48 protein-coding genes and 1 pseudogene (1 of these 49 only partly in view) are annotated in these 57,671 nt (G+C 64.2%); 22 read left to right on the forward strand and 27 right to left on the reverse strand.

Translation table 11 applies throughout. The features are described from left to right. On the reverse strand, positions 1-525 hold the start of the coding sequence (locus tag VARPA_RS03265) for an ATP-binding protein (protein WP_013539117.1). 1,467 nt of this gene lie to the left of the window's left edge; 525 of the gene's 1,992 nt are visible here — the first part of the coding sequence; the start codon lies at positions 523-525; the stop codon falls past the left edge of the window. A 639-nt stretch (positions 526-1,164) separates the two neighbouring features. On the opposite strand from VARPA_RS03265, the gene VARPA_RS03270 reads away from it, so the two are divergent. The 6 genes from VARPA_RS03270 to VARPA_RS03295 all read left to right on the forward strand — a co-directional run bounded on the left by VARPA_RS03270 (position 1,165) and on the right by VARPA_RS03295 (position 11,726). Beyond that, complete coding sequence (locus tag VARPA_RS03270; protein ID WP_013539118.1) at positions 1,165-2,730, forward strand: ATP-dependent nuclease; 1,566 nt, start codon at positions 1,165-1,167, stop codon at positions 2,728-2,730. Next, the gene (locus VARPA_RS03275) at positions 2,715-3,776 is read left to right on the forward strand and encodes an AAA family ATPase (protein ID WP_013539119.1); all 1,062 of its coding nucleotides are present in this window, start codon (positions 2,715-2,717) and stop codon (positions 3,774-3,776) included. Before VARPA_RS03270 ends, VARPA_RS03275 begins: the two co-directional genes overlap by 16 nt. Before the next feature lie 464 nt (positions 3,777-4,240). Then, positions 4,241-5,599 (forward strand): hypothetical protein, encoded by a 1,359-nt coding sequence (locus VARPA_RS03280; protein ID WP_013539120.1) that lies wholly within the window; start codon positions 4,241-4,243, stop codon positions 5,597-5,599. Continuing rightward, positions 5,596-6,324 (forward strand): hypothetical protein, encoded by a 729-nt coding sequence (locus VARPA_RS03285; RefSeq protein WP_013539121.1) that lies wholly within the window; start codon positions 5,596-5,598, stop codon positions 6,322-6,324. The genes VARPA_RS03280 and VARPA_RS03285 overlap by 4 nt, the downstream gene beginning before the upstream one ends. Positions 6,325-6,333: 9 nt before the next feature. Continuing rightward, positions 6,334-10,725 (forward strand): hypothetical protein, encoded by a 4,392-nt coding sequence (locus VARPA_RS03290; RefSeq protein WP_013539122.1) that lies wholly within the window; start codon positions 6,334-6,336, stop codon positions 10,723-10,725. Beyond that, complete coding sequence (locus VARPA_RS03295; RefSeq protein ID WP_013539123.1) at positions 10,722-11,726, forward strand: Wadjet anti-phage system protein JetD domain-containing protein; 1,005 nt, start codon at positions 10,722-10,724, stop codon at positions 11,724-11,726. Before VARPA_RS03290 ends, VARPA_RS03295 begins: the two co-directional genes overlap by 4 nt. Before the next feature lie 563 nt (positions 11,727-12,289). Here the strand turns inward: VARPA_RS03295 and VARPA_RS03300 are convergent. The 3 genes from VARPA_RS03300 to VARPA_RS03310 form a co-directional block, all read right to left on the reverse strand. Next, entirely contained in the window at positions 12,290-13,444 is a 1,155-nt protein-coding gene (locus VARPA_RS03300) for an HNH endonuclease (RefSeq protein WP_013539124.1), read from the reverse strand. 426 nt (positions 13,445-13,870) lie between these two features. Then, positions 13,871-15,010 (reverse strand): DUF3800 domain-containing protein, encoded by a 1,140-nt coding sequence (locus VARPA_RS03305; RefSeq protein ID WP_013539125.1) that lies wholly within the window; start codon positions 15,008-15,010, stop codon positions 13,871-13,873. Further along, complete coding sequence (locus tag VARPA_RS03310; RefSeq protein WP_167330534.1) at positions 15,007-16,269, reverse strand: hypothetical protein; 1,263 nt, start codon at positions 16,267-16,269, stop codon at positions 15,007-15,009. Before VARPA_RS03310 ends, VARPA_RS03305 begins: the two co-directional genes overlap by 4 nt. Before the next feature lie 324 nt (positions 16,270-16,593). Here VARPA_RS03310 and VARPA_RS03315 point away from each other — a divergent pair, with 324 nt between their 5' ends. Beyond that, positions 16,594-20,811 carry a B12-binding domain-containing radical SAM protein gene (locus VARPA_RS03315; RefSeq protein WP_013539127.1) on the forward strand — a complete coding sequence of 1,406 codons (4,218 nt, stop codon included), beginning with the start codon at positions 16,594-16,596 and terminating at the stop codon, positions 20,809-20,811. 282 nt (positions 20,812-21,093) lie between these two features. On the opposite strand, the gene VARPA_RS03320 is transcribed toward VARPA_RS03315, so the two are convergent. The 9 genes from VARPA_RS03320 to VARPA_RS03360 form a co-directional block, all read right to left on the reverse strand. Beyond that, positions 21,094-23,487 (reverse strand): hypothetical protein, encoded by a 2,394-nt coding sequence (locus tag VARPA_RS03320; protein ID WP_013539128.1) that lies wholly within the window; start codon positions 23,485-23,487, stop codon positions 21,094-21,096. After that, a complete protein-coding gene (locus tag VARPA_RS03325; RefSeq protein WP_013539129.1) occupies positions 23,484-24,650 on the reverse strand; it encodes a hypothetical protein in 1,167 nt (388 codons plus the stop codon). The genes VARPA_RS03320 and VARPA_RS03325 overlap by 4 nt, the downstream gene beginning before the upstream one ends. A 584-nt stretch (positions 24,651-25,234) precedes the next feature. Further along, positions 25,235-26,143: a hypothetical protein gene (locus VARPA_RS03330; protein WP_013539131.1), complete on the reverse strand. Its 909-nt coding sequence runs from the start codon at positions 26,141-26,143 to the stop codon at positions 25,235-25,237. A 6-nt stretch (positions 26,144-26,149) separates the two neighbouring features. Further along, positions 26,150-26,416, reverse strand: coding sequence for a helix-turn-helix transcriptional regulator (locus VARPA_RS03335; protein WP_234974929.1), 267 nt, complete (start codon positions 26,414-26,416; stop codon positions 26,150-26,152). Positions 26,417-26,487: 71 nt separating this feature from the next. Next, positions 26,488-27,459, reverse strand: coding sequence for a hypothetical protein (locus VARPA_RS03340; protein ID WP_013539133.1), 972 nt, complete (start codon positions 27,457-27,459; stop codon positions 26,488-26,490). Between the two features lie 5 nt (positions 27,460-27,464). Further along, complete coding sequence (locus VARPA_RS03345) at positions 27,465-27,755, reverse strand: helix-turn-helix transcriptional regulator (protein ID WP_013539134.1); 291 nt, start codon at positions 27,753-27,755, stop codon at positions 27,465-27,467. Positions 27,756-27,816: 61 nt separating this feature from the next. Beyond that, positions 27,817-28,179, reverse strand: coding sequence for a hypothetical protein (locus VARPA_RS03350; protein ID WP_013539135.1), 363 nt, complete (start codon positions 28,177-28,179; stop codon positions 27,817-27,819). Between the two features lie 270 nt (positions 28,180-28,449). Further along, the gene (locus tag VARPA_RS03355) at positions 28,450-29,736 is read right to left on the reverse strand and encodes a tyrosine-type recombinase/integrase (RefSeq protein ID WP_013539136.1); all 1,287 of its coding nucleotides are present in this window, start codon (positions 29,734-29,736) and stop codon (positions 28,450-28,452) included. 334 nt (positions 29,737-30,070) lie between these two features. Continuing rightward, a complete protein-coding gene (locus VARPA_RS03360; RefSeq protein ID WP_013539137.1) occupies positions 30,071-30,307 on the reverse strand; it encodes a hypothetical protein in 237 nt (78 codons plus the stop codon). A gap of 177 nt (positions 30,308-30,484) precedes the next feature. Between VARPA_RS03360 and VARPA_RS03365 the strand changes: the two genes are divergently transcribed. Then, entirely contained in the window at positions 30,485-30,682 is a 198-nt protein-coding gene (locus VARPA_RS03365; RefSeq protein ID WP_013539138.1) for a hypothetical protein, read from the forward strand. A 70-nt stretch (positions 30,683-30,752) separates the two neighbouring features. Here the strand turns inward: VARPA_RS03365 and VARPA_RS03370 are convergent, their stop codons facing one another. From VARPA_RS03370 to VARPA_RS03385, 4 genes are all read right to left on the reverse strand, one after another. Beyond that, a complete protein-coding gene (locus VARPA_RS03370) occupies positions 30,753-31,535 on the reverse strand; it encodes an exodeoxyribonuclease III (RefSeq protein WP_041943239.1) in 783 nt (260 codons plus the stop codon). 93 nt (positions 31,536-31,628) lie between these two features. Further along, complete coding sequence (locus tag VARPA_RS03375) at positions 31,629-31,940, reverse strand: hypothetical protein (protein ID WP_013539140.1); 312 nt, start codon at positions 31,938-31,940, stop codon at positions 31,629-31,631. Positions 31,941-32,083: 143 nt separating this feature from the next. After that, positions 32,084-32,521: a PPC domain-containing DNA-binding protein gene (locus VARPA_RS03380; protein ID WP_013539141.1), complete on the reverse strand. Its 438-nt coding sequence runs from the start codon at positions 32,519-32,521 to the stop codon at positions 32,084-32,086. Positions 32,522-32,563: 42 nt separating this feature from the next. Then, a complete protein-coding gene (locus tag VARPA_RS03385) occupies positions 32,564-32,941 on the reverse strand; it encodes a hypothetical protein (RefSeq protein WP_013539142.1) in 378 nt (125 codons plus the stop codon). A 444-nt stretch (positions 32,942-33,385) separates the two neighbouring features. Between VARPA_RS03385 and VARPA_RS03390 the strand changes: the two genes are divergently transcribed. Continuing rightward, positions 33,386-37,498 (forward strand): CheR family methyltransferase, encoded by a 4,113-nt coding sequence (locus VARPA_RS03390; protein ID WP_013539143.1) that lies wholly within the window; start codon positions 33,386-33,388, stop codon positions 37,496-37,498. A 39-nt stretch (positions 37,499-37,537) separates the two neighbouring features. On the opposite strand, the gene VARPA_RS03395 is transcribed toward VARPA_RS03390, so the two are convergent. Continuing rightward, positions 37,538-37,876: a PRC-barrel domain-containing protein gene (locus VARPA_RS03395; RefSeq protein WP_013539144.1), complete on the reverse strand. Its 339-nt coding sequence runs from the start codon at positions 37,874-37,876 to the stop codon at positions 37,538-37,540. A gap of 236 nt (positions 37,877-38,112) precedes the next feature. On the opposite strand from VARPA_RS03395, the gene VARPA_RS03400 reads away from it, so the two are divergent. Continuing rightward, entirely contained in the window at positions 38,113-38,493 is a 381-nt protein-coding gene (locus tag VARPA_RS03400; protein ID WP_013539145.1) for a hypothetical protein, read from the forward strand. A 14-nt stretch (positions 38,494-38,507) separates the two neighbouring features. Here the strand turns inward: VARPA_RS03400 and VARPA_RS03405 are convergent, their stop codons facing one another. Then, the gene (locus tag VARPA_RS03405; protein WP_013539146.1) at positions 38,508-39,290 is read right to left on the reverse strand and encodes a metallophosphoesterase family protein; all 783 of its coding nucleotides are present in this window, start codon (positions 39,288-39,290) and stop codon (positions 38,508-38,510) included. Positions 39,291-39,460: 170 nt separating this feature from the next. Here VARPA_RS03405 and VARPA_RS03410 point away from each other — a divergent pair, with 170 nt between their 5' ends. Further along, entirely contained in the window at positions 39,461-40,360 is a 900-nt protein-coding gene (locus tag VARPA_RS03410; protein WP_013539147.1) for a nucleotidyltransferase, read from the forward strand. Positions 40,361-40,434: 74 nt separating this feature from the next. Here VARPA_RS03410 and VARPA_RS03415 read toward each other — a convergent pair whose 3' ends face one another. The 4 genes from VARPA_RS03415 to VARPA_RS03430 are packed head-to-tail and all read right to left on the reverse strand — an operon-like array spanning position 40,435 to position 43,519. Continuing rightward, positions 40,435-41,148: a glycosyltransferase gene (locus VARPA_RS03415; protein WP_013539148.1), complete on the reverse strand. Its 714-nt coding sequence runs from the start codon at positions 41,146-41,148 to the stop codon at positions 40,435-40,437. Beyond that, entirely contained in the window at positions 41,145-41,750 is a 606-nt protein-coding gene (locus VARPA_RS03420; protein WP_013539149.1) for a class I SAM-dependent methyltransferase, read from the reverse strand. The genes VARPA_RS03415 and VARPA_RS03420 overlap by 4 nt, the downstream gene beginning before the upstream one ends. A gap of 9 nt (positions 41,751-41,759) precedes the next feature. Further along, positions 41,760-42,518 carry a PIG-L deacetylase family protein gene (locus VARPA_RS03425; RefSeq protein WP_013539150.1) on the reverse strand — a complete coding sequence of 253 codons (759 nt, stop codon included), beginning with the start codon at positions 42,516-42,518 and terminating at the stop codon, positions 41,760-41,762. Continuing rightward, positions 42,506-43,519, reverse strand: coding sequence for an acyl-CoA dehydrogenase (locus tag VARPA_RS03430; RefSeq protein WP_013539151.1), 1,014 nt, complete (start codon positions 43,517-43,519; stop codon positions 42,506-42,508). The genes VARPA_RS03425 and VARPA_RS03430 overlap by 13 nt, the downstream gene beginning before the upstream one ends. A 256-nt stretch (positions 43,520-43,775) precedes the next feature. Here VARPA_RS03430 and VARPA_RS03435 point away from each other — a divergent pair, with 256 nt between their 5' ends. Genes VARPA_RS03435 through VARPA_RS03445 form a run of 3 tightly spaced genes read left to right on the forward strand, consistent with a single transcriptional unit; the run spans position 43,776 to position 44,982 of the window. After that, entirely contained in the window at positions 43,776-43,991 is a 216-nt protein-coding gene (locus tag VARPA_RS03435) for a hypothetical protein (protein ID WP_013539152.1), read from the forward strand. Next, positions 43,991-44,320: a four-helix bundle copper-binding protein gene (locus VARPA_RS03440; RefSeq protein WP_013539153.1), complete on the forward strand. Its 330-nt coding sequence runs from the start codon at positions 43,991-43,993 to the stop codon at positions 44,318-44,320. Before VARPA_RS03435 ends, VARPA_RS03440 begins: the two co-directional genes overlap by 1 nt. After that, a complete protein-coding gene (locus VARPA_RS03445; protein WP_013539154.1) occupies positions 44,296-44,982 on the forward strand; it encodes a UdgX family uracil-DNA binding protein in 687 nt (228 codons plus the stop codon). Before VARPA_RS03440 ends, VARPA_RS03445 begins: the two co-directional genes overlap by 25 nt. 35 nt (positions 44,983-45,017) lie before the next feature. On the opposite strand, the gene VARPA_RS03450 is transcribed toward VARPA_RS03445, so the two are convergent. Beyond that, positions 45,018-45,989 (reverse strand): DUF72 domain-containing protein, encoded by a 972-nt coding sequence (locus VARPA_RS03450; protein ID WP_013539155.1) that lies wholly within the window; start codon positions 45,987-45,989, stop codon positions 45,018-45,020. 29 nt (positions 45,990-46,018) lie between these two features. Further along, on the reverse strand, positions 46,019-46,222 hold the full coding sequence (locus tag VARPA_RS03455) for a hypothetical protein (protein WP_013539156.1): 204 nt from the start codon (positions 46,220-46,222) through the stop codon (positions 46,019-46,021). Between the two features lie 205 nt (positions 46,223-46,427). Between VARPA_RS03455 and VARPA_RS03460 the strand changes: the two genes are divergently transcribed. Continuing rightward, positions 46,428-47,192 (forward strand): SDR family NAD(P)-dependent oxidoreductase, encoded by a 765-nt coding sequence (locus tag VARPA_RS03460; protein WP_013539157.1) that lies wholly within the window; start codon positions 46,428-46,430, stop codon positions 47,190-47,192. A gap of 113 nt (positions 47,193-47,305) precedes the next feature. After that, positions 47,306-49,028: pseudogene (locus VARPA_RS03465) on the forward strand (thiamine pyrophosphate-dependent enzyme). 78 nt (positions 49,029-49,106) lie between these two features. Here the strand turns inward: VARPA_RS03465 and VARPA_RS03470 are convergent. Then, on the reverse strand, positions 49,107-49,811 hold the full coding sequence (locus tag VARPA_RS03470; RefSeq protein ID WP_013539158.1) for a GntR family transcriptional regulator: 705 nt from the start codon (positions 49,809-49,811) through the stop codon (positions 49,107-49,109). A 283-nt stretch (positions 49,812-50,094) separates the two neighbouring features. On the opposite strand from VARPA_RS03470, the gene VARPA_RS03475 reads away from it, so the two are divergent. Genes VARPA_RS03475 through VARPA_RS03500 form a run of 6 tightly spaced genes read left to right on the forward strand, consistent with a single transcriptional unit; the run spans position 50,095 to position 56,657 of the window. Then, positions 50,095-50,838 (forward strand): DUF969 domain-containing protein, encoded by a 744-nt coding sequence (locus VARPA_RS03475; RefSeq protein ID WP_041942760.1) that lies wholly within the window; start codon positions 50,095-50,097, stop codon positions 50,836-50,838. Positions 50,839-50,843: 5 nt separating this feature from the next. After that, entirely contained in the window at positions 50,844-51,800 is a 957-nt protein-coding gene (locus VARPA_RS03480; protein WP_013539160.1) for a DUF979 domain-containing protein, read from the forward strand. A 10-nt stretch (positions 51,801-51,810) separates the two neighbouring features. Further along, entirely contained in the window at positions 51,811-52,482 is a 672-nt protein-coding gene (gene pcp / locus VARPA_RS03485) for a pyroglutamyl-peptidase I (RefSeq protein ID WP_013539161.1), read from the forward strand. 41 nt (positions 52,483-52,523) lie between these two features. Continuing rightward, a complete protein-coding gene (locus VARPA_RS03490; RefSeq protein WP_013539162.1) occupies positions 52,524-53,294 on the forward strand; it encodes a LamB/YcsF family protein in 771 nt (256 codons plus the stop codon). Positions 53,295-53,302: 8 nt separating this feature from the next. Beyond that, a complete protein-coding gene (locus tag VARPA_RS03495) occupies positions 53,303-54,892 on the forward strand; it encodes a 5-oxoprolinase/urea amidolyase family protein (protein ID WP_013539163.1) in 1,590 nt (529 codons plus the stop codon). A gap of 22 nt (positions 54,893-54,914) precedes the next feature. After that, positions 54,915-56,657: an acetyl/propionyl/methylcrotonyl-CoA carboxylase subunit alpha gene (locus tag VARPA_RS03500; RefSeq protein ID WP_013539164.1), complete on the forward strand. Its 1,743-nt coding sequence runs from the start codon at positions 54,915-54,917 to the stop codon at positions 56,655-56,657. A 66-nt stretch (positions 56,658-56,723) separates the two neighbouring features. Here VARPA_RS03500 and VARPA_RS03505 read toward each other — a convergent pair whose 3' ends face one another. Next, positions 56,724-57,599, reverse strand: coding sequence for an alpha/beta fold hydrolase (locus tag VARPA_RS03505; RefSeq protein ID WP_013539165.1), 876 nt, complete (start codon positions 57,597-57,599; stop codon positions 56,724-56,726). Positions 57,600-57,671: the final 72 nt, after the last annotated feature.

The raw sequence follows: 57,671 nt of genomic DNA on the forward strand, positions 1-57,671 counted from the left end.
CAGCTTATGAAGTTCCGCGGTGGTCGGCAGTGCAGCATGTAGGTTGAACAGTTCCGCGGTCGTGCCGGTCTTGCCTACGTCCATCCCTGCGGGCAATGCCGACGACTCCACTGACCAGCCCTCATATTTCGTGAGCGCCGCGCCGTTCACTTCGATCCGCGCGGGTCCCGATCCGGCCGCATTCGTCCACCAAACGGCTCGTTCGGCGAGTCTGTGAAAGGACAGTCTGCCGCGACCATGTGAGCCATGCGTCGTCACGTCCTCCTTCTTACTCGAGTCGTTGAATCGGCCAAACGTTTCGGCATGCGTCTCGAGCTCAATGCCTTCTCCGTCATCGGAGACATCCACTCGCGTCGCGCCGCCCATCGGGCCCTCGTCAACCAGCACTCCGACATTAAGCGCCTTGGCGTCGAAGCCATTCCAAACCAACTCGGCAATCGCGCGCCACGGATCGGTGGTTCGAAAATGCTTCTTGATTCCCTCCCCGTTGAGTTCCGTCTTTCCTGAGATTTGTCGAGTCGCCATGCTAAGTATCTGAGTTGTTCATCTCGCCCGTGCGAGGTGCGGGCGAGTTCAGCATGCAGTTTAGTGGCCTAGAGCGTCGAGACGCCGAAAACCGACCCTTCGTTTCTCCGGGCAAGAATGGCTGGCGAGGGGAAGTTGAATCGAATGCATCGCATGTCGATCGGCGGTAGTAGCGTCGGCATCACTTCTTTTCCTGGCTATCCGGTTGCTGGCCTGAAAGGAATGCACCGATGAGTGCCATCGGTTGATCCCTTGGCCTGCGGACCGCACACGCCTGCTACTGGAGAGCCGCCATAAAGCATTCTTTCCTTTGCGGCAGGTCGTGAGATTGCGAGCCACGCGTCCGTATGGAATAGCTGCTTCGGTTTTAACCGGTCAACAAGAGTTGCTGTCCAAGCGGCCGCAACCGCTGCATAGCAGCCGCCATCGGCGTGGCCGTCTGGCATTCGTTCATGGCGTAAGGCCGGCTGTGCCTGCAGTCCGCCCATGACGCATTCCGAGACCAAGACGGCAGGCATATCGCGATTGCGAGGTGCCGACGCCGCTCGCATAACATTGGGGTCTGATTGAGGTGCCGCGCCTGGGAGGGCGGCCCTCGAAGTCGACCCGTGTGCCGAAGCGAAAAAACTGGGAGCGAGGATGCCAACGATTGAAAGGCTGGTGCTGTCGAACTTCAAGAAGTTCGACAACTTGGAACTCGAGTTTGATCCGGAGCTGAACCTCCTCATCGGGGACAACGAGGCGGGGAAAAGCTCAGTGCTGCTGGCGCTGGAACTTGTGATGAGCGGAAGTCGCAGCAGGGTCGAAACCATCGGACTCGAGACGCTACTCAACGCCGACGCTGTCAGGGCATTTCAGGCAGGGCCATGTACCGTAGGCCGACTACCGGAACTGTTCGTTGAGGTCTACCTCTCGGCCGACAAAAAGCCTGGCCTGAATGGAAAGAACAACTCTAAGGTTCTCGAGCGTGACGGGCTGCGCATGTCGTTTGAGCCGATTCTCGACTTCAGCAAGGACATCGCTGAAGCGCTGAAGGAAGACCCGACCAACTTCCCCTTCGAGTACTACGGCGTCCAGTTCTATACGTTTGGGGGCGAGGCGTATTCCAGCGTCAAAAGGCACGTCCGACACCTGGCAATCGATAGCTCCAGAATCGACAGCGAGTATGCGGCGCGGGAATACACCCGTTCGGTGTTCGCGATGCACGTGGACGTCGGGAACCGGAGCAGGCTCGAGAACGCCTATCGACAAAGCAAAGGCGGATTCGAGAACGCCCAACTGAGGGAGCTGAACGACAAACTGGTGGACTACAAGTTCGGCGTGCGCACGAGCGCAAAGGCCAACCTGGAGTCCGACCTGGTCATCACCGAAGACGAGATCCCCATCGAGAGTAAGGGCAAGGGGCGGCAGTGCTTCATCAAGACTGAGTTCGCGCTGAGTAAGAAGGGCGTAAAAAGTGGCCTGGATGTCCTGCTCCTAGAGGAACCTGAGAACCACCTGAGCCACGCGACGATGCACCAGCTCATCGAGCGAATCGCTCAATCGGTGAACAAGCAACTGTTTATCGCAACTCACAGCAGCCTGATCTCCGCTCGGCTTGACTTGCGCAAAGCCATCCTGCTTGGAGAGCAAGGTCAGCAGGCGCGGCTCAACAAGCTCCCATCTGACACCGCGAAGTTCTTCATGAAAGCGCCTGATAACAACGTCCTCGAGTTTGCGCTGTCGAGAAAGGTGATCCTCGTGGAGGGCGATGCCGAGTTCATCCTCCTGGATGCGCTCTACCAAAAGCACTCAGGGTCCACGTTGAGGAAGGACGGTGTCCACGTCATCTCGGTGGGAGGTACGAGCTTTAAGCGCTATCTAGACCTCGCCAAGCTGCTGGGCGTGCGCACTGCGGTCATTCGCGACAACGACGGCGACTACCAGAAGAACTGCGTCGACAACTATGCAGAGCACATGATGCCGCATGCCAAAGTCTTTGCAGACGCCGACTACAAGCAACGAACAACCTTCGAGATCTGTCTGTACGAAGACAACAAGGCCGTTTGCGACGAGGTCTTCCGCAAGCCAAAGCGTAAGCTTGAGCCGTTGGCGTACATGCTCGCCAACAAGGCTGACGCCGCGTTTGACCTCCTGCTGGCGAAGGAGGCCGAGCTGGTGGCCCCTGGGTACATGCAGGAGGCCATCAAGTGGATAAACGAGTAGTCTTCGCGGTCGCAGGCTCAGGGAAGACGACCCGCCTTATCAACGAACTGGATCTTGCGAAGCGGGTCTTGCTCATCACCTACACAGACAGTAACTGTGAAGAAATTCGTCGCCGCGTTCTTGCAAAGTTCGGGTATCTCCCGGACAACATCACCGTCTGCACCTACTTCACATTCTTGAACTCGTTCTGCTATCGACCCCTGCTTCTGATGAAGATGCAGACCATGGGAATTTCGTTCGATAGGCCGAGTGAGTACTCATCGCGCCAGAAGCTCGAGAGCCGTGACCGGTACGTCACAACAGGCGGCCGCATCTACCACGCGAGAATGGCGAAGGTCTTGGATGTGCATGATTGCATTCCGACGCTCCAGCGTCGACTGGAGCGCTACTACGACAAAGTCTGCATCGACGAGGTTCAGGATTTCGGCGGACATGACTTCAATCTGCTCAAGCAGATTGTCCAGGCCAACGTCGAGGTTCTGTTAGTCGGTGACTTCTATCAGCACACGTACTCCACCAGCGCTGATGGCGCGGTCAACAAAGGGCTGCACGACAGTTATGACCGCTTCAAGGATGCCTTGCGATCTGCCGGCTTGGTGGTTGACACGACGTCCTTGCTCAAGAGCCACCGCTGCAGTTCCTCAGTGTGCTCGTTCATCCGAGACAACATCGGTGTGGACATCTATGCGCACTCGGATCGCACCACCCAAGTCTCAGTCGTCCACGAACCATCACTGGCGGCAGAGCTCCACGCTGCTGCAGGCACTATTAAGCTGTTTTATCAAGAGCACGGACGGTACGGCTGCTACTCGCAGACCTGGGGCGACTCAAAGGGGCGCGACCACTATCAGGACGTCTGCGTCGTCCTGAACGCCGAGTCTTGGAAGCACTTCTCGTCAGGTACGCTGACCGAGATGGCTGCGACCTCACGGAACAAGCTATACGTCGCGTGCTCGCGTGCGCGCGGCGACCTCTATGTGATGCCGGACACGATGCTGAAAGTGTTCAAAAAAGCCCGGGATGTTCGTCACGTCCGCTCAGCTTGAACATCTTGACTGCGCGGCCCCCAGCCCTTCCGCTCGGAATGGCAGGTCCGCCATGAACTGCTTCGATAGTGGCGGTCGTTCGAGTCCTCGCCGTGACCGACAGCAGCCGCTGCGCAGTCCTTCGCGTACGCACGCGTCAGACTGGGAGCGGAAACTGATCGTGACCAATTCATAGTCGCCGATCGGCTAAAAGCAGGCGACCTTCCCTTGCCTATCACGCGCTTCTGGGGAAGTCCATCGCGCATGCCGGCTATGGGTCGGACCGTTCTATTTGATATGCTGAATCGAATTGTTGCAGCGGGCTTCCGCGGCGAAATTTGGAGGAACATCATGCAGAACGGCCGCGGGGCGCCGCACCCGTGAGAGAGCCTTCGCTTCCCGCAGGCGCCCTCGATTCCAGCCGAAGCAACGCCGGGCTGCTGGACTTATCGCGCCAGCAGAGGAACGTGCTGCTCTTTCGGCCCATGTTTCAGTTGGAACGATCCAAGGCACTTGTGCTGGAGGCCGACGGCTCTAGCCCGTTCGATGGCGTTGACACCCATTATTTGGCGCTGTCGGCACTGGATCACATGATGGAGGCCACAACGATCTCCATGGGCAGTATGTCGTCCGAGGTGCTGCAGCATGTCGCTGACACGGCCGCCCGTATGCGTCCTAGCTTGACTTTGACCCAGGCGCAGAGGGTGGCCACTGCCGTCCTCGACGCCCTGGACAACAAAGCCAACAAACACCGGGAATTCGAGGCCGAATACTTTGACGCCCCTTCCGGAAGCGTGCGGATGTTCCGGTTCCGGCTGGTGCAGTTCCAGCCGGATCCCCAGGATGTCTACCGGTACACCCCCACCGCCGAGGGATACCTTGTGTACCTGGGCATGCTGGACCTGTCGCCGGAGGACTCCCAGGAGCTGATGGAGAAGATGTTGGACCTGCTAGTCCGGCGCGGTCGGTTCGAGGCGGCGCTGGACATTGCCCGGCGCGCCCGGAAGCTCTCCATTGAATTCCGCCAGCTGATTAGCGACAAGCTGCATCAGGCATACCGGGCCCCGTCGTCGGTGAACTGGAGCAAGGAGATGCAGGGCCGGCTGGCTGAGGCCCGCAAACACGTCAGCGACCGTCAGGCGGAGGATTTCCGAATGGAGCAGGCAGTCGGCGACGCGCTTCACGAAGCTACAGAACTACATACTCGGGAAAACTTGGTGCTGCTGCGAGAAACTCTGCGCGGCGCCGGCGACATCCGGATGAAGCTGGTACGGGACATCTCCGCCTCCAACGAGCTGTTTATTGCAGCCCAGAAGGCTGCCTTCCGGGCGCGCCGGCCCATGGGGTTGCCAGACCTCGAAAGCGTTATCTTCCCTAACGTCATGCAGCTGCACTCGCCGGTGCTGCTGGCCGAGGCCGACAACTTCCTCTGTGCCCTGTATCCGCCCCAGCCGCTGAAGATGTTCGACCTGAACACCGCCTTCACGATCCTGCGGGAGACCCGTACCAACGATACGCCCTCAGCGGAGAACGAGGGTGAGCTGGAGCAGTTCAACCCCGTTCCCGACCCCTTTCCCAAAGCCCTCGTGGACGAGGCTCGCAACTGGCTCGCGGCCAAGTTCGAAACGGACGCCACCTGGCAGGCGGATTTCCTGCTCGAGCTCGCGCGCGAAGACGGCCTTTCTGCGGCGTCCCAGCGCTGCCTAGTCTTCATCCTCTACCAGTCCTTTGCCCAGAGTGAGAGCACCTTTGAGGGTATGGCGTCACGCAAGAGCGGCGAGGAGTTCATCCTGGACTTTGTACGCGGCGACAACCTCGAATTCTTCAAGAAAGACGGCCAGTGAACGGACCAGAACCATCGGTCAAGAACGCGGCGACATTGATCTACAAGGCGCTGCAGACAAGCCTAACGACCGCCGGCGACACCGAGTACCGGGAGCTGGCCGCGCTGTTTCGCGTGGACGCAAGTTTCCGGCGAATGTGCGAGGACGTGGCCACCGGGCTTACCTTGCAGATCATTGACGCCAGCGAGCTGCGCGGGCTGGTGCTCGTGCCTCAATCGAAGGACAGCCGCTTTGCCGTGCGGCTAGGCGATATCCGTGCGCACGGCATGGAGCAGCCTCACCGGGTCGCCCTGGTGTTAGCGCACATCTCAATCTGTGCGGCGTTCTATCCAACCAGCGAGTCGCTCGACGACGACAGCCTGATCCCGCCACCAGTGACGATCGCAACCTGCCGCGACACCCTTTATAGCCTCGCGCAACGCCTGAAGGACGCCAATCCGCTGCCTGCGGACATCCCGCTGGACTTAGCACCGGGCTGGGAGGCGGTATGCGCGCTTCCTCAAACCCTGCGCGAAAGCGTCCGCGCAGCTCCGTCCTCGGGTGCAGGTATCGTGAAGATCGCGTTGAACCAGATGGTGGAAGGCGGCCTCGTGCGGCTTGATCGGGGTACAGAGGATGACCCGCAGGCCAGCTACACCGCCACCCACCGCCTTCGCGTGCAGTTGCGGGAGATCGCACTGCGCCGCCTGTTCGAGATGGCCCAGCTCTGCACGGCCCGTCGCTAGGAGAAGACCATGCAGCGAATTAGTCGCTTTTATTTGGGGCACTGTGGCTACCGCACGGCTTGGTTTGATGGGGAGATCCTGCCGCTGACCGACCCGATCACCGACGCCCCCACCGACGCCATCCTCCATTTGGAGAACGGCGGCGGCAAAACGACCTTAATGAGCTTGATCTTTTCTTGCTTCGAGACCGAGCAGAACAAGTTCTTGAAGCACCTTCAAGAGGCGAACAACCGCTTCTCGCAGTACTTTGACCAGACCGGCATCCCAGGCTTCATTGCCGTGGAATGGGTGCTGCCGTCCCGCACGGCCAAAGGAAAACCGATCCGCCTCGTTGTGGGGCAGGCAGTGTCCGTGCGTGCCACCGTGGAGCCGGCGGATGTCGATAGGATCTTCTTTTCGTTCCAGGAACAGGCTGACCTGCGGCTGGAAAACCTTCCGGCGCCGCGGCTCGGCCCGACGCCTGCCGCTAGTCTCGCCGAAGTGTCCCGGTGGCTGCAGGAGCAGAAGGCAGCCAACCCCGACGTCTTCTTCGTCAAGAACCAAGCGGAGTGGAAGAGGCACCTGCAGGTCGACCGGCTGATCGACCTGGAAATGCTGCAGATGCAAGTGGGGTTTTCGGCGCAGGAGGGAGGCTTCGACGCCTTCATCCGCATGAAGAATGAGTCCGAGTTCATTCACCGGTTCTTCTCCCTCACGCTGGACACCACCCGCGCCGATGAGGCGCGCAAGCTCGTGGTCGAGGTCTGCGAAAAGCACAGTCGCAAGCCCGAGTACCAGGCCCGTCATAGCCAACTGACTCTCTTCAGGAGCCAGATGTCCACGTTCGCGGACGCATCCCGCGCCTATTTGGACTCGGTAGCGCAGCAGGGGCAGATCCAGCTTCAGGGCGCCCTGACTAGCCTCGCATTGCAGAAGCGCCAGGTCACATCCGCAGAAGCAGAGAAGGAACATCGCCGGGAGGAGCAGCTGCAGTTGCAGATTCGCCAACTTGCCGACGCCGAGGGCGGCCGGCTGGCGCGGGAGTACACGACGGCATTGCACGTGCTGCACCAGAAAAAACAAGCGATGGCCAAGTTCGAGCGCGAAGCCGCGGACAAGCAGGTGAACGACCTGCAGGACAAGGAGCGGTTCGTGCGCGCCGCTGTTCTCCAGAAGGACATCCTTGCCTGCGAGCAGCGGATCAAGGACCTCGAGGCCGTGGCAGAGGCCCAGGCGGAAGGCCTGAAGCCAATCAAGGATCATGCTGAAGTGCAGGGCTCCTTGTTGCGCGCGGCCCTGTTCCTGGAAGAAACCCGGCTGACCCGGCTGCTGCAGGACCTGACCACCAAGCAGAAGATCAGGCACGACCTTCGCGGAACGCTCGGTGAGGCTCGCGACGATGCCGACCGGAAAGAGCGAGCCCTGGCGCAGGAGCAGTCGAACCTGAATGGCGCCGAGGCCCGTCGAGCCCAGCGCCTGGACGCTTTTGTAGCGGAGGGCCTCATCGAGTCCGTGGAGAGGGATGCGAGCGCTGCGGCGGTCAATTGGCAGCATGCGGTTGTGCAGCACCAACGCGACCGCGAGAGCCACCACGCCACGCGCCGGCAACAGCGGGAGACCGCCAAACAGTTGCGCCGCGAATCCAGGGCCGAGACGGAGCGGGCGGTGCAGCTGGAGCAGGACGTACGCCGGCTGCAGGAGCTCATCGCGCAAGGAGAGCACGCGCGGGAGGCTCTGTCGCAGCATCCCGCGTTGACGGAAGCAGCGGAGGCAGACCTCGCCGATCCGTTCTCGCCAATCCTTCACCAGCGGCTGGCCACGCTAGTGGCCTCCTACAGTCGCCAGATCGCGACGATCGACGTCCGATATGCAGAGCTGAACCTCACCAAGAGCGCGATCGAGAGCACGGGCGTTGCCGGCGCCGGTGCCGAGGTGGCCCACGTGGTGCGCGTGCTGCGGGACGCTGGGGTCCGGTCTGCTCGTCCGTTCAACGAGTACCTGGCCGAAACAATCAAGGATGCGGAGCGGTCCAGAGCATTGGTCCAGAGCGACCCGGGGCGCTTTCTGGGCGTGTGCGTCGCCCGGACTGAATTCGAGAAGGCCGCCGGCGTGGCATGGACCGGCCGGCTGCCCCGCAAGCCCGTCACGGTGTCCGTGGCCAGCCTGGATCCAGCAGCGCCTCAAGCCGACCGCTGCGTGGTTGTCGCCGAGGACGATTCGGCCTTCAACACCGCGGCTGCCGCACAACTCGCCCCGAAGCTCGCCGCGGCCATGGACGCGGACAGCCAAGAACGCAAGGCATTGGAAAAGCGGTATGAGCGCTGCGTAAAGGCACAGCAGGAGCTCGAGTCCTTCTTGGCCACCTATGGGGAAGGGCGCCTGGCGGAAGCTCATGCTAAGGAGCAAGTCACCGCCGAGGACTCGCAGGCAACCCGAGCGCGCGCCGCGAGCCTGGACGAAGACGCTGTCCGGCAGGAGGCGGCCGCTGAAGAAAGCGAAGAAAAGGCGAGACAGAGCGAGGAACAGCGCGCCGCGGCTGCGGAAGCCATGCGCCGAGTGGAAGAATTCATTCGGGACCACGATGCCGGTCGAGCCCAACGCCTGCATCGCCTCGGTGAATTGCCGGCCCTGATCGCTGCCGCAGAGGAAGACCGCGCGGCTGCGGTCGTTGAACTGGAAGAACTGATGGTCGAGGAATCGACGGACGCGACGGTGCGGGCCGAAGAAACGGTTAAGCGCGATGGCATGGCCACGGAGCGCGGCCAGATCGAGTACTACGACAAGAACTACGACGCGGCGAAGCACCTGAAGGAGCATCCGCGCGCCCTGGACATCCTGCGCGGCCAGTACAAGGACGCCGCATCGATCTATCGCACTAAGGAGGAGGATGTACTGGGCAAGCTCCACGAAAAGCTTCAAAGTGAGCGGGACAAGAAGACCGAGAAGGCCAACCAATTCGCCAAGACCTGCAAGGGTGTGACGGCCACGGACATGAAGCCGTACCTGCATGTCGATCACGATGCTGTACTGCGGGAAACGAGCAGTGAGATGGAGCAGGCCCGCGGCACGCAGGTCGACAAAAAAACGATCGAGCAACTAGCGATAAGGGACGCCGAGCGCTGGTACGCCAGCAACAAGAGCCTCGTGAACGCTCCGCCGAATCCTGCGATCGTCGCCATGGGGGTTGATGACCTGCAGGGCGAGGTTGCTCGTCTCGACGAACTGCATAGAGTTGAGGTGACTCGCTCCGAGACGGCAATTGAAGCCGGCAAGCGGGCACGACTGCGTGCCGAGGAAAAGAAGTCGCAGGCCGATATGGATCAGAACGCCGACCAAATGCTTTGCGGCGCCCTGGGCCTCACCGAGCAGACTACCGTCGTGCAGATCGTGGCCGAAACACACGCGCTGACCGGCCTAACTCTCGACGCTGGAGACCCCGTCGTTCTGGAGCAACCTGCCGCCGCGCAGGTCGCTGCCTTGGGCAGGTCGTACGGGCAGAAGGGCGCGGCTGTGAAGAAGCTTGGCAACAAGGCGCGTGAGGAATTCGACGACCTCAAGCAGGCAGCTGCATCACCAGATTTCGCCAAGGCGGATGCGGCCGTTGCGCAGCAGATGCAGGTCAATAGCTTCGAAGACACGTGCCGCGCGGCTGAGAAGATCCTGACCGCCCTGGATGATCGCATCTCTACCACCAAGTCCACTCTCGACACCATGCAAGCGGATTTCGACGCTTGCATCGAGGAGGTGACCGAAGTCGTGCGCATCGCCATCTCGACCCTGAACAAGGCGACCAGCTCCGACAAGCGCGTGCCAGCCGGCGCCCCGTACATCGGGGGCAAGCAAGTGCTGCGGATGCGGGCGAACTTCAGCAACATCAACACGGATCTGCGAAAGCAACGGATGCGTGATTACCTTGACATCCTGGCCGCTAGCAAAGCAATTCCGGTGACCGGCACGGACCTGATCTCTGAATCGGTGATGCGTGTGTACGGCGCCCCGCTCGGCATCCAGATGCTCAAGATGTCGGTGGAGGAAACGGAGCAGTACGTGGTCGTCGACCGGATCTCGAACTCGGGAGGGGAGGGTGTGGTTATGGCCATGTTCCTGTACCTGCTGATCAACGAGCTGAGGGCAGAAAATTACGCCAGCGTCCAGAAGTCCGCCGGGGGGCCGCTGCTGCTGGACAATCCGTTCGCAAAGGTCACCTCGGGGGCCATGTGGAAAGCCCAGCGCCTGCTGGCCGCCTCAATGGGGGTGCAACTCATCTTCGCGACCGCGGTAGAGGACTACAACGCGTTGGCCGAGTTCAACCGATTCGTGCGCCTGCGTAAGGCCGGACCCCATACCGGAACGAGACGCTGGCACCTGGAGGTAGCCAATTACACCTTCACGCCGAAACACGAGGAGGCACCGGCTACGTGAACACATTCCTGAAGAATCTCCGGACATGCCCCCGCCGACGTGTCCAGCTCGATGAGATTCGGCGGCACTTCTACGCTGCCTTCCCTGAGGTGCAAGACAGCGCTCAACGTGGGGCCCAGCTCCTGAAAGGCCTGCAGGAGCTGGAAATCGCCGGCCACCTCAAGCTGCCGGCCCGCGGGAGCTGGGAGAGCTTCGGCCAGCCTCCACTACCGCTTTGGATCACCCTTGCTAGGATTCCGCAGCAGGCCGGCCGCAGGGACTACGGCACTGTCGCCTGGGCGCCGGAACTGGACTTCTGGCCCCGATTGAAGGCTCCGCAACTCGAGGCCTTGATGCCGGTGAACGACTTTCTCCTGCGCCGGCGTGGCCTCCTGCCGTTGGTGCCGGCCAAGGAGCGGTCGCTGGAGATCTTCGGCGACGAGAAGCGGCTGGAACGCATGTGCCAAAGTGGAATGCTTTTTGGCAAGCTCCCGCTTTCAGCTCTGGGGTGCTTCCAGGTCTCCGCGCCTCTTCCGTACCGCCCGGCCGTAGCCCCCGGCCGGCCTGCCCTTGTCCTGGAAAACAAAGACGCGTACTGGAGTTTTGGGGAATGGAATACCACGGCGAACTACTTTTCTGCCGTGGTCTACGGCGGCGGCGAGGCCTTCCAGAGCACCGGAGCGGCCCTCGCCCAGATGATGCGTGAAGTGAGAGCAGGACGCGCCCTGTACTTCGGCGACCTGGATCCGAAGGGAGTTCGCATTCCCTTGGAATTCAATCGAAAAGCCGCCCCCGGCCAGCCGCAGGTTTCCCCTGCGATAGAGCTCTATGCCTGGCTGATATCCAACGGTGTGCGCAGGCCGAAGCCTGAGTGTACTGAAGCTCCATTCGATCTCGTGGCGACCTGGCTTGAAGAGCCGCTGGCATCGGCTGTCCACGCGATCTGGAGGCAAGGGGACTGGCTCCCCCAGGAGGCCTTAGGCTCCGAGACGCTGCAGCAAGGCGTTATCCCTCTTAGTTAGCGCCAAGGTTTGATACCGAAAAAGGCGGAGGGAGTCAGCAGCCAAAGCGCAGTTGCGCCGGTTGCTCTTGACCGCCGGGTCACAAGGCTCCCGAGAAAGGACACGGGAAGTTTTTGGTCTCAGTTGACGGCTACTCGGACAGAGGACAGAGATCCGAAAGAGCATTGCGTGGCAATCAAAGCTTGCGTAACGGCCGGCCAGAAAGGCCCCCGGAAGGGGCGGTCAAACTGGAGACAGTTGATCGTCGTTGACCTGTCGAACAACAGGTTTCGCTGCCAAACGGTCCTCGAGCCTCATGGAGCGAAGGACAGCACGGCCCCCTTGCGTAGTCACTGGGGAAGGCGGCGGCGCTCTGACCAATCGACCCGGGCGTGATGCTTTCGACGTTGGTCCCTAGCTGGCGAAATCGAACGGCGGGGAGACCACGGACCTGCGCGTAAAACCTAGAGTCCAAATCCAAAGCAGGTCACGATGGATGCGGAAACCGCGGGTGCCGAGTTTTCTTATCACGAGGTCTGCACTAACTCGGATGTCGCAGTTCCGAAGTACCGAAGGAGGGCCTTTCAGGCATCCTCTTCTAACAATTCGCGGCTATAGAGCTTCAGCAATTCAGCGTTGCTGATACCCAGTTCCTTTTCCTCGAGCCGTTCCGCGCGCTTGGCCAATAAGGCCCGGATGTGTTTAGACTTCTCTTTCGTTGTGCCATGATGCAGCAGCCGATGGCAGTTGGGGCACAGGGCCACCACGTTGGCCATTACGTCTAAAGAGACGTTGAAGAAGCGCTGGTTGCTGAACGGGATGAGGTGATGAGCCTCTAGATAGGGCTTTTCACCTGCATGCGCGGTGAAGGTTTGGTGACTGGAATCAATCTCACATTTGTAGTCGGCATTGGCCAGCGCATTACCCGCCACGCGAGGGTTGCGCTGATAGCCTTCAGTAGAAGGTGCCGTCTTTTTGAGTGGGGGAATCGGCTCGCCGCCTGGTTTATCCTCGATGGATTGGGCTCGGACTGCCTCTTTCTGTACCTTGCTTTGGTAAAGTTCTTCTGCGGCGGGCGCCAGGTTCCGGTTTTGCTTCCAGGCTAGATAAGACTGTACATAGAACGGTTTGGCATCGTTTCTGGCAACCCGATCGCAGATGGCCTGGTACTCCGTGGCCGAGCGGAACTGGCTGGGGATCTGCAGCCGAAAGAGGTAGCGGCTGGTCTGGCCATCGACAGGAAAGTACCGGGTTGGCGCTGCTCGAAAAATTGCCTGTGTCAACTTCGCGTGGCCCGCATACTTGACCGATTGCGCGGCTGCCATCACCTTGTCGGTTAGCGGCTGCGTCGACATGACGGCCTCGAACAGATCCCACAGCTTGCCAACATCTCCGGCGCTTCGCTCAAACTTGTAGGGGAAGAGCCAGCTTTGCCGGGCGTTGGTGCTTGGGATCCCCAGAAACTGCGTCGGGACCGGCGCGCTTATGCCGAACTTCTCCTTGAAGACGCTCAATATCTTCGCGCGTTCACCGGGAGACTGCTTGTTTACTAGCGCGATGAAGGTCAGCGGATCGATTTCAGTGAGTGGAATTGAGTGCTTCTTCGGGCTCTGGTCGGCCAGCCCTCTCACTTCGCTTGCGGCCAAGATGGCAACCAGTTCGGGTTGCCTGTCGCGGTAGGCCAGCAAATGCCTAGCTAATTCTTCGTAGAACGGAACCCAGTCGAATCCCTCTTCCATGGTTGCTCCTCCATCGTTGTCGGCCCAATTCTGCCGCAACCTGGCATGCGGTTTCGGGCTCAGAGCACTGGAGAATTCAGGCAGAACACCAAGCCCATGAACTCGAATCTCGTTGCTGAGATCCTCAAATTGTTGGTGGTTTTCTTCAAGGCCCCTCTACTTTTTGAAGAGATAAGGACACGGAAAATTGGCTCCATCAAGCGATTCCAACCGAGCCGAAAGCCGATCTGCTTAGTTGAGCTTGCGTAACGAGGTCGAGCTGTGCATCGGTTGGCATACAGCGGCCTCTCCTTCGTTTCGCGTGCTCAAAAGTGAACGAGCAATTCAAGCCGGATGGCTCACCTGCGGCGCCTCTCGAAGGCATATAGCGCGCGAGCCATCCTGAGCATCTGCCAATGCTTGCCGTGGTGATCGTTCTCAGGCCTGCTACCGCAACATCGCAGCGTGAGCTTGTGTCGGGATCACAAAGTTCATTCCGATCGAGCGATCCGGATCTGCCATTTCCAGCAAAGCCTCGAATGCTCGATGAATCGATGGCTGTACAGAGCGTCCCGACGCGTAGTCACGCATGTATCGCATCACAAAGCCGGCCAGCATGTCTGCGAGCTGGAGGCCGACGTGATCTTGGGAGCGTGCAAATACCAGCTCCGCGCTTTCTACAAAGCGAAAGTCTGCGTGGGGAGCGTACACCTTGTTCGCTTGAGCGGCCATTGCCTCTGCCTGACGTTTCGCAATGAAGAGGATGGCATCGAAATGGTGTTGCTCATCATGAATCAATCGAACTGAGCTGAGGTCTTGCTTGCGAGACTGGTTGATGCGGGCATAGATGTGGGTGAGTGAGCCAAGATTGGGCAACATCCAGACAGGCAAGCCTCGCTTGTTATCGTCTGGTGGGGGAAGGAATCGCTTGTAAGCATGGGCATCCTCAAGCTGCATTTCTTCGAAATCCTCCAGACTCTGCGTAGCGCTGTGCCGAATCGCCTTGGCGATATCGCCGCTGACCCCAGTAAGCCAGGGCATCATTTGTAGCGTCTGAAGTGACCGTCGCACCGAATCGTCAGATGGGCTGCGGCATGCATCAAGGAACAAAGAGAAGATGTTGGGCGGGGCGTGCGCGAACAAGCAATCTGCCATCGTGTTTCGCACGAAACTCGATTCTGGCCCTTCCTCAGTTGAGTAAAGGGGCGGCAGCAACTGCCATGTCACCAGGTTTGCACAAATGGAGTAGCGTTTGTCGACAACTTCGACGAACCATGGCCAGTCGCGCTCGCGCACCAGTTCAACGAGATCTACGAAGAGTTCAGGCTTTGAGCGAAGCGCCGATGCTTTGAGTTCACCGGCGAGCAGTCGATGTTGCTGCCTCAGCTGCTCCATGTCGCGATGCAGGTTCGACGTGTCCGGGATACCGACGCAAGCGAGAGTGAAGAAAGGCTGCCCTCCGAAATCCAGACTCGCCGCAGTGTGTATTAGGTCACCGCTGCTGCCGCTCTCGTCAAGGAAATAGTCCATGTGTGCTCTTGCCGTGCGTTCGTTGAGTTCGAGATTGAGAGCTGAAGACTTGCTCATGAACTCTCCGCGGGAGGTTCTTCGGGTCCCGAGGGCGGCACTGGGCGCGTCGCAGCGCACCGCTCCTCGGGAGCGCGCCAATGGCGCAATACCTCGAGCCCGTCGATGCTGCCAACGAGCTGTCGCGCCTTGTCTAGCCGGTCCAGCATCCAGGCTCGCTGTTCGTTGCCAATATGCTCGGCTTCGCGTTCGACAGCTTCAAAAAAATCCATGATGCGTCGGGCTTCGTCCCAAGATGTTATCGCCCGCAAAAGCTCGATCCTCGCATCCGCCCTCATCTTCGCCACCCATGCTCTCTCGGCTTCGAGCTTCGCCTGCTCTCGTTCCTGATCCCACCTTACGCGCTCAATTTCTGCTTGCCGTTCGGCCTCCTCCAGCTTTGCTTGTAGCTCTGGTGCGACGCCCTCTAGCTCGCGGATGATTTCTTTGATGAGGCCGGGAAGCTGCCCATTTTTCGTCTCCCGCCACTGCCGCGTCCAGTTAACTCGCCAGTACGGGCAATAGGCCTGAAGACATCGCCGCCCGGAAATCTGACTCTTCGTGGTGGTCCAGTAGCGCGGCGGTTTGAAACGTCTAACTTGCTCGGGTGTCAATTTCCTCACAGGCAAGTACTTGCCATCGACATACATCATCTCAGTCTCTTCTGTAAGCTCGAAGATAGTGAGACCAATCGGTATCCCCTTGATATAGACAACGGTCACGCGGTCGGGTGACCAGACGGGATGATGGAATCGATTCTTGTTGGGCACGTCACGCTCGTCCACTTCGGAGCGCCGCATCCGAGCGTCCGGAGGCGCTAGGACTACACGGTGGCCACGGGACGTCAGGGCAACAAAGAATTTGTTCGCAAAGTCCAGCGTTTCGTCTAGGAGGCCCTCCCCCACAACAATGTCTGCGAGCAGTCGCTTGTAGGGCCTCAATAGCCCCACTTCGCTGGCGCGGCTCTTCAGATAGAGCTCGCGCACTCCGGCAACCAAGCCATGCTTCGCTTCTGTCGCGAGTTTCTTGGAGCGACCTGGGTGAGCGCCCTCCAAAGAAGGCGGCCGGATGAGCGACGGATACGACGTCGGTAGCTGCAATCCTTTGGACCAGACCGTGGCATCGCCAGGTAGCGCCGTTGGAAGTGATGGGCGTTCTAGTATTTGCCCGTGCTGCAGTTTCGCCCAGTATCCACGGGCGGGTCGAGGAACGCGAAGGTCAGTGCATACCCGAGCCATATAGCTGGATGAAACTCCAAATCGCTTTGCCACTTGCAGCATTGCTTCGCTCCAGACCATCTCATAGAGCTGCTCCCGGGTGACTGACTCCGACACAATCATCCTCCCAAAAAAGGTCTACGGTCGCTGACGAAGGATGCGGAGGCCATTCGATGAAAGCTGAAACGTACCTTGCCATTGGGTAATGATTTCACGCAACCCCTCGCTGTTCAACTCTTGACCATGCCGCGCTTGAGCAGACTCAGGTGCCACTTGTTCGTAGATTCGCCGGTTCGATGCAGAAAACGCTCGAGCCATGTGTAGCCATCCGCCGGCCGCGCTCCAAAGCCATCGACAATACAAGGCTAACAAGTTCAGGAGGGGAACGTGGCCTACATCGTGGTTTGCATCGCCACCCATTGGGGTAGCGCCATGGGCGGCATCAACGTGTTCAACACGGGCTTGGCGACTGGCCTTGCCAAGATCCTCCCGAAGCCTAGCGAGTGCATTTGCGTCGTTGAAGAGCAGCCACCAGTTGAACCGGGCTCAAATGTCAAGCTGATCAAACCGCCCCAATGGAATGCCGAGTCGATCACCGGCGTCGTTTCCGCGGCAATCGAGCACCGACCCACACGAGATGTGGAAGAGATCTTGATCCTTGGCCACGATCTGCACACAGGCAAGATGGCCGTCGACTGCGCGAAGCAACTGCAGCTCAAGATGGGGCGCACCCCAGTGAGATCCGCGGTAGTAAGCCACATGGACTATCACGAGTACGCTCGACGCAAGGGACAGGGCCTGGCGGAAGTCGATCAGAAGTCCTTAAACCAACTCGCCATTGTGGCCAGTGCAGACTACGCGTTTGCTGTGGGGCCGCTGCTGTCGCACAGCTTTCGGGGCGCTCGTAGCAAGTTCGACGACAAGGTGATCGCTTTGACTCCAGGCGCCGCCGTGATTGAACCTCAGCCGGAAAAGGCAACATCGCTCTCGTTCTTCATCGGTGGTCGCCTAGGACTGGAAGACGACCAGATCAAAAACGGGGTGCTGAGTGTGCGCGCGGTGCTGGACGCCTACCGTCTGGAACGGATGTCCAGTCAGCCAGGCCGGTGGCAAACGCGCGGACATTTCTACGCCTGCGGGGTCGACCCGGTGAAGGATGGTGACCTCCTAAAGGCTCTCGAGGAGGAAGTACGCCAGGGGGCTGCCTTCGAGATCGAGGCGATCCCGTTTTCGGATCGCCAAGACGAGGTGCATCGGCACTTGGTTAAGTGCGATGTCGCATTGATGCCCTCTTGGCACGAGGGATTCGGCTTGGCGGGCTGGGAGGCCATATGCGCAGGCGTGCCGCTCGTCTGTTCCAGCCAGTCGGGGTTGGCGCTGCTCATAGCCGAGCTCCGAAGCCAACTGCCCGAGGAGAAGTTCCTTAGCATCGAATCTGTCCAACTAATTGGGGGGGCGCCAGCAGGCATGCCGAACGCCCAGGATATCGAGGCAGTATCGCGAGCGGTTCGAAATGTGATCGCCGACTACCCGGCGCGGAAGGCGGCAGCACTCTCGCTCGCACTCCACATAAAGCGCCTCTTCACCTGGGAAGGATGCGCCTCGACGCTGGTCGGGCCGCTCAAGTGGCCATTGGCGACCTCGGAGGACTGGTGGCAGCGTCAGAGGGCAGCCGACATTGCCTCCGGAAGCAGTGAAGGCGTGGCGAACGCCGATATGGTCCTTGAGGCGCTTGCGGCCTGCCAATCGGGCCTAGTTCAAACCAAGTGGACATTGGCATGTTCAGCATTGAACCTGTTCAGCGACCGCGGTGGAAAGGCCAAGCTGAGCGAGCGCGCGATGCTTAGGAAAGACCTGCTGGTGATCGGTGGAGCGATCGCAGCCGCGGTTCATACAAGACCCGAGCAAGGGAGTTTGCCCATCGTCGACACGGTGTTTCTTGACCTGTGCTGGCGTTACCTCGCGGCTGCTTCAAGGGTAGCAATATCGTTCAGTGAGTTCACTGCGCTGTTACCAAGCGGCTTGCGCGGGGCGATCTTCGGTGATGGATTCTTGCGCCGAGAGTTGCTGTTCTATGTGTCCCGTTTTGCGCCGGAGTTCGACGGCAGGTCCGACGAGCAGGCGACTTCGTTTCTCGCGCCGTTGATCAGAGGCCTGGCCGGTGATCGACCGCTGCTCGTCCGGCTGGCTCGCTTGTCAACGGTATACCCGTCGCTGTGTCGACTGATGCCCATGGATGGCAACGCCGATTTCGACGCCGAAAAGGCTCGATGCGCAAGGGCTCTGAACCGACTCTTCGATTTCAGCCAACTGCTCGAGGAGTCACCGAGTCTCGCATCGACCGCGCTCGCGCTGTCCAGCCTGAAGCCGGACCTTACGCGGCAGTCCATCGACCAGCCAATTGGATTCGTCAAGCGGCTCGGTCCGAGCTACGCCATCACAGGCTCGTGGCGCGGCGACAAGCGATTGGCGGCGGCGATGATGACCGTCACGTTGTCGAGCCGCAATGTTCTCGCGGTGCTAGAAGCGATGGCGGGCGACGAGGAAGAGGCGATCCGTTGGGCGGCGCTCGACTTGGCTTTTTCCCCCATCCTTCGTGCTCGGCTCGAAGCGATGGAGGAGGGCGCAGGTGGCATCAAGGCCCTGCGGACCAACCTCGGCAGGATCGTAGACACCGCCGTCATCACGGGTGACGCCCATCCCTGGCTGGCGCGTGAATTCTTGAGCCACTACTTGGACGAGTACGCCACGCCGACTGTGGCGATTGCTCAGGTGGCAAGGTTCACGCTGGAAGATTTTCCAAGGTCGCGGGAGTTGATGGGACCCGTTGTCGGGCAGGAGGACAGTGTCCTGATGCGACCAATGCACCCGGAAGTCAAAGGTATCCAATCTCGTGCAGGAGAGGTCTTCAAGCGCGTGCTGCTCGTGTTGCCGCCCATCTCGGTAGATCCTACCAGGGGGCGGGCCGCATCGAAGACCAGCACACCGCCGTTAGGCCTGGGCCTACTGGCAACCCATCTGTCTCAAAAAGGGCACGATGTACATCTGGTCGACTGCCATCGCTACCCCGACCTCGCAGAAAAAGTGACGCTATTAGCGAAGACATTTGACCTGGTTGGCTTCACCACAGTTTTCAGCACTGTTCGTGCCACACAGCGGCTGCTTAAGGACATCCGCGGTGCGACACAGCGGCCAATGCTCGTAGTCGGCGGACCGGCGGCAAATCTTGATGGCTGGCGGTATTCAGCGCTGGATCAAGACGACCTCGGAAACTGGGATTTTGCGGTTTCCGATGACGCGATAAGTAACCTCCAACGGCTGGTGGACGCACTCAAGACAACGGACCCATGGCCGATCAGTAACGGCATCGTGGCCAATACCCACAGCACACTCGTTACGCGTCGGGATGTCGATCCCGCGGCTCCGATCAATGACGTCAAGAACGCAACTAGGGAGGATCTCGGTTGGATGAAAGTACAGTTGGACCGCCGGCTGTACACCGGGCCCATAGGCCAGTACGAGCCTGGGTGGACGCGCGCTCTGCGCGGGCGCGTGCACGAGGCTCACATCGTGATGTCAAAAGGCTGCGATTGGAATTGCAGCTTTTGCACAGAACGTCGCGAGCTGAGCGGTGGTGAAGAGCGGCGCGATGTTGAATCTGTGCTGCAGGAAGTGCGACAACTCGCAACAAAATACGCCAGTCTCAGAATTCAATTCATCGACGACAACCTGTTCCCGCAGATTGCATCGCCTCACAACGCCGGTGGCGTCAAGCGAGAAGCAGGCAAGACATGGGCGGTGCAGTTCTTGAGCGGCTTGAAGCAGATTCGTGACGAGATGGATGGCAACCTCACCTGGCGCGGAATCTTCAGGCTTGAGGATTTCGCGGCATACGAGTTGCTCGGCGAAGCGGGAGGGCTCGTGCGCGTGCTGACTGAGGCAGGCTGCAACATGCTGGCCTTTGGCGTGGAATCGGGCGTCGCGGCAAGACGACATTCGATTAAGGCCGGTGGCCGTGAGTTCTCGAACGACGCGATCGCGCGTTTGTTTCGACGCCTTCGTGACGCGGGGATTTTCAGCAAGGCCTACTTCATCATTGGCGGCAAGAAGGAGACCGCCGCGTCCACCGAGGCGACGATCTCCTTCGCAGTCAGCTGCGGCGCCACGCTTGCATACTTTGCGCTGTACAAGGATTTCGTCCCAGCGCGAGAGCAACTGCGCAAGGACCATGGCGTCGGCGCCGCTTCAACCTCCAGCTTGCTCGAGTATGAACAGATGATGCCGAGATGGGACGAGGCGTTTTCTGAATCGGCGAGCGATGCAGCCCCGGCCCAAGTGATGCGGCGTACCGGCCTTCGAATACCCGCCAGCGCTGCTGAGCGTAGAACCTATCAGAAGCTGGCCGGCATCGGCTTCCGCTTTGAGGATCTTGTGAAGTACAACGACTATCACGCGGAAGATGGTCCCGCTGGTGCCGTGCTGCAGAGCGTCACGTGGAGTCAACCCGACGAATTCTTTGGCCTAGTTGAAAAGGCCTATCGAAAGTTCTACCTGCGGCCAGAGTTCGTGTCCGACTTCAGAGCGTTGGTAGCCGCAGGCTACTAGGCAACAGAATGTAGTACGTTGCGGCCGAGAGCGGATGTTGCTAGCCCTACATCTCGACAGGCACGTCAGACAACACTAAGCCGTCGACGGATACAAGGCAGAAGCTATTCCCCCGGAACATTTGGGTGGTGCAGCACGAGAACGGAAGCAAGTTTCCCTCAGCAATTTCAAGCGTCTTAGGTGTGACCATCGAAAAAAGCTACTCCACAGTCTGAGCCTCGAGAGTTCGGATCCCCCCGCATTCCGCCCAAAGCAGCGGTCACGGCCGTTGTCGCTGCCCGATTAGGACGCGGGCGCAGCCGTTGTGTCAGTCGACGCGGCGTCAATCGGAGCAACGTACGTTGGCGCCGCTGGGCCGGCATCAATTTGCGCTCCTGGTTGCACCTCGGTCATAACTCCATTCAGCAGCGCGGCCTGTGCTTGCGAAAGCAGCCTCTGCATTTCCTCGGCCGGCTGGGTGTTAACCCACCAGCAATACAGTAGGCCGAGCAACGGGCTGGTTGCGGTAACTGCCTGAGATGTCTTGTAGATCAGGAGATCCTTGTCCTTGCCGCTCAGACGAAGATGTCCCGAGGCAAGTGCAAATGCGAACTCCAGGGCTGCCTCGCCGTAACTGCGCTCGTGATTGATGAAGATTTTCTCCAGGAATTCCCGAATCATCTCGCTGAGTTCAGCAGCGCCGGAATAGTCGAGTTCGTGCGGCAGGGCCGCCCTCAGCAGGCTGGCTTGGAGCACCCCATCATTGAAGCGCAAGAAGTTCTCCGGATCGAGGACAACCGTCTCGTGGATCGAAGAAAACAGCCTCAGCGAGGGCTGCGCGAATTCGCGCGCATATTGCACAGCAGAGCTCATTGATACGAAGCTCGCGGCGGCAGCATCGCAAGCATCCAGTTCTCCCGGCCGCGGCGTCCAGTAGACGAAGCCGTTGGTCAGTTTCAGGGCCTGATTGTTCGGCGTACGCAGGAAGGTTCTTGCCGCCTCTTCCAACGCGCTGCTGACCAGTGGCAGTGACGCATCGACCATGCTCTTTTCCCAGGGCGATCCTGGAACGTGGCAGAGACGTTCTGCGCGCTGCATCAGCTTGTCAGCGCGAAGCCATGCCGCGCCGCGGCCGGGTTCGGCGCCCGTCGGCAGTACCGACCAGCGCGAAAGAGCGTAGGGACGATCCTTGTTGCCTGACTGGGTCAAAAACAAGCTTAGCCGGTTCCAGGCATCCGAGGTGCTCGGTAGCGCGATGCCGACAATGAAATGGCGGCTCGCGTCGGGGACCATCTCTCTAAGGTCACGCGCAAGCGAGCGCAAGGCGTGACCGTTGCCGACTATGGGCGCGCAAACGAGCACCCCCTTGACGGCGTCTGGCCGCAGGCTCAACACATTATCGGCGGCGAGCACGAGCGGGTTCCTACCTGTACAGGTCGAGATCTGGGCTGCGGCCAACTCCGCAACGGTTTTCGCACCGTTGCCACCGACGAATATCACGTGCGTCACGCTCACGGGCGTTTTCAGGCGCACTTCTTCAACGAGCCACTTGACTAAGGCAGGGTTGCCCGCAACTGCGTTTTCATCAAGGCCCACCAGGTCCACTGCAGGCGAGTCTTGGGAACGCTGCTTGTTCAGGCTGCATGCCTGCGCGTGACTGAAGTTCGCAAGCAGCGTATCGAGCTCGCCGCGTTTGTGCATTTTGGTCAGCACGACCGAACGTGGCTTTTTCCCTCGAGCTGCAAAATATTCGCCGGCCAGTTCGATCACCGAGGTGCCCTGGCTGGAAACGTTACTCGGCGCCGGTGTCTTGCTCTCGCGATCTCGCGCGTACACAACGCTGCCGTGCCGATCCTGGTCAGACATGTCCAGGATCGTGATGATTGCCTCCTCGGGGACCTTGGCCTCGGCTAGCTGTTTGGCCATCGAACCGGAAGTCGACGCGCTAATCAGTACCACCTCCGTGGATCCGACGATGCTGTACAGCCCGCTCACGCCACCATGGGAGTGGAAGCTATCGATTTCCCATGCGACATGTGGTGCCGGTCCGCTGGACAACACTATGTCCTCCATAGCTCTGGCCACAGCATAGATGCCCATCGTGTCGATGTGAACGGTGCGAGTGGAGCGCAGTCGTGGCCAGGCCACAGCGCAAACGGCCAGAGCTACAAAGTACGCGTCTGTTTCGTCCTTCAGGAGTTCGCTGGCCAGCAGGAATTGGCTGGACTCCCGCTTGGACGGGTGCCGAAAGACATGGCCCGGTGGAGCCTCTTGGAAGGCGCCGTGCAGTTCGACCAGATCCTCGAGTCCTCGCCGTACGAGCATCGCCACGTCGAGCAGAAAGTCAGAGCGGGAGTCCGCGCTCCGATGCTGCTTTCGAAAAACACCATCTGAAAAACTCCAGATGGACAATTCCTTGAGATAGTCTACCGCTTCAGTTCTGCCTCGTTGCTTCAGGCCCTCGGCGCGCAGCGCGCTACCTTGCCATGCTTTGATCAACGCCTCAGTGTGTGCGCCGAAGGACACCAGTGCGACTGCGTCAGGCAGCGGATCATCGGTTTTGAGCGCGTCCTGCAGCGCGTCGTCTACTACGTTGATATCGAGTGCAGCTCGGCCAAAGAAAATAGTGAGGACGTCGATGGTCTGGCCCGAGGCAAGACATACTGTTCGCTGGCGAAAAGAGAGGCTGCGCTTCATTCGGCAAACCGTGGGACCGGAATGAACACGGTGATTAGCGTGCCTGTGACACGCTGGAGCTTTCGTTCACTGCCAAACCAGTCTTCAAAGTTCTCGCATACATCACCGTGATCGACGCCTGGCGCAAAACTGCGAAAAATTGCCTGCCGTCCCGAGCGCACCCGGACGAAACCGAAAGCCTGGGCGACTTCGCTCAGAACAGCGCGCAGGCCACCACCCGTGCCGTGCTCACGCTTGGAAGTCACGTGCATGCGAAGACAGGTACGCAGTGCATCCCGCTCCTCGTCCAAGGGGATGTCGAAGTATTCCTTTCCGGCGAGTCGGGCAGCCATGCCGGGGCCCGAGTCGAGGAAACTGAAGCACAGCCCCTGCACCTGCCTTTGCTGCGGCTGGATGGCCGCTAGAGCCGCCCAGTAGTCGCGCAAAGACTCGTTGACGAGCAAGTCGTTCTGCGACTCGGCGTCGGATATGACCGCCCATCCGGCGATCAATAACTCGACGTGGCGTCGATAGGCGGTTCCGTCGAGCTGATGGGTTGCATGGTCCTGCGTGTTCTCGAACAACTCGTGCGTCAAAAGCGCGAGCGCAGAAACCGTCTGGTCGTCCAACTCGGCGGTTGGAGCGGCTTTGGCCGCCAAGGCCTTGACCGTCGTCTTCAGTCCAAACTTGCTCTTCACTCCGCTGGGGGACGGCGAGTCGAACAACGGCTTCAGATACTGACGCTCTGCGCCACTAACGCACAGCAGATCGATTTGGCGTCCCTTGATTAGCTCGTCGTACTCCCCATGGAATGCCGCATCAACACGAGGGGCTCCAAGGGCCAATGCAATCGGCCTAGGAATTTGCGTGTCGCTCACCCGAATGCCGCCCGCAGTTGCGATCGCCGCGATGCCGACGGAGTAATCGCATGCTTCTCTCAGCACTGGAATGACTTCGGTCGAAGCGTTAGACAGCAGACGAAGATTTGAATCTGGGCTCAAGCGAGCCCATGTGAGCAAGAGCTGCAAGTACGCCGCATCCCTGAGCGGACCTCGCCGTTTGCTCAACGCGCTGGCATGCACCGCAAGGTCGTAGTTTCGGCGGGCAAGCACCATTGTGAGCCCAGCCTCGATCTCCTCTAAAGAGTCGATGCCTTGAAGCCGAAATTCTTGCGTGACGCTCATTCGATGTGCCTGGGATCGGAGTTGGGTTTGCGCGTTCTCGTTCTTCTACGAGGATAGTACTCGACAGCGCCGGATGTCCGTTGCCATGGAGCCTTGGCGATTCGCAACGATGGCGCGGCGCTCTCAAGATCTCGTTTCCCGCTTTTGTTCAGCCTTGCATCCGTTCAGGACTTGAGGTTGCTGCGTGTCGGGATGATCGCCGCGGCCTGCCGACTGGTGATGATTTCATGGCACACCTAGGTCTCATAGGCGCCATCGGGGCTCACCCGAATGAAGCGACTCGTCCGCAGGAATCTATGTCAACTCTGGCCACATGGATGCGTCCCCAATGGCGTTGCCCCTTACCTCGATGTTGTGAGATGTGGGAGTTGATGTCCAGGTGCACCTTGCACGACTGCTAATGGTTGCGCCATTCCATCTTCACTTAACCCCCTTAGGCGGCTCGCCGAACAGTCCACACTCGGGGTTCGAATTACCCGTAACGCATACCTCTGCGGAAGGACCCGTGCCGTTGGTCTGCCCGCCCGACACCTCGTTGAGCCGCAACAGCACGCTCGCGAGGCCGCCGCTATTGAAGCCCTCACTCACGCGCATTCGGTCTCCGCTGCTTTCTCAGCGGCGCGCTTGACCCGTGCGGTGAACGCGAGATAGCTCTCGCCTTGCCCTACCGAGAACGCCGCTTCGTCCCATGCAGTGAGGCCGAGGGAGCACGCCTTCGCATCGATGCCGCTGCGCGTCTGGTCCCACGCAACATCAGAAAAATCTGGACTCGCGCCGATCTCCTCTGCTTCCCGCACCAGGCGCTTCACGATGCCAAGCAGGTATGCCATCCCTTTCGGCGGACTTGCCTTGACGCAGACCTCCGCGGCCCCCTCAAAGATCTCCACGCCGACACCTGCCTCGACCAGATCGCGCAACTTCGGATCCGACGGGTTCACGTCAGTCACGCCCTTTGCCCGGATGGCCTTGCAAACAGCAGCCACTTTCTTTGACGTCCGGGCTTCACGCTCTGCACTGGCCATCGCGTCCGGCGTCGTTCCTTCCGCCTCGCTCTCCCCCTCAACTGTGGATGCAGCGATAGACGGGCCTCGATGACTGCGAGAGGCTTCGCCACCATTGGCCGCATTCCCAGTCTCGCGCTCCCGCTGCCGACGTTTTCTTTCCGCGCCTCCCTCGTCTTCGCGCTCCCTCTTGGGCTGACGCCGCTCCCAAGCCACCAGACGGCCGGTGTCTTTGGCGATCAGCCCTTTGTCCTGCATGAGTCCGTAGACCCGCTGCGCGACACCTTCCTCCACCTCGAGGTAAAAGTCCATCGATTCGAAATCCGGCACCCCGGGATTGCCTCGGTCCTCGGACGTGCTCGCCGCCTCCAGCAGATGGACCCAGATGGCGATCACCTGCGCCATGGACACGCCAGCCTTCTTGGCGATCAACCCGAGCTTCGGATCGGTGACCGTCCCGTGATGCCATCTGAACCAATGCATATCCGCCATGACGCGTCAGACCTCCGATGCCTGCGTCTCGGTGAGCTTGGGGGACCGCACATGGGCGCCATTCGCAGAGTCGACCTGCTCGACGATCCATGCGTCGATAGACGACTTGAGCCACACGGTGCATCGGCGACCCAAGGACACGCTGCGCGGAAATTTCCCGGCCGACATGCGCGCGTAGATCGCGCTCTTCTTCAGACACACGCGGCGCTCGACCTCCTGGATGCGGAGAAAGCGATCTCCTGGCGCTGCTTTGAGGACGGGTGGGGCTTGCATGTGGACAGTTTCGGAATTGAACATGGAGCGAGGATCGCGCAGCAAAGCTGACATCGACAAGGCACGCGATGTCACCTCGACACCATTTCCAGATCGGCTGCGCAGCGGTCTTGAGGTCCGCTCGCTTCACGCTTGGCCGCCTCCTTGACGCGCCGCAAGTACGCCGGCCAGTGCTCGCGATCGGGACCGAGGTTGAACTCTCGCCACCGCCCGATGCCAAGCGCTTCGGCCTTGGCCTCGATGCTGGCCCGGCTTTGGTCCCAGGCAGCTTTCGGCATACCCGGTCGCTCGCCAATGTCCGCAGCCTCCCGCAACTGGCGCTCCACGATGCCAAGCAGGTATTCCACGCCCTTGACGGGGCGCGCCTTGGTGCAAATCTCGGCGGCGTTCACGAAGGTCTCCACGCCGACGCCTTTGTCGATCAGCGCGCGCAGCTTCGGATGCGACGGGCTCACATCGGTCACTCCCTTGGCCCTGATTGCCCGGCAGACGGTTTCCGCTTTCGTGGAGTTTTTCGATTCTTCGCCCCCCACTTCCCCCGCTTGCGGGGGGTAGGGGGGTGTTTTCTTATCTCTTCTCCTCTCCTCTCCTCTGGGTGTGACTTGGCGGGACGTGGCGTGACATGGCGTGACATTGATCGATTCGGTGTGACTTGGCGGGACAACAACCGTCACGCTTGCCCCTTCGCGTTCACGCTGACGGCGCTTTCGTTCAGTGCCGTTGTCGTCATCGCGTTCGCGTTTGGGCTGTCGCCTTTCCCATGCGGCAAGGCGCCCTGTGTCGCTGTCGATCAAGGCCCGGTCTTGCATGAGCCCGTACACGCGCGCGGTGGTGCCCTCATCCACACCGAGAGCAAAGTCGATGGCCTCGAAGTCCGGTGTGCCCGGGTGGCCGCGCTCCTCGGACGCGCTGGCCGCCTCCAGCAAGGTGGCCCAGATCGCGATGACCTCGGCCACAGACGTGCCCGCCTTCTTCGCGATCAACCCGAATTTCGGATCGGTGACCGTCCCGTGATGCCACCGGAACCAATGCATGTCCGCCATGGCGCTCAACCCCTCGAAGCTTGATTTGCGCCACGGGCTGCGGGCAAGACGGCCAGGTTGTTGGCCCTCTCGATCTGCTCGTCGATCCATCCGTCGATGGAAGACTTCAGCCACACCGTGCATCGACGGCCCAGCGAGATGCTTCGCGGGAATGCGCCGGTTGCCATGCGCGCGTAGATCGCGCTCTTCTTCAGACACACGCGGCGCTCGACCTCTTGAATCCTGAGAAAGCAGTCGCCTGGCGCGACTTTGAGAGGGGTGGGCGACTCCATGCGGACGGTTTCGGAAGTGAACATGGGAGGAGGATCACCCAGAGGAGGTGACATTGAGGAGGCCCAAGATGTCATCACCGGCTCCTCATCCATGGCGGCGTGCGCTGTCCAGCACCTCGCATTGGCGCTCGATCTGAGCGCCAAGAAGTCCCAGCGAAACCGACATGAGCCGTTCCAGCGCGCCGCGGTGGCATGCGTTGAAGAAGGGCGCAGGGCTTGCGTCGGAACAAGCCGCTTCGCGCCGGTCTTCGTCCCAGGAAAGCAGTTGGGCGAGCATGTGGGTGCCTTGCACCACGTCGCGCGCATCGTTCAGAAATTCGGCGAGCCGTTGCTGCGGAGGGCTGAGCCCGTCCCCTCGAACCCATTCGAAGGGCTTGAATTGAGCGGTGGGACGATAGCTCGCGAACGAGCAGCCGGCGTCGGCGCCAGCGTTAGAAGATTCGGCCATGGGCCTCCAAGGATTGCGGTTTGCTACAACCGCCGTCCTCTCTTCCAAAAGAGGGCGGCAGCTCGAACGGGTTGGAAGACCGGGCAATCCTTGCGGAAACCGGCAGGGCTCGCGCCCTCCCATTCGAGCCGCCAAAAATGGAGCGCGAACGAAAAAGCCGCAGACCATGTGCGGTGACTGCGGCTTTCGTCGCAGGATTGCAGCGGGCTTCCAAACCCGACCTCGCTCATCACGAGGCGAGAGAACTTTAAGCGCTCTCGGCTGTTCCCGTCAAGCCGCGCGCAGCTTCACCACGTCGGCACCTCGGCGCAGTTCATCGAGGTAGTCGGCCCATTTCTGCATCATCGAAAAACGTTCCACGCGAAACTCTGTGCGGTTGTAGGCGCGGCCGAGACTGTCTTTGACGGCGTGGGCTAGCTGCGCCTCGATCACCGATTCGTCGACGTTGAGGCGCTCCGCCAGGATGGTGCGCGCGGTCGCTCGAAAGCCATGGGCTGTCACTTCGTCTTTGCCGAAGCCCATTGCGCGCAGTGCGGCGTTGATGGCTGCATCGCTCATGGGACGTTCGTGGCTGCGCTCTCCCGTGAACACATAGGCGCTGCGTCCGGTCAGCGGGTACAGATCGCGCAAAGCCTCAACAGCCTGCGTCGACAACGGCACCAGGTGCGGTGCGCCATGCAGCTTGCCGACCTTCTTTCGCTTCATGCGCGCCGCGGGCACGGTCCACAGCCCGGCGTCGAGGTCGATCTCTTCCCACTTCGCGTGCCGCAGCTCGCCCGGACGCAGCAAGATCATGGGGGCCAGCTTCAGTGCAGTCCGCACAACGTGCGTCCCCTTGTAGCCATCGCAGGCGCGCAACAGCTCGCCCAGGCGCTTGGGGTCGGTGATGGCCGGGAAGTGCTGCACGAGCGGCTTGCGCAACGCGTCCTTCAGGTCGCGGGCCGGATTGCTCGTCGCGCGGCCTGTAGCGACGGCGAAGCGGAAGACCTGGCCGCAGTTCTCCAGCGCGCGGTGTGCAGTCTCAACCACGCCGCGAGACTCGATGCGACGGATGACCGTCAGCAGCTCGGGCGGGTCGATCTGCGCAATGGGGCGCTTGCCGATGTAGGGGAACACGTCGTTCTCCAGCCGCCCGATGATCTTGACGCCGTAGCTGTCGGCCCAGTCGGCGCGGCGCACCTCGTACCACTCGCGCGCGACATGCTCGAAGCTGTCGAGCACAGGCAGGCCGGCCTCGGCGCGTGTCGCAGCTTCACGGGCCTGGACATGCGCAGCACGGACGGCCTTTCTGGCCTCGCTGGGGTCTATGCCTTGGGCCACCTTCCTGCGCGCGTCCTCAGCTCGCTCGCGGGCCAGGCCGATACCGATGGTGGGGTAGGTGCCGAGCGAGAGCGTTTTGCGCTTGCCGGCGATGCTGTAGTCGAAGCGCCATCCGTGGGCGCCGCCGTTCACGAAGAGCAGGATGTAGAGGCCATCGCCGTCGGAAATGCGCCTGCGCGGATCGCCGGGTTTGATGGATCGGAGAGAGGTGTCGGAACCGATTAGATTTCTTGGCATAACAGTTTTTCGGGTGCAGTAAGTGATGCAGGAACTCAGATTCACACCCGAACAAAATTCTAGAGCTGGCGCGGCCTCCGAGGCATCTTTCGACGGAGCCCCAGGCCACCAAATTCGTAAGGCGCTATAGCTATCAAAGCTGTAGCGCCTTTTTCGTTTTTGCTCCCATGCTGGTATTTCGACAGTTTCGCGATATCAGATCCCGGCCGAAATATCGGACATGGTCCGAGCAAATTGAAAGGCTCGCCGTGAAGAGCAAGAGCTGCTTTCATGACTTCCGATTCGGGGCATAGGCGACTTCCGCAGTGCCGACCGGAAGTTGAAGTGGGCACACCTACTGCTTCGCAGGCTGCGGCGCGCTCTGGCTCTGCGCGGCCGGCGGCGGGGACGGTGCCTCGCCGCGCTTGTCCACTGCATAGAAATACGCCAGCGCGCCGAGGAAGATGAGTACCGCGGCGCTCGCGCCCCAGGCGAACACGCGGCGGTTGTCGCGGTCGTCGCTTGTTTCCCGGCGCTCGCGGTGTTCGTCGCGGTGGGTTTCGCGATGGGTGTTGGTGGGTGGGTTGTTCATTGCCGATCTCCTTTGAGCCAGCATTCGAGCGACCTGCGGGGCGAACTGTAGGAGCGCGCCGCCGTTGGGATGCGGTTGTCTTCTACATGTGCGGCGGCACCCGCGCCTAGCGTTGGAAGCGAACGGCAAGCACCGGATCGCGAGTGCTTCGCCCCGTCACTTCACAGGAGATGCCCCATGGCACAACCGGATTTCGACATCCCCGTTCCAGAGAAAGCCGACTCGCTGCGCGCGCGCCTGCAGGCGCTGGCCGAGCGCGTCGGCGTGCTGGCCCCGGGTGCTCCGCTCACCGACGAACTCGTGGCGTTTGCCGAAGGCGCGATCGACATGGCGCGCGACGGCCGCCAGCGACTCCCAGCAGATCGCGCAGCCTGAAATACCTCGGGCCGAGCACCAGCGCCGGCGTGCGCAACCGCATGCCGCCCGGAGCGCTGCGGTGGCGGGTCTACGCGCCGGAAATGTCGAGTTCGATCCACGCCGGCGCGTGGTCGCTCGCACCGGTGCGCCCGCGCACGTCGCGGTCCACGCCGGCGCTGCGAAGCATCGGCGCAAGTTCGGCGTTCAGCAGCAGATGGTCGATGCGAAGTCCGGCGTCGCGCGGATAGCGGTTGCGCCAGTACGTCCAGAAGGTGAAGGGCACGCGGTCGGGATGTGTCGCGCGAATTGCATCGGTCCAGCCTTGTTTCAGCAGTTGCGCGAACGCCGCGCGGCTTTCGGGCTGCAGCAGTGCGTCGTCGCGCCACGAGGCCGGGTTGTAGATGTCGGCATCGGTCGGTACGACGTTGTAGTCGCCGGCCAGCACGACGGGCATGCCGCTCGAAAAGAGCTTCTTCGCATGCCGGTTGAAGGCTTCGAACCACTGCAGCTTGTAGTCGAACTTCGGCCCCGGCTGCGGATTGCCGTTGGGCAGGTAGAGGCAGCCGACCAGCACGCCGCCGACCACCGCCTCGATGTACCGGCTCTGCGTGTCGGCTTCCATGCCCGGCAGGCCGCGCCCGGTGTCGATCGGCTCCCGTCCGCGCGCGAGGATGGCGACACCGTTCCATGCACGCTGCCCGTGCGCGACGATGCCGTATCCCGCACCGCGGATCGCATCGACCGGCAGGGCGGCATCGGGAGACTTGAGTTCCTGCAGGCAGGCGACGTCGGGCTTCGATTCATCGAGCCATTCGAGCAGGCGGGCGAGGCGGCTGTTGATGCCGTTGACGTTGAATGTGGCGATCTTCATCAGGGGCATGCCGAGGGATAGGAGGGCGCGACAAATGAGCGCTTGAAATCGTCCGCCCTTTGGTCCCGGCAGTTCCGGCCATGTGGCCGGTGCTTACCCGACGCGGTTCTCGATCGGCTCGGCAGGCGCTCGCGAGCGAAGCTCGAAGGCCGGACGCCGCCTGCGCTCGCGCTGCACCGGTGGTGCGGCCACGGTGGGCTGCGCTGTTGCGCCGAGCGCGCCCCACAGGCCGGCGAAATGAACGTCCGCCTCCTTGCGCAGCCTGGCGATCTGCTCGATGCGGGCGTCCGGAATGCCCAGGCGCCCGCCTTGCGTGCGCTGGTGAAGTTGGTGAATGGCCGTGTAGGCGGCGGTTTCTGCTGCCATCCAGGCGACGAATGCAGCAGGGGCGGGGTCTTCGGCCATCGGTTTCCTTCAGTGGTGTCTATCTATCTGCGCGCGGCGACATGGAATCTAGAAGCCTTCCGGCAACCATTTGTAGGCGGCCGCCTTCAAGGTGCGCCGGAATACGCCGTCCCGCATCCCGTGACAGGCCAACGGGCACCTGCTCAGGCGTCGATGTCGATCAGGGCCAGCCCCGTCTCGGGGTTGCAGGTCTTGCGCAGGTAGCCGGGCGACTCGATCAGCAGCACCTCGAGCGTCGGCTGCACGGTGGCCTGGAGCACGTGGCCGCCGATCGTGCTGCCATCGCGCCGGCCCAGCACCGCGTGCGCATGCACCTTGGGCCGATCGCCGTCGAGCGCGATGTCACCGTTGAAGGAAAGCACCTCGACCTGCTCCTGGACCGGAATCCGCTCGTACTCCTTCCGCTCCCAGTCGAAGTAGCCGAGCACCGCGCCACGCAGCGCGCCGATGGCGCTGAAGCGGCTGGCCGAGAGCGCGTTGTCCTCCGCGAATTTCTCCAGGAGGGAGACGACGTCGTCTCCCTTGTCGAAGACCAGCGCGATGGTGCGCTCGGGGCTGGTGTTGAGGATCTTGGATTTCATGGCGAGGGGTTCCTGTGAGGTTGGGCGGGGAGTGCGCGGCGTTCAGCGCGCGGGTTTCTGCTTGCAATCCCCGGCGGACGGCTCCTTGCAGTCGTCCCGCCGCGGCGGTGCCGAGGGCGCTTCAGGCGTCTCGCCGGCGCTGTTCGGTTCGGCGTCCTGCACATGTGCGGGTGGTGTCTTCACCAGGCCGGGGTCCTTTCCCGCAGGCGCGGGCTTGGTGAGGGCGGGATCGACCGCGGCGGGGGGCTTCACGATGAAGTCCGATTGGCCGCCTGGCCTTGCCGGCGCATCGGCTGGCGCGCGCTGCGGTCCTTGCGGCGATTGCGCCGCGGCGAGCCCGGCAACCAGTGCCAGCGCACCGGCCATCAAAGCGGCTTTGGCAGCCGACGCCATCGCTGTAACTGAAGCCCCTGCAGACATCGTTCGACTCCTTCGCTCTTGCATGCGGTCCACCGTTTCACCGGGAAGTCCCTGTACATGTAGGCGCTGTTCACCGGTGACCGCAGGGCGCATTCGCAGCCTCGGCGCCTGGGGCCGCGTTGCCATTCCCGGCGTCGAATGCCACGGCGTGACCTCCTACATCCACGGCTGGATTCAAGTCGGAAACTGCACGAATCAGGGGGAGCGACAGGCCGCGACAGGCCGCATTTGCGAACAGCGGCCGTCCAGGATGGCGACCGGCATGGGGAGTTTCGGCGCCTCCTCAACGCGGGCAAAATCGCAATCCGCCACCGAGCGGCTCCATGGCCGCTTCCGTCCATCTGTAGTGAGCACGATTTGCCCGATTCCACATCTTCCGCTGCGGATGAGCCCGTCCCCTCCGAGTCCACCCCTGCCGTCCCTTCCGACGCTTCCGCCGCTTCCATGTCGGACGCGGATGCGGCCCTTATCCCGAGCTCGCTGAATTTCCCGGTCATCGGCATCGGCGCATCGGCGGGCGGTCTCGAGGCACTGCTGCGTTTCTTCGAGCACCTTCCCGCGCGTGCCGGCATGGCCTTCGTGGTGATCCTTCACCTGTCGCCCAAGCACGAAAGCAGCGCCGCCGACATCCTGCAGCGCACGACGCGCATGAAGGTGTCGCAGGTGACCAGGCCCACGCCGATCGAAGTCGACCAGGTCTACGTGATCCCGCCCGGGGTCGAGCTGACGATGAACGACGGTTACCTGCGCGTCGCGCCGAGCGAGCGCGCAAAGGGCCAGCATGTGACGGTGGACGTCTTCTTCCGCACGCTGGCCGAAGCCCACCGCGAACGCGCGGTGTCGGTCGTGATGTCGGGCACCGGCAGCGACGGGGCGGTCGGGCTCACGCGCATCAAGGAGCGCGGCGGCATCGCGATCGCGCAGGCGCCGGCCGATGCGGCGCACACCGGCATGCCGCTGGCGGCCATCGCCACCGGCATGGTCGACATCGTGCTGCCGGCCGCGGACATCGGCCAGCGGCTGATCGATCTCTGGACCAACGCCCGCCAGATCCGGATGCCCGATGCCGAGAAGATCGGCGGGTTCGTCGCACCGCCCGAAACGCAGGCGGCTGCCCAGCAGGCGGAGCAGGCACTGCAGGAAATCATCGGCCTGCTGCGCACCCACACCCGGCACGACTTCAGGCACTACAAGCGGGCCACCGTGCTGCGCCGCATCGAACGCAGGCTGCAGGTGAACCGGCTGACGGACCTGCCGGCGTACCGGGATTTCCTGCGCGAGCATCCGCAGGAGGCCGTGCCGCTGCTGCAGGACATGCTCATCAGCGTGACCAACTTCTTTCGCGACCGCGACTCCTTCGAGGCGCTGGAGCGCGATGTGCTGCCGGAACTGGTGCAGCGCAAGCAGGCGGGCGACCCGCTGCGTGCCTGGGTCGCGGGCTGCGCCACCGGCGAGGAAGCCTATTCGCTGAGCATCCTGCTGCGCGAGCAGGCGGACCTGCACGCGCGGCCGCTGGAGATCCAGATCTTCGCCACCGACATCGACGACCGCGCCATCGCCACCGCGCGCAAGGCGGTCTATGCGCAAGGCATCGTGGAAGACATGTCGCCCTCGCGGCTGCGGCAGTTCTTCATGAAGGACCATGACCAGTACCGCGTATCGACCACGGTGCGCGAGCCGGTGCTGTTCGCATCGCACAACCTGCTGCGCGATCCGCCGTTCTCGCGGCTGGACCTGATCTGCTGCCGCAACCTGCTGATTTATCTGGACCGCGCCGCGCAGGCCCATGTGCTGGAGATGTTCCGCATCGCGCTCAAGCCGGGCGGCTACCTGTTCCTGGGCACCTCCGAATCGATCGATGCGGTCGGCAGCCTCTTCACGCCGGTCGACAAGAAGAACCGCATCTTCCGCGTCAATCCCGACCTGCCGCCCGGGCGCCACATGCCGCTGATCAGCGACATGCCACCCGCGCCGCAGGCCGGCACCTTCGTGCCGCCGCGCCGGACCTCCAAGCGCACCGGCTCCGAGCGTGCGAGCTTCGCGGAACTGCACCAGGCGGCGCTGGAGCAGTTCTCGCCGCCCAGCGTGCTGATCAACGCCGAGCACGAGGTGCTGCACCTGTCGAACGGTGTCGGGCGCTTCCTGGAACGCGCGAGCGGCGAGCCTTCGAACAACCTTTTGAACAACGTGCGCCCGGACATTCGCCTGGAGCTGCGTACGGCGCTCTTCAAGGCGAACCAGACGGCGCGCAGCGTGGAAACACGGCTGGTGCAGCGGCAGGAGAACGGGCACCAGGTCTTTCTGAACATCATCGTGAGGCCGCTGCAGCCCGCGGAGGGCGAGTCGCAGCAGCTCACGCTGGTCGTCTTCGACGAGGTCGAGGAAAGCATGCGCGCGAACGACGGCGAGCCGGTCGACGCGGCGCGCGAACTGCTGATCGGGCAGCTCGAGGAAGAGATACGCCAGCTCAAGCTGCACCTGCAGGACACCGTCGAGAGCGGGGAAACCTCCACCGAGGAACTCAAGGCCTCGAATGAGGAACTGCAGGCCATCAACGAGGAGCTGCGTTCGGCCAGCGAGGAACTGGAGACGAGCAAGGAGGAGCTCCAGTCGATGAACGAGGAGCTGGTGACGGTCAACTTCGAGCTGAAGGTCAAGGTCGAGGAGCGCGGCCATATCAACGACGACCTGCAGAACCTGATCGCGTCCTCGGAGATCGCCACAGTGTTCGTGGACCGCGGCATGCACGTCAAGCGCTATACCCCGCACGCGGGCAACCTGTTCAACCTGATTCCCTCGGACCTGGGGCGTTCGCTCTTCGACATCACGAGCCGGCTGGAATACCCCGAACTCGAGGAAGACACGGCCGCGGCCTTCAACGAGTTGCGCACCATCGAGCGCCATGTGCCGAGCACCGACGGCCGGCACTTTCTCGCGCGCATCCTTCCGTACCGCACGGCCGAGGACAAGATCGAGGGCGCGATCCTCAACTTCTTCGACATTTCCGAGCTGCGCTTTGCCCAGGACAAGGTGCGTGCCGGCGAGGAGCGCCTGCGACTGGTGGCGGCAACCACGCGCGACTTCGCGATCATCACCACCGACGAGGCCGGGCTCATCACCACCTGGAACGCCGGCGCGCAGCGCATCTTCGGCTACACGGAAGAAGAGATGCTGCGCCGCCCGATCGCGGTCATCTTCACCGCCGAAGACCAGGCGCACGGCGTACCGCAGCAGGAGATGCGCCGCGCGACCGAAACGGGCCGCGCCGCGGACGAGCGCTGGCATGAGCGCAAGGACGGCAGCCGCTTCTTCTGCAGCGGCGTCACCAGCTCGCTGGACCCCGCGAGCGGCGGCGGCTTTGCCAAGATCGCGCGGGACATGACCGGCACGAAGCAGCAGGAGCTGGCGCAGGAGCACCGGCTGTTCAAGGAGAAGCAGGCCAACCTCAGCGCGCAGATGGCCAACGAGCTGAAGGACAAGTTCCTGGCCGTGATGTCGCATGAGCTCAAGCAGCCGCTGAACCTCATCCAGATGAATGCCGAGCTGCTGATGCACCTGCCGGCGGCCGCGCAGATTCCGGCCGTGCAGCGCGTGGGCGAAACCATCAAGCGCGCCGTGGCGAGCCAGACGCGGATCATCAACGACCTGCTGGACCTGTCGCGCATCCGCACGGGCAAGCTGCGGCTGTCGCGTGTGACGGTCGACCTGGGCGAGCTGGTGCAGTCGGTGGCCCAGGCCGCCGTGGCCGATGCGCCGAAGAAGAAGCTGCTGCTGGAAACCCATTGCGACGAGGCGGTGCATTGCCACGGCGACCGGGTGCGCGTCGAGCAGATCGCCTGGAACCTGCTGAGCAACGCCGTCAAGTTCACGCCCGATGGCGGACGCATCAGCGTGCGCGTGGAAACCGAGGGCGACTTCGCCAGGCTCACCGTGGCCGACACCGGCTGCGGCATCGCCGCGGAGTTCTTGCCGCACGTGTTCGGCATGTTCAACCAGGCCGACGGCGACACGGCGCTGCCCAACGGCGGGCTGGGGATCGGCCTCGCGCTCGTGCAGGAACTCGCGCTGGCGCACGGCGGCCGCGCGGAGGTGAAGTCGGCGGGGCCGGGGGAGGGCGCGGAGTTCACCGTGTGGCTGCCGGGCAGCGGCGCGACCGACAGGCCGGCCAAGAATGTGCCGCACGCCGAAGTGAGCTTCGGCGGCTGGCGAATCCTCGCGGTGGACGACTATGTCGATGCGCTGGCGCCCTTTGCCGAGGTGCTGCGCCTGGAAGGGGCCGTCGTGGACGTCGCCGACAGCGCGCGCAAGGGCCTGGAACTGCTCGACGCCAACACCTACGACCTGCTGGTGTCCGACCTCGGCATGCCCGAGATGGACGGCTACCAGTTCATCGCGGAAGTGCGCAAGCGCCCGGCCACGCGCGCGCTGCACGCGATTGCCATGTCCGGCTTCGGGCGGCGGGCCGACGCGCGCCGCGCGCTGGAAGCCGGCTTCAATGCGCACCTGCCCAAGCCCGCCTCCATCGAGGAACTGAAGGCCGCCATCGCCAGGCTCTGAAGCCGCGGCGCGGACGGCTGCAGGACGCGCCGTCCGGGGTCAGAACCCGTAGTACTTGTTGATGCTGCGGGTGTACGGCTCGTCGTAGTCGGGAATGCTGGCGGTGGCATACCGTGGCGCGCCTTCGAGCGTCGCCTTGTCCAGCGGCACCACGTAGCCGTCCTGGGCGGTGTCGTACTTCAGCATGTTCCACGGGATCGGATAGCGGTCGGTGCCGATGCCGAGAAAGCCGCCGAACTCCAGCACCGCATAGCGCACCTGGCCCGACAGCTTGTCGATCATGAGGTCGTCGATGCTCCCGAGCTTGTCGCCCGCGGTGTTGTAGACCGTCGTGCCTTCGACGCGGTCCGATGAGATGACATTGGTCGTGCTTGCCATGGCCGTTTTCTCCATGCCGACGCGCCTGGGAAGCGCCGGCGCCAGTGATGCAAAGCCCAGGCGAGTGGTGTCTCTCGCGCGTGCGAGGCGGTTCATCGGCCATGCGCGATTCGCGCTGTAGGAATTGGGCTGAGGGCGCGCGCCGGCCCTGTCGATTTGATTGACGGCGGGCTCAGGCGATGTCCGACACGCGGCGCGTCGCAACGCGGTGATGTTGGCGCGACAAGGAGCACGAAATGACGACTACGAAATCAATCAAGGCCAGTGGCGGCACCCGCATTCGGGCTGTCCGTGCTTGCGCGGGGCTGGCGGGCCTGATGATGGTCGCGGGTGCCACATTCGCGCAGGGCTCGTCGACAGGCAATCCCAAGGGATCGGTCGCGCCCAGCACGCAGGGCAATTCGGCGCGTCATCCAGCCGAGCCGGCGCGCACCGTGGACACGGGGCGCTCCGAACCCCTGGATTCGAGCAAGGGGCCGCCCGAGGTGCGAGGCAATCGCACGCAGCGGCCCGGAGGCGGATCGGCCACGGGCGGGCTCACACGGCGCAATCCGCAGGACAACGCGACCTCGCCGGCGCCGCCGCCCAGCAACGCGAACTCCAGGCCCGGCAAGTAGGCTGCCTGGCTCGCCTAGGCCTGGGCGTCCGCCGGCGTCTTTTCGTCGACCGGCTCGCGCGGCAACTCGTAGAGAAAGAAGGGCGACGTATCGGGCCGGGTGCGCTGCAGCAAGGGCTTGGCCACGTTGTAGACCGGAACGCCGTTGATGGTGCGGCCCTCTAGCGTGCCGCGATGCGCGTGGCCATGGAACACGGCGTCCATCGGGTAGCGCAGCAGCGGGGCTTCCAGCCGGCTGCTTCCGAGGAAGGGAAAGATCTCCGCCGGTTCGCCCTCGACGGTGCCGGCGATGGGCGCGTAATGCAGGAGCGCGATGCGCCGCCGTGTGCGCAGCTTGGCCAGCGCCGATTCGAGCTTCATCGCCTCGTTCAGCGCCTCCTGCACGAACAGCTTGATCGCGGGCTCGCCCCATGCACCGAGCGTGCCGCGGCCGAACCCACCGCCGAAACCCTTCACGCCCGCGATGCCCACGCCTTCGATCTCGCACGCCGAGCCGTCGAGCACGCGCACGCCCGCATGGACCAGCGTGTCGGCCACTACCTCGGGCGTGCCCGATTCGTAGTCATGGTTGCCCAGTACCGCGACCACCGGGATGTGCACTGCGCCGAGCTCCTCGGCGAGGATGCGGGCTTCTTCCTCCGTGCCGTAGTCGGTGAGATCGCCGCACAGCAAGAGCGCATCGGCCGTTTCGTCGGCCTCGGCGAACAGGCTGCGCAGCGTGCCGGCGGAGTCCTTCTGGACATGGATGTCGCCGACGGCGGCAAAGCGGATGTGGGTCGAGGATTTCGGTGCAGGCATGGCGGCTCGCTTCTTCTTTCGTCTTTAGGTTCTGGAGGTTGAGCCCAGACTGGGCCGTGCCACGCGCCGCCGTCATCGGTCTCATCCCGCAGTCGCTGTAGGCGCCTGCCGACGCACGTTGAGGCGGTTGGCTTTGCCTCCGCGCCGCCGGGCCGCGCCACCTTTCACGCATGTCATCCACGACTGCGCTCGCCCCCTCCCTCGAAGAAGAAGTCGCGCCGCATGTGGCCGATTTCTACCGCCGAAGCCTGCGCGCCCTGCGCGACGCGGGCATTCCCTTTCTGGTGGGCGGCGCCTTCTCGCTGGCCTGCTACACGGGCATCCGCCGCGCCACCAAGGACCTTGACCTGTTCATCCTGCGCGAGGACTTCGAGCGCATTGCCGCGCTGATGCAGCAGCACGGCTGGCGCACCGAGATGACCTATCCGCACTGGCTCGCGAAGGTGTACGAGGGCGACGCGTTCATCGACCTCATCTTCAACTCGGGCAACGGGGTGACGCCGGTCGATGCGCGCTGGTTCCAAGGCAACTGCCGCTCCGAGGTGTTGGGCGTGCCGGTGCACGTGGCCAATGTGGAAGACAGCCTGCTGTCCAAGGCCTTCATCATGGAACGCGAGCGCTACGACGGCGGCGACATCGCCCACCTGCTGCTGGCTCGCGCCGAGCGGCTGGACTGGGCCAACCTGCTGGATCGCTTCGGTCCGCATTGGCGGGTGCTGCTGGCCCACCTGGTCCTGTTCGGCTACATCTACCCCGGCGAGCGCCACCGCATACCGGAATGGGTCATGACCCGCCTGAGCGGCCGCCTGGCCGATGAAGCGCACGGACCCGCTGCGCCTACGGACCGCAACGTGTGCGCCGGCACCTTGCTGTCTCGCGAGCAGTATCTCCACGATGTCCAGCAGGGCGGCTATGTGGATGGGCGCCTCACGCCTGCGAGCGGCATGACGGAGCGGGACGTGGCGAAGTGGACCCAGGACATCGAGGCGCCGCCTCCGGGGGTGGTGACCGGGAACGACCCGCCTGCGGAGCCACCGGGGGAAAGCGGCGCCAGCGAGCCGCGGAGCTGAGGGCGACCAAGCCAATACGTCCTCCTCCTCCACCAGATCCTCGCATTCCAGAAGCACCCGGCAGGCCGCAAGGCTCAAGCCACGGAGCCCTTGCGCAAAGCGATCTCGGACGGCGTTACCCCAAGCGACGCCACCATCGCGAGCAGCGTGTCGCCGAAGCCGCCCCGAGCGCGCGCATCGGTTCTCGCGCTGGTCGTGACGCGCGGGCCGGTGCTCCATGCGATGCGTGCGCCGGAAGCCTCCAGGGCGTCGACCAGGGCCGCGTCCTCGCTGCATGCCAGCGGCTCGAAACCGCCGACGCGGCAATACGCTTCGGTCGCCACGCCCAGGTTGGCGCCGTGCACATGGCGGTGCCCGTCCGCGTCGACATAGTGGTGCGCGAAATGCGATTGCAGCCTGCCGCCGTCGGGGCCGTGCGCGCTCCAGTCGGCCACGTCCACCACGCCGCACACCACCTCGGCGTTCTCGGCGAGTTGCTTCACCAGCCAGTCGGGCGAGACGATGGTGTCGGCATCGGTGAAAGCCAGCCACCGCGCACCCGCTCCGATGCAGAAATCGGCGCCTCTGGCGCGCGCGATGCCGACGTTGCGCGCATCGATCTCCAGCCGCGCCACGCCGTGATGCCGCATGGCGATCGCTTCGGTGGCGTCGCTGCAGCTGTCGAGCACGACCACCACGCCGACGTGTTCGCCCTCCAGCGCCGGATGGGCCGCCGCCCGCAGCACCGCGTCCAGCGCGGCGCCGATGCGCTCGCCTTCGTTGTGCGCGGGAATCACGACGCCGATCACCGGATGCCCTCGCGCTGCGCCACCGAGCGGCCATCGCGCGCCCAGACCTGGAGCACGAAGTCGTCTTCCTCGTGCAGGGCCAGGCGCGGCAGGCCCAGTGCGGCCAGTGCGCCGTGCACGTCCCGGGTGGAGAGACTGCGCTGCGCGAAATCGGGCCGCCAGTCGCAGGCCACCAGAACGCCGTCGGCCTCCAGCGTGTCTTCGCAACAGGCTGCCAGCCGGTGCATGTCGTCGTGGTCGAGGAAGTAGCCCATCTCGCTCAGCACGATGAGATCGAAGCGGCCGGCGTCGCGCGGCCAGTCCCGGGGCAACTGATGCTGTGCGACGCGCACATTGGCGAGTTTGCTGGTGCGCTTGCGTGCGATGTCCACGGCATGCAGGGAGAAATCGCTCGCCAGCAGATCGTCGCAGCGCTGCGCCAGCGCGAGCGTGAGTTCGCCGATGCCGCAGCCCGGTTCGTAGGCCCGCCGGTAGCGCGCCTGCGGCAAGGCGGCCAGCAGCAGTGCGCGCTTGCGCGCCTCGTACCAGCGATGGCGCAGCGCATACGGGTCTTCGCTGGCCGCATAGAGCGCTTCGAAATACCGTTGCTGGTCATGCTGCATGGCCGCGGCTCACAGGAAGATCACTTCGAAGGGGCGCGCCGCGCGCTGGACCGTGGTGGCGCGCAGCACTGGACCGGAGCCGGTGGAGGCATCGCGCCGCAACTGGCTGGTGAACGCGTTGACGGCCGCGCGCTTGCGCCGCACGGCGTCTTCGTTCAGCGGGAGCCGGAAGGCGTGCGACCAGGGCATGCGCATGTCGCCGGGCCGCGACCAGTGCCAGCCCCACACCGGCACTTCCGCCAGCCGCGCGCCGGTGCTTGCGGCCGCGAGTGCGCAGGCTTCGCCCGTCGCTTCGTGGTCGGGATGGCCGTCCTGCCGCCAGGTGGTGAACACCACGTCGCCGGGCCGCAGCAGCGACACGAGCCGGGCCGCCAGCACGGCGCGCAATGCCTTGATGCCGCCATCGGGCAGGCCCAGCCGGACGGGTTCGACGGCGAGGCCCAGGCACTGCAAGGCCTTGAGGCTCTCGCGGGGCCGGGTTCGCGCAAGCCGTTCGACCGGCCACTCCGTCGAGCCGCGATGGCTGGCGGTGCCATCGGTGACGGCGATCACTTCGACGTGCCGGCCGCAGTCGGCCAGTTGCGCGAGCAGGCCGCCGACCGAAAGCACTTCGTCGTCGGGATGCGGCGCGACAACGACGCAGCGCGCGTGCGCGGGCACCAGTTCCTTCGGCGCGATCGCGGGCAGTCGTGCAAGCCCGGGCCAGCGGCTCCACTCGGCTTCGGTGGTGCCATCTCCCCGGATGGCGCGGCGCGCTACAGCGTCCATGACGAGGGCTCCTCTTTGTCGTCGGCGGCGAATTGGCCGAGTGCGGCGAGGTCGCGCTCGGCATGGCTCTGGCGCAGGAACACGGGCAGGTCCGCCATCGCGCGGGCGAAGCGCGGGTCCCGGCACAGCGGGCCGGCGCCCACGGCGCGGCCGGCATGGTGCAAGACCTCGTTGGCGGCCTGCTCGACAGCCAGGCGCGCGCGCAGGGCGGTGCGCCGCGCGCTGTCTTGCGGATGCCGGTCGATCCAGTCGGCGGCTTCGCGCAATTGCGCGGCCGCCGCGGTCAGGGCCACGTCGATGGCACCGAGGTGCGCGAGGCGATGGGTATCCGGTGCCGGCCCGCGCAGCCGATGCACGGCCTGCGCAATGCCGAGCGCGCCACCGAACCAGCACGCCGCGATGCCCGCGCCGCCTTGCCAGAAACCGGGCCGGTTCACGTAGTCGCCGGGCCGGCCGACCGGCGTGGCAATGGCGCCATCGAAACGCACATCGACGCTGGCGCTCGCAGCCATGCCGACGGCGTGCCAGCCATCGCCGGTCACGCGTACGCCGGGCTGGTCCATCGCGACGGCCGCGAGGCACGGCTCGTTCGCCGCGTTCCAGCAGCTCACGACGGCGTGCGTCACCGTCGCCGCGCCGGAGCACCACGCCTTGGTGCCTGTCAGGCGGATTCGATCGTCGCCTTCTGCATGAAGCGCGAGGCGCGCGTCGGGTGGTTCCGCACACCACGTGCCCCAGAGCGAGCCTGCGGTCGCGAGAGGCGCGCGGTCGAGTTCGGCCAGGATGGCCAGCGCATCGGTGTGTCCTTCGAACAGCTTCGCCAGCGACAGGTCGTGCGCCGCCACGTCGGTCAGCACGCGCCAGCGCGCCAGGGTCTGGCCGCTGCCGGGCCGGGGAAGCACGTCGATGCCCGCATCGGCCAGGTGCTTCAGCGCCAACCCGCAACCGTGGCGCAGTTGCAGTTGCCTCAGCAGGACGTTGTCGGGTGCCGGTTCGAACATGGGCGGCGTGCTTGGTTTGTTTGAGATGAAAACAGAAAGCAAGAAAAGGAAACTTCGGCACAAGGTAGGCAAACCATGCAACGCAAATCGTCGGTGGGCGGCTTCCGGCCGTGTAGGACCGAACAGGGGAAGCCGCAAAAACATCGTCGCCGCCATCGCGAGGCACGACCGACGCCCGGGGTCGGTCTCTTCCCACACGCTGGGGCTCGTCGCGGGAAGAGAAAAGTGGTTTTCAACTTGCCAAGGAGCAGCAGCAATGGCGAACCCGAACACCCGCAATGCCGCGAGCGGCAGCGATGCCACCACCAACGGAAACGACGACGACACCAAACCTTCGGAACACAACAAGGCAGGCCATCAGGACCCCACCTCCCGCAACGAGCCGCGCCGCACGCCCCAGAGCCGCCACGACCGCGAGAGCCATGTCGGCGGCAGCAACCAGATCCAGTCCCGGCGCGGAGGCGGCTCGTGATGAAGCCGCACGATTTCTCGCGTTGCATCGCGCTCTGCAACGCCTGCGCGGCGGCGTGCAACCACTGCGCCGCGGCCTGCGTCGAGGAAGCGTCTAGCACCATGGCGCGCTGCATCGCGCTGGACCTGGACTGCGCGGCGATCTGCACGACTGCCGCGGGCGTCATGGCGCGCAACAGCGAGAACGCGGGCCTCGTCTGCAGCCTCTGCGCCGACATCTGCAAGCTCTGCGGCACCGAATGCGCCACCCACGACATGGACCACTGCCAGCGCTGCGCCGAAGCCTGCAGGCAGTGCGAAGCGGAATGCCGGCGCATGGTGGCGGCCTGAAGCCGGCCGAGATCGCGCTGCGCAAGCTCGGCGACGCGACCGATGCCTGTCGCGAGTGCCCGTTGGGCGAGCGCGCGACGCAATCGGTCTTCGGCGAAGGGCCCGTGCATGCGAGGCTGATGGTGGTCGGTGAGCAGCCGGGCGACAAGGAGGATTTGGCGGGCCGGCCTTTCGTGGGCCCGGCCGGGCGGCTGTTCGATCGCGCCGTGGCGGAACTCGGATGGTCGCGCGATCGGCTCTACGTGACCAACGCGGTGAAGCATTTCAAGTACGAGCTGCGCGGCAAGCGCCGCATCCACAAAACCCCCGCGCAGCGCGAAGCCGATGCCTGCCACCACTGGCTCGAAAGCGAAATCGCACTGGTGGAGCCCGTCGCGTTGCTCGCGCTGGGCGCCGTTGCGGCGCGCTCGCTGCTGGGACGCCACGTGGCCGTGATGAGCGAGCGCGGCCGCTGGCATGAAGACGCGGCGGGCCGGCGGGTTCTGGTGACGCTGCATCCATCGGCGCTGCTGCGCGGCGATCCCGAGCAGCGGGACGCGGCGTGGAAGGCGTGGCTCGATGACTTGTCGCAAGCATCGGCGATCTTCGAGAAGGCGCCGCCGCGAACGCGCAAGAGGGTCGCGCCGGCGCGCGCAAGGAAAGCCGTTGCCGAGACGGCTTGATCGCACGCATGGCTTGCATGCAGGCGTGCGCGAGATCAGGCGCTTGTCCAGAAGGCCTTGGCCGAACCGATGCCGGTCGTGTCGATTTCCGGAGCGAACCGGTCGTCGGCGCCCAGGCCGGTCGCGAGGCCGAGGCGCATCGCCAGGTGAGCGGCGTCGTAGGGCGCGTGCACCTTGACGTCGTTGTCGAAGTAGCAGAACACGTCGCGCTTGCCGCGCCGTGCGGCGGTGGTCGAAGCCAGCTTCGCATCGGGCACCTGGCGGCCGCGCCGCCATGCGTCGATGCGTGCGGCCCAGCGATCGAGTGCGGCATCTCCATACCCGCTGGCGTAGAGCTCCTCGTCGCCGTGCAACCGCAGGTAGACGAAGTCCGCGGTCAGGTCTTCCAGGAGGGGCCAGCGTCCCGCCGTGTCGGCGACCACCAGTGCCACACCGTGCCGGCGCAGCGTGGCAATGAATGCGGGATCGATGAAGCTGCGGTTTCGCACTTCCACGGCGTGGCGGATTCGAAGACCACGGGGCGCCTTCAGCAGCGACCGGCCCGTCATCCGATCGTCGTGCTCGCGTGCCAGCGCCACCGCGGATTTGGCGTCATGCGGCAGCAGCGAGAGAAAGCGCTCCAGGCGTTCGGCGTCATAGCGCATGCGCGGCGGAAGCTGCCAGAGCACGGGGCCCAGTTTCTTCTCGAGCGCCAGCACGCCCGATGCGAAGAAGTTCGCAAGCGGCGTGCGCACGTCGTTCAACTGCAGCATGTGCGTGATGTAGCGCGGGCCCTTGACCGCGAACACGAAGTCATCCGGCGTCTCGTCGTGCCAGGTCCGGTACGACTCGGGCCGTTGAAGCGAATAGAACGAGCCATTGATCTCGATGGTGGAGAGCATCCGCGAGGCGAACGCGAGCTCGTTGCGCTGCACGAGGCCGGGCGGGTAGAACCGTTTTCGCCAGGGCGCATAACGCCATCCCGAGATGCCGATGCGTATGTCCGCGTGCGGTGCGCGTGAGGCCATGGTGTGCGGGTCTTGTGCCAGGTGTCCGGCTATTTGGCCGGCGTGGTGGCCGGCGCTTCGGCGGGTGCGCTTTCGCTCTGCGCGGGCGCGATCTGCACGGGTGCATCGAACCGCTTCTGCACTGCATAAAAGTACGCCAGCGTGCCCAGCATGATGACGATGGCCGCCAGGATGCCCCATGCGAAAACGCGGCGGTTGTCCCGCTCGTCGCGCGTTGCCTGTCGATCGTCCATGTCGAAGTCTCCCTTCGTCGAAGAGGAGAGAAGAGAAGAAAAAGAGCAAAGGGAAGCAAACGCTGCGCCCGCGGCGGCCGCAGCAATGTCAGACAAGTGCGAAGGCGCTTGTCCCACATGAGCACGCCAGCCGCGCTGTGAAAACTTGCCGTGAAAGACGTCGAACCATGCGATGCATTCGATGTCGTCGTACCAGGAGATTCACATGCAACGTTTCACCGACAAGGTCGTCATCGTCACGGGCGCCGGCTCGGGCATCGGCGAGGCCACGGCCCGCCGCTTCTCGCAGGAAGGCGCGAACGTGGTGCTCGCCGGCAACACCAAGGCCAAGCTCGACAGGGTGGCGCGCGACCTGCCGCCCGAGCGCACGCTGGTGAAGGTGACCGATGTGTCGAACTACAAACAGGTGCAGGCGCTGGTGGCGGCGACCCTCAAGCGTTTCGGTGCCCTGCATGTGCTCTTCAACAACGCAGGCATCGCGGTGGAGGGCACCGTCACCGAGGCGCCTTTCGACGGCTGGGACAAGATCATGGCCACCAACGTCGGCGGCGTGTTCCATGGCTGCCGCGCCGCCATGCCGCACCTCATCGAGAGCAAGGGCTGCATCGTCAACACCGGGTCGGTGTCGGGCCTCGGCGGCGACTGGGGCATGGGTTTCTACAACGCCTCGAAGGGCGCCATCGTGAACTTCACCAAGGCGCTGGCGCTCGACCACGGCCGCGACGGCGTGCGGGTGAACGCGGTGTGCCCGAGCCTGACCTTCACGCCGATGACCGAGGACATGAAGGGCGACCGCAAGCTGATGGCCAAGTTCAACGAGCGCATTCCGCTGGGCCGCGGCGCACAGCCCGAAGAGATCGCGGCGGTGGTGGCGTTTCTCGCGAGCGACGATGCAAGCTTCGTCAACGGTGTCGCGCTGCCGGTCGATGGCGGGCTCATGGCATCGAACGGGCAGCCCGACATGGCTTAGCTCCCGTTCCCGTCCGCGGTGCGGCGAAATCCTACCGAGGCTTCCGAAGCGCACCCACGGGCGCGGGACGACGGCTCCGTAGCCTTCGCGCTTTGCAGCAAAGGAAGCACCCCATGGCCCACCGCAAAGTCGCCGACCTCGTCATCGAAACCCTGCAGCAGGCCGGCGTCAAACGCTGCTACGGCATCGTCGGGGACACGCTGAACCACGTCACCGACGCGATCCGCCGCAGCGAGATCGAGTGGGTGCATGTGCGGCACGAAGAGGCGGCCGCTTTCGCCGCCGGCGCGGAGTCGTACCTGTCGGGCGAGCTGTCGGCCTGCGCCGGCTCGTGCGGGCCGGGCGGGCTGCATTTCATCAACGGCATCTACGAAGCCAACCGCAACCGCGCGCCGCTGGTGCTGATCGCGAGCCAGGTCGTGACGAGCGAGCTCGGCATGGACTTTCCGCAGGAGGTGGACTTCAAGTCGATCTACGCAGGCTGCAGCGTCTTCTGCGCGCAGGTGTATTCGGCCGACCAGGCGCAGCGCGTCACGGCGCTGGCCGCGCAGGCGGCGCTGTCGCGCGGCGGCGTGGCCGTCGTCATCCTGCCGAGCGACATCGCGCAGGCGGAGGTCAAGGAAGAAGGGCCGCCCTTCGCCGTGCACCGTGCCGCGCCGGTGGTGCGTCCGAACGATGATGAACTGGCCCAGCTGGCTGCGTTGCTCGCCAAGGGCCGCAGGATCGCGATCTATGCCGGCCACGGCTGCGAAGGCGCGCACGAGATGCTGCTGGCGCTCGGCCAGTGCCTGAAGGCGCCGATCGCCCACACCTCGCGCGCCAAAGGATTTCGTCGAATACGACAACCCGCTCAACATGGGCATGACCGGCATCTTCGGCGTGGAGTCGGGTTATCACGCGCTGCAGGCATGCGACACGCTGTTGCTGCTCGGCGCGGATTTCGCATGGAGCCAGTTCTATCCGTCCAAGGCCACCATCCTGCAGATCGACACCGACGGCAGCCACCTGGGGCGGCGGCATCCGATTGCGCTCGGCCTCGTCGGCGACGTCGCGCACACCATCGAGGCGTTGATTCCGTTGCTCGAAGAGCGCAGCGACCGCGCCTTTCTCGACGAGTGCCTGCAGCACCGCAAGGAGGCCCTCGAGACGCTGCGGCGCGACGAGCGGCCCGGCAAGGAAGGCCTGATCCATCCGCAGCACCTGACGCAGGTCATCGACGAGCTGGCCGCCGACGATGCGATCTTCACCGCCGACGGCGGCAGCCCGATGGTGTGGTCGCTGCGCCACCTGAACATGAACGGCCGGCGCCGCACGGTGGTGAGCCTGCTGCACGGCACCATGGCCAATGCGATGCCGCAGGCGCTGGGCGCGCAGAAGGCTTACCCGGGGCGGCAGGTGATTTCGCTGTCGGGCGACGGCGGTCTTGCGATGCTGCTGGGCGACCTGATGACGGCGGTGCAGGAGAAGCTGCCGATCAAGGTCGTGGTCTACAACAACGCGAGCCTCAATTTCGTGGAGCTCGAGCAGAAGGTCGAAGGCCTGCTCGACAACTACACCGATCTCTTGAACCCCGACTTTGCGCGGCTGGCCGAGGTGATCGGCTTCTACGGGCAGAAGGTCGAGCGGGCGGAGCAGTTGCCCGATGCGGTGCGCGCTTTTCTCGCGCACCCGGGACCGGCGCTGCTGGACGTGAAGGTCAACCGCACCGAGCTCGTGATGCCGCCGAAGGTGGAGTTCAGCCAGGTTGCGGGAACCATGCTGTATTCGGCCAAGGCGGTGCTCAGCGGCCGGTCGTCGGATGTGGTGGACCTGCTGAAGGACAACTTCACGCAGTGAGGGAGGCGCGCCAGCAGCTCGGGCAACGACAACGGCTGGCCCGCCTGCCGTGGCCCTGAAGAAGTCGGCGCGAACCGGCTAGTTGTCGAACCCGCCGTCCGGCATCTGCCGCGCATACACCGCGAGCACGATGCGTTCGGAGTGGATCAGGTACTCGTTCAGCGCCGCCGAGCCCTCGGCGAACTTACCGGCCTCGATGAGTTCGAGCAGCTTGGTGTTCATGTCCACGTAGGGCGCATGCAGGAACTCGGGGTCTTTCAGCAGGCCGAATGCCAGCCGCAGCTCGACCAGGACGTGGGCGAACAGCACGTTGAGCCGTTCGCTGTCGGCCAGCTCGACGATGCCCTTGTGGAACTCCATGTTGGCCGTGCCCACGCCGAGCCAGTCGCTGGCGTCGCGGCACTTCAGTGCCGTCTCGACCGCCTCGCGCATGTGCTTCTTGGCGGGGTGGCGCGGATAGGCCTGCGCCAGCGCCTGGCATTCGATGAGCCGGCGCACGCGGTAGATGTCGATGATCGACGCGATGCTGGGCACCGCCACGAACACGCCGCGGTTGGGCGCGTGCTTGAGCAGGCCCTCCTTGGTCAGCGTGCGGAACACCTCGCGCAGGGTATTGCGCGAGATCTCCAGGCTTTCGGCCAGCGCGGCTTCCGACAGCCGCTGCCCCGGCGAGAACTCGCCCTTCACGATCTTCTGGCGGATCAACTCGGCCACGCGGTCGTTCAGCGTGAGCAGGCCGGCGGCCGGCAAGGCGGAGGAGGTGGGGGAATCCAGTGGGGTCATGCCGGTCGGTCGAGGGAAAGAGAGGGCGGGCGCAGCGAGCCTGCGTTGTAACAGACGCCCAATGCGCCGCCCGCGCCGACGCACCGAAAAGCATCCATTTCAGGGTTTTCATGGGTGCATGTTGGCACTGTTGTTGGGCACAATTCTATAAATTGTTCAACAACTTGTTCTGAATAAGTGATTCATGAGGAATGAATTGCTCATTCATTGGCATGGAGGTTGCATCAATCGACCGCGCCGGCGCATGCAGCCGGTGTTTTTGCATTGCAACGAAAGACCAACCATGACACCTGAAGTCCCCCTGTGGCCGCTGATCGGCGTGGCCGTGATCATTGCGGGGTTCATCCTTCGCTTCAATCCGATGCTGGTGGTGATCGTCACGGCCATCGTGACCGCGTTCGCCGCCGGCTTCGGCCCTATGGCGATCCTGGCGGCCATCGGCACCGGCTTCATCAAGACGCGCAACCTGCCGCTGATCATTCTTCTGCCGCTGGCGGTGATCGGCCTCCTGGAGCGCCACGGCCTGCGCCAGCACGCGCAGAACTGGATCAGCCGCATCAAGTCGGCCACCGCCGGCCGCCTGCTGATCGTCTACCTCGCGGCGCGCGAGCTCACGGCGGCCATGGGCCTCACCAGCCTGGGCGGCCATCCGCAGATGGTGCGTCCGCTGCTCGCGCCGATGGCCGAAGGCGCCACCGAGACGCGCTACGGCAAGCTGCCCGACCGCATCCGCCACAAGCTGCGCGCCTACGCCGCGGCCACCGACAACGTGGGCCTGTTCTTCGGCGAAGACATCTTCGTGGCCTTCGGCGCCATCGTGCTCATGACCACCTTCCTGCACGAAGCGGGCATCGACGTGGAGCCGCTGCACATCGCGATGTGGGGCATTCCCACGGCCATTGCCGCTTTCATCATCCACGCCTGGCGCCTGCGCCGGCTCGACCAGGCATTGGCCCGTGAGCTGGGCGGCGCCGCGGAGGCCGGTGCATCGATTGCCACCGCCGTGCCCGCCAAGGAAGGACGCTGATCATCATGATTCTCTCGATCCAGCACCTGTACCTTCTGGTCGGCGTCATCCTCGCCATCACGGCCGTGATGACGCTGGCCGACCGCCAGCACCCCAAGCGCTACACCAGCGCGCTCTTCTGGGGCATCTACGCGCTGGTCTTCCTGGTCGGCGACAAGCTGCCGCCCGAGGTGGTCGGCGTCGGCGCGATCGGCATGGCCGTCATTGCCGGCCTGCGCGGCGTCGGCGCGGGCAAGCACCGCGAACCCACGCCCGCGCAGTACCAGGCCAGCGCCACGCGCCTGGGCAACAGGCTGTTCATCCCGGCACTGGCGATCCCGCTGGTCACCGTGATCGGCACCGTGGGCATGAGCCACATCAAGCTGGGCGGCACGCTGCTGCTCGACCCCAAGAACACCACGCTGGTGAGCCTGGGCATCGGCTGCGTGGTGGCGCTGGCGCTGGCCTGCTGGCTGACGCGCGAGACGCCGGTGCAGGGCATGCGCGAATCGCGCCGCCTGACCGATGCGCTCGGCTGGGCCGTGGTGCTGCCGCAGATGCTCGGCATGCTGGGCCTGGTGTTCTCCGATGCCGGCGTGGGCAAGGCGGTGGCGCACATCACCACCAGCTACATCAACATGGACATCCGCTTCGTGGCCGTCGCGGTCTACGTGCTGGGCATGGCGCTTTTCACCATCATCATGGGCAACGGCTTCGCGGCCTTCCCGGTGATGACGGGCGGTGTCGGCGTGCCGGTGCTGGTGGGCGTGTACCACGGCGATCCGGCCGTGATGGCGGCCATCGGCATGTTCTCGGGCTACTGCGGCACGCTCATGACGCCGATGGCGGCCAACTTCAACATCGTGCCCGCCGCCCTCTTGGAGCTGCCCGACAAGAACGCGGTGATCAAGGTGCAGGTTCCGACCGCGGCCGCGCTGCTGGTGGTCAACATCTTCCTGCTGTACTTCCTGATGTTCCGTTGAGGCACCGCGCATGACCATCGATGCAAAGGCCCCCCGGGTGCTGGTCGCGGGCTTCGAGCCCTTCGAGAACGACGCGGTCAACCCTGCGTGGGAAATCGCCCGCGCGCTGGACGGCTGGGCCTGCGAAGGCGCCGTGGTGCAGGCGGTGCAGCTGCCCTGCGTGTTCGGCCGCGCCATCGACGCGCTCGACGCCGCATTGATCGGCCCGCCGCTGCAACTGGTGCTGTGCGTCGGTGCGGCGGGCGGGCGCGCCGAAATCTCGATGGAGCGCGCCGCGCTGAACATCGACGACGCGCGCATTCCCGACAACGCGGGGCAGCAGCCCATTGACCTCCCGGTGGTCAAGCACGGCCCGGCGGCCTACTTCTCGACGCTGCCGATCAAGGCCATGGTGCGCGACGTGCGCGCGGCGGGCCTGCCCGCGGCCGTGTCGAACACCGCCGGCACCTTCGTGTGCAACCACATCTTCTACGCGCTGATGCACCGGCTCGCGACGCGTCCGGCGCTGGCGCACACCCGCGGCGGCTTCGTCCACGTGCCCTACCTCCCCGAGCAGGCCGCCTCGAAACCCGGCGTGGCGAGCATGGCGCTGGCCGCGCAGGTGGAGGCCTTCCGCGTGGCGATCCGCACCGCGCTCACCGTGCGCGACGACGTGCGCGAGACCGCCGGCCGGCTGCATTGACCCCCAAAGCGTGCGCACGTGCGCGCACGCCGGAGACGAACATGAACATCGACTTGAACAGTGACCTCGGCGAGAGCCTCGGCGTCTGGCGCATGGGCGACGACGCCGCCATGCTGGAGATCGTCAGCAGCGCCAACGTGGCCTGCGGCTTCCACGCGGGCGACCCTGCCGGCATCCTGCGCACGCTGCGCCAGGCGAAGGAGCGCGGCGTCGCGGTCGGCGCCCATGTCGCCTACCGCGACCTGGTCGGTTTCGGGCGCCGCAACATGGACGTGGACAGCGCCGACCTGCGCGCCGACGTGATCTACCAGATCGGCGCTCTGAAGGGGCTGGCCGCAGCGGCCGGCACCGAAGTGCGCTACGTGAAGCCGCACGGCGCGCTCTACAACACCATCGCGCACGACGAGCGCCAGGCGCGCGACGTCATCGCCGCCATCCGCGAGATCGACCCGGGCCTGGTGCTCGTCGCGCTCGCGGGCTCGCCGCTCATCGGCTGGGCCGAGGCCGAGGGCCTCCGCGTGGTGGCCGAGGCCTTTGCCGATCGCGCCTACACGCCGCAAGGCACGCTGGTGTCGCGCCGCGAACCCGGCGCCGTGCTGCATGACGCGACCGACGTGGCCGAGCGCATGCTGCGGCTCGCGAACGAAGGCACGGTCACCGCCATCGACGGCAGCGTGGTGCGCATTCGCGCCGACTCGGTCTGCGTGCACGGCGACAGCCCCGGCGCGGTCGAGATGGCGAGGCGCGTGCGCGAGCGGCTGGTCCAGGCCGGCGTCACGGTCCGCTCTTTCATTTCGGCAACGACTGCGTGACGACGCCGATGCGCTTTCTTTCCGTCAACCTGAACGCGGTGCTGGTCGAGCTCGACGACCTCGCCCAGACCCTCGCGCTGCTGGCCTCGCTGCGGGCCGAGCCCATCGCCGGCATCGAAGAACTGGTGCCGGCCGCGCGCACGATCCTCATCACCTTTCGGCCTGCCGTGCTGTCGGCCGCCGCGCTGGCGCACCTCGTGCGGCAGCGCCGGCTCGATGTCCGCGAGACGCGCGTCGACAAGCGCATCGAGATTCCCGTGCGCTACGACGGCGAAGACCTCGCCGAGGTGGCCGGCCTGCTGGGCATCGCGCCCGAGGAACTGGTGCGCCGCCACACCGGCAGCGACTACACCGTCGCCTTCACCGGCTTTGCGCCCGGCTTCGCTTACCTGAGCGGTGGCCACCCGAGCCTGAACGTGCCGCGCCGCGCGGTGCCGCGCACCCGCATTCCGGCCGGCGCGGTCGGGCTCGCGGGCAGCTTCAGCGGCGTGTACCCGCAGGCCAGCCCCGGCGGCTGGCAGATCATCGGCGTGACCGACACCCCCATGTGGGACCTGTCGCGCGAGACGCCGGCGCTGCTGCAACCCGGCGACACGGTGCGCTTCGTCGATGCCACGTCATTGAAGGTGGCGCTGCCGGTGGCCGAGAAAGTTGTCGCTGCGTCCGCGTCTGCAAATGTCGAAGGCGGCAGCGCCTTCGAAGTCCGCGCCGCCGGCCTGCAGGCCCTGTGGCAGGACGGCGGCCGCCATGGCCACGCGCGGCAGGGCGTGTCGGCTTCGGGCGCGATGGACCAGCGCTCGCTGCAGGCGGCGAATCGACTGGCCGGCAATGCGTCGGATGCGGCCTGCCTCGAACTGGCCTATGGCGGCTTCCAGTTCGTCTGCCGCGGCGAGGCGGTGATCGCCGTTGCCGGCGCCGACGGTCCGCTCACGCTGACCCGTGCCGATGGCGCGCAATGGCCGTTGCCGCGCTACCAGCCCATTGCGTTGGCCGACGGCGACACCGTGACCTTCGGCGAACCCGTCGCCGGCATCCGCAGCTACCTGGCCATGCGCGGCGGCTTTGCCGTGGCGCCGGTGCTGGGCAGTTGCGCGACCGACACGCTGGCCCGCATCGGTCCACCCGCCGTGGCCGCGGGCGATGTGTTGGCGGTGCGCGCGGTGGTCACCGGCGCCATCGTCGGCGCCGCCGAAGCGCCGCCGGCCGACCTGCCCACCGTGCAGGAGGACGTCGTGCTCGACATCGTGCCCGGCCCGCGCACCGACTGGTTCACCGCCGATGCGCTCGAGCGCCTGTGCGGCCAGGCGTGGTCGGTGACGCCGCAGTCCAACCGCGTCGGCATCCGCCTGAACGGCCAGGCGCCGCTGGTGCGCGCGAACACCGCCGAGCTTCCCAGCGAGGGCACGGCGAGGGGCTCGATCCAGGTGCCGCCCAGCGGCCAGCCCGTGCTGTTCCTGGCCGATCACCCGCTCACCGGCGGCTACCCGGTGATTGCATCCGTTGCCACCCATCACCTGGACCGCGCGGGGCAGATTCCCGTGAACGCCCGCGTCCGCTTCCAGCTTGTGGCGGGCCTGGGTCCCGTCGATATTTTTTGATTCAGATCGAGAGCATCTTCCGATGAAAAAAGTCCTGATCGCCAACCGCGGCGAAATCGCCGTGCGCATCGCGCGTGCCTGTGCCGACCACGGCGTGCAGTCGGTCGCCGTCTACGCCGATCCCGACCTGAATGCGCTGCACGTGCGCAGGGCCGACGAGGCTTACGGCCTCGACGGCCATCGCCCCGCCGACACCTACCTCAACATTCCCAAGCTGCTCGCGGTCGCCAAGCGCAGCGGCGCCGATGCCGTGCATCCCGGCTACGGCTTTCTCTCCGAAAGCGCGGCCTTCGCAGAGGCGGTGATCGACGCCGGCCTCACATGGATCGGGCCCTCGCCCGCGGCCATCGCCACGCTCGGCGACAAGGTGCAGGCCCGCAAGCTCGCCTTGAAAGTCGGCGCGCCGCTCGTCGCGGGCACCGCCGATCCGGTGAAGGATGCGAGTGAAGTGCTCGCCTTCGCCGAACAGCACGGCCTGCCGATCGCGATCAAGGCTGCCTTCGGCGGCGGCGGACGCGGCATCAAGGTGGCCTGGCGGCTCGATGAAGTCGAAGGCCTTTTCGAATCGGCCGTGCGCGAGGCCATCACCGCCTTCGGCCGCGGCGAGTGCTACGTCGAGCAGTTCCTGGACCGCCCGCGCCACGTCGAGGCGCAGGTGATCGCCGACACGCACGGCAACGTCGTCGTGCTGGGCACGCGCGACTGCTCGCTGCAACGGCGCAACCAGAAGCTCGTGGAGGAGGCGCCCGCGCCGTTCCTGAGCGACGCGCAGCGCGAGCGCATCCACCAGTCGGCGCGCGACATCTGCGCGGCCGCCGGCTACACCGGCGCGGGCACCGTCGAGTTCATGCTGAGTGCGAGCGGCGCGATCTCTTTCCTCGAGGTCAACACGCGCCTGCAGGTCGAGCACCCCGTGACCGAGGAAACCGTCGGCATCGACCTTGTGATCGAGCAACTGCGCATCGCCGAAGGCCTGCCGCTGTCGGTCACGGAGACGCCGGTGCCGCGCGGCCACTCCTTCGAGTTCCGCATCAACGCCGAAGACGTGGGGCGCGGCTTCCTGCCGTCGCCCGGCCCGGTGCATGTGTTCGATACACCGTCGGGTCCGGGCGTGCGCGTGGACACGGGCGTCGACGCCGGCTCGCAAGTGCCCGGAAGCTTCGACTCGCTGATGGCCAAGCTCATCGTCACCGGCGCCACGCGCGCGCAGGCCATTGCACGCGCACGCCGCGCGCTCGATGAGTTCCGCATCGAAGGCCTGGCGACGGTGCTGCCGTTTCACCGCGCGGTGATGCGGCATGCGGACTTCGTTTCGGAGGATGCCTTCAAGGTCCACACACGCTGGATCGAGACCGATTTTGCGAACGACGAAGCCGCGGGCGTGCGGCCCGATCCGCTGCCGGACGCATCGCTGCATCGCACGGCCATCGAGATCGACGGGCGTCGCATGTCGCTCGGGCTGCCGGCGGAGTTGCTGCGTGGCTTGTCGTCGGCCTCCGCCCTGGGCGGTGCCGTGCCCGGCGTTGCCGACGCGCCGGCGGCTGTCGCGGCCGATGCCGCCGCCGTGGCCGCGCCGGTCTCGGGCACGCTGCAGGGATGGAAGGTGGCGGATGGCGATGAGGTCGCGGAGGGCGCCGTCGTCGCGGTGATGGAAGCGATGAAGATGGAGATGCAGGTCGTTGCCCATCGCGCGGGTCGCATCGCGTTGTCGGTCGCGGCGGGAGGCTACGTGGCGGTGGGAGCGGCGATCGCGACCATCGCGTGAGACGGACGGCGGCCGACGCGGCTCACGTTCCCCGAAGACCGCATGAGCAGTCAGCGCAGGGCGGCATCACGCGGGCGACCCATGCACCCGCCCCAGGAAATCTCGCATCAACGCCACCACTTCATCCAGGTGCGTCTCCAGCAGCCAGTGCCCGCCGTCCAGCAGATGGAACTCCGCATCCGGCAGATCTCGGAGGTAGGCGCGTCCCGACTTCTCGGGCATGTAGTGATCCTGCGGGCCCCAAAGAATCAGCGTCGGCGGACGGTGCTCGGCAAGGTACTGACGGTGCTGCGGGAACCAGGCGCGGTTTTCCTTCAACCCGGCGATCAGGTCGATCGCGATCTCCTTGCGCCTTGGCGTGACCAGCGACCAGTGCAGCTTCCACAGGTCCGGCGGGATGCGCCCGGCGAGCTCGGGCCTCACCGCGTTGAGAAATTCTTCCTTGAACACTTCTTCGGTGATCGCCTCGGCGAGCTTCGCGCGCATCTGCGCCCGCGGCAGCGTCCATGTGCTCTCGATCTCGGCGTACTTCGGCCCGAGCGCATCCTCGTAAGGGATATCGCCGTTCTGGATGATGAGCGCCGCCACGCGCGCAGGCGCCTTGATGGCCAGGCGCGCGCCGACCGGTGAACCGAAGTCGTGCAGGTACAGGGCGAAGCGTTCGATGCCGAGCGTCTTCACGAAGCCGTCGAGGAATTCCGCATAGCCATCGAAGCTGTGGTCGAAGCCCTCCGGTGTCGCGCTGTAGCCCGCGCCGGGATAGTCGGGCGCGACCAGCCGCCAGCGGTCGGCCAGGCGCGGCATGAGGTTGCGGAACTCGTACGACGAGCACGGGTAGCCGTGCGGCAGCAGGACGACCGGCGCGTCCTGCGGGCCGGCCTCGCGGTAGAAGGTTTCGACATCGCCGACCTGGATGCGGCGGTGCTGCACTTGATTGCTCATGAGCATCTCCTGTTCGCTTGCCGGACCGACCCAGAATCGTGTCGGCCCGGCAATCGACGGAGGCTAAAAACC

This window comes from Variovorax paradoxus EPS (assembly GCF_000184745.1).
GTDB classification, from domain to species: Bacteria; Pseudomonadota; Gammaproteobacteria; order Burkholderiales; family Burkholderiaceae_C; genus Variovorax; species Variovorax paradoxus_C.

Bases quoted from the DNA above. Each gene is read 5' to 3' on its own strand.
- VARPA_RS03370 (WP_041943239.1), bottom strand. From the start codon at position 31,535: ATGAAGATCGCCACATTCAACGTCAACGGCATCAACAGCCGCCTCGCC.
- VARPA_RS03325 (WP_013539129.1), bottom strand. From the start codon at position 24,650: ATGAGCGTCACGCAAGAATTTCGGCTTCAAGGCATCGACTCTTTAGAG.
- VARPA_RS03390 (WP_013539143.1), top strand. From the start codon at position 33,386: ATGTCGGACGCGGATGCGGCCCTTATCCCGAGCTCGCTGAATTTCCCG.
- VARPA_RS03290 (WP_013539122.1), top strand. From the start codon at position 6,334: ATGCAGCGAATTAGTCGCTTTTATTTGGGGCACTGTGGCTACCGCACG.
- VARPA_RS03505 (WP_013539165.1), bottom strand. From the start codon at position 57,599: ATGAGCAATCAAGTGCAGCACCGCCGCATCCAGGTCGGCGATGTCGAA.
- VARPA_RS03405 (WP_013539146.1), bottom strand. From the start codon at position 39,290: ATGCCTGCACCGAAATCCTCGACCCACATCCGCTTTGCCGCCGTCGGC.
- VARPA_RS03305 (WP_013539125.1), bottom strand. From the start codon at position 15,010: ATGAGCAAGTCTTCAGCTCTCAATCTCGAACTCAACGAACGCACGGCA.
- VARPA_RS03455 (WP_013539156.1), bottom strand. From the start codon at position 46,222: ATGGACGATCGACAGGCAACGCGCGACGAGCGGGACAACCGCCGCGTT.
- VARPA_RS03335 (WP_234974929.1), bottom strand. From the start codon at position 26,416: ATGCAAGCCCCACCCGTCCTCAAAGCAGCGCCAGGAGATCGCTTTCTC.
- VARPA_RS03430 (WP_013539151.1), bottom strand. From the start codon at position 43,519: ATGTTCGAACCGGCACCCGACAACGTCCTGCTGAGGCAACTGCAACTG.
- VARPA_RS03425 (WP_013539150.1), bottom strand. From the start codon at position 42,518: ATGGACGCTGTAGCGCGCCGCGCCATCCGGGGAGATGGCACCACCGAA.
- VARPA_RS03480 (WP_013539160.1), top strand. From the start codon at position 50,844: ATGATTCTCTCGATCCAGCACCTGTACCTTCTGGTCGGCGTCATCCTC.
- VARPA_RS03355 (WP_013539136.1), bottom strand. From the start codon at position 29,736: ATGCCAAGAAATCTAATCGGTTCCGACACCTCTCTCCGATCCATCAAA.
- VARPA_RS03475 (WP_041942760.1), top strand. From the start codon at position 50,095: ATGACACCTGAAGTCCCCCTGTGGCCGCTGATCGGCGTGGCCGTGATC.
- VARPA_RS03345 (WP_013539134.1), bottom strand. From the start codon at position 27,755: ATGTTCACTTCCGAAACCGTCCGCATGGAGTCGCCCACCCCTCTCAAA.
- VARPA_RS03350 (WP_013539135.1), bottom strand. From the start codon at position 28,179: ATGGCCGAATCTTCTAACGCTGGCGCCGACGCCGGCTGCTCGTTCGCG.
- VARPA_RS03385 (WP_013539142.1), bottom strand. From the start codon at position 32,941: ATGTCTGCAGGGGCTTCAGTTACAGCGATGGCGTCGGCTGCCAAAGCC.
- VARPA_RS03460 (WP_013539157.1), top strand. From the start codon at position 46,428: ATGCAACGTTTCACCGACAAGGTCGTCATCGTCACGGGCGCCGGCTCG.
- VARPA_RS03490 (WP_013539162.1), top strand. From the start codon at position 52,524: ATGAACATCGACTTGAACAGTGACCTCGGCGAGAGCCTCGGCGTCTGG.
- VARPA_RS03445 (WP_013539154.1), top strand. From the start codon at position 44,296: ATGCCGGCGCATGGTGGCGGCCTGAAGCCGGCCGAGATCGCGCTGCGC.
- VARPA_RS03375 (WP_013539140.1), bottom strand. From the start codon at position 31,940: ATGGCCGAAGACCCCGCCCCTGCTGCATTCGTCGCCTGGATGGCAGCA.
- VARPA_RS03280 (WP_013539120.1), top strand. From the start codon at position 4,241: ATGTTTCAGTTGGAACGATCCAAGGCACTTGTGCTGGAGGCCGACGGC.
- VARPA_RS03320 (WP_013539128.1), bottom strand. From the start codon at position 23,487: ATGAAGCGCAGCCTCTCTTTTCGCCAGCGAACAGTATGTCTTGCCTCG.
- VARPA_RS03450 (WP_013539155.1), bottom strand. From the start codon at position 45,989: ATGGCCTCACGCGCACCGCACGCGGACATACGCATCGGCATCTCGGGA.
- VARPA_RS03500 (WP_013539164.1), top strand. From the start codon at position 54,915: ATGAAAAAAGTCCTGATCGCCAACCGCGGCGAAATCGCCGTGCGCATC.
- VARPA_RS03340 (WP_013539133.1), bottom strand. From the start codon at position 27,459: ATGGCGGACATGCATTGGTTCCGGTGGCATCACGGGACGGTCACCGAT.
- VARPA_RS03310 (WP_167330534.1), bottom strand. From the start codon at position 16,269: ATGCTGCAAGTGGCAAAGCGATTTGGAGTTTCATCCAGCTATATGGCT.
- VARPA_RS03410 (WP_013539147.1), top strand. From the start codon at position 39,461: ATGTCATCCACGACTGCGCTCGCCCCCTCCCTCGAAGAAGAAGTCGCG.
- VARPA_RS03330 (WP_013539131.1), bottom strand. From the start codon at position 26,143: ATGGCGGATATGCATTGGTTCAGATGGCATCACGGGACGGTCACCGAT.
- VARPA_RS03365 (WP_013539138.1), top strand. From the start codon at position 30,485: ATGGCACAACCGGATTTCGACATCCCCGTTCCAGAGAAAGCCGACTCG.
- VARPA_RS03495 (WP_013539163.1), top strand. From the start codon at position 53,303: ATGCGCTTTCTTTCCGTCAACCTGAACGCGGTGCTGGTCGAGCTCGAC.
- VARPA_RS03360 (WP_013539137.1), bottom strand. From the start codon at position 30,307: ATGAACAACCCACCCACCAACACCCATCGCGAAACCCACCGCGACGAA.
- VARPA_RS03470 (WP_013539158.1), bottom strand. From the start codon at position 49,811: ATGACCCCACTGGATTCCCCCACCTCCTCCGCCTTGCCGGCCGCCGGC.
- VARPA_RS03395 (WP_013539144.1), bottom strand. From the start codon at position 37,876: ATGGCAAGCACGACCAATGTCATCTCATCGGACCGCGTCGAAGGCACG.
- VARPA_RS03400 (WP_013539145.1), top strand. From the start codon at position 38,113: ATGACGACTACGAAATCAATCAAGGCCAGTGGCGGCACCCGCATTCGG.
- VARPA_RS03300 (WP_013539124.1), bottom strand. From the start codon at position 13,444: ATGGAAGAGGGATTCGACTGGGTTCCGTTCTACGAAGAATTAGCTAGG.
- VARPA_RS03435 (WP_013539152.1), top strand. From the start codon at position 43,776: ATGGCGAACCCGAACACCCGCAATGCCGCGAGCGGCAGCGATGCCACC.
- VARPA_RS03440 (WP_013539153.1), top strand. From the start codon at position 43,991: ATGAAGCCGCACGATTTCTCGCGTTGCATCGCGCTCTGCAACGCCTGC.
- VARPA_RS03380 (WP_013539141.1), bottom strand. From the start codon at position 32,521: ATGAAATCCAAGATCCTCAACACCAGCCCCGAGCGCACCATCGCGCTG.
- pcp (WP_013539161.1), top strand. From the start codon at position 51,811: ATGACCATCGATGCAAAGGCCCCCCGGGTGCTGGTCGCGGGCTTCGAG.
- VARPA_RS03420 (WP_013539149.1), bottom strand. From the start codon at position 41,750: ATGCAGCATGACCAGCAACGGTATTTCGAAGCGCTCTATGCGGCCAGC.
- VARPA_RS03270 (WP_013539118.1), top strand. From the start codon at position 1,165: ATGCCAACGATTGAAAGGCTGGTGCTGTCGAACTTCAAGAAGTTCGAC.